This is a genomic window from Halorubrum sp. B53, assembly GCF_059752395.1.
Genome location: NZ_MWTH01000006.1, coordinates 168,385 through 223,404, shown reverse-complemented (window position 1 = coordinate 223,404; position 55,020 = coordinate 168,385). Strand labels below are relative to the sequence as shown.

53 protein-coding genes and 1 tRNA gene (2 of these 54 cut by a window edge) are annotated in these 55,020 nt (G+C 68.8%); 29 read left to right on the top strand and 25 right to left on the bottom strand.

The genetic code is table 11. The features are described 5' to 3' along the window. Nucleotides 1-27 carry the beginning of a hypothetical protein gene (locus tag B4V06_RS06310; protein ID WP_123114646.1) on the bottom strand. 540 nt of this gene lie to the left of the window's left edge, so the window shows 27 of its 567 coding nt (coding positions 1-27); the start codon lies at nt 25-27; the stop codon falls past the left edge of the window. Nucleotides 28-197: 170 nt separating this feature from the next. Here B4V06_RS06310 and B4V06_RS06305 point away from each other — a divergent pair, with 170 nt between their 5' ends. From B4V06_RS06305 to B4V06_RS06295, 3 genes are all read left to right on the top strand, one after another. Beyond that, a complete protein-coding gene (locus B4V06_RS06305) occupies nt 198-1,439 on the top strand; it encodes a type 2 periplasmic-binding domain-containing protein (protein ID WP_123114645.1) in 1,242 nt (413 codons plus the stop codon). Nucleotides 1,440-1,589: 150 nt separating this feature from the next. Continuing rightward, nucleotides 1,590-2,699, top strand: a complete 1,110-nt coding sequence (locus B4V06_RS06300; RefSeq protein ID WP_123114644.1) for an ABC transporter ATP-binding protein — start codon at nt 1,590-1,592, stop codon at nt 2,697-2,699. After that, a complete protein-coding gene (locus tag B4V06_RS06295; RefSeq protein WP_498168432.1) occupies nt 2,696-4,492 on the top strand; it encodes an ABC transporter permease in 1,797 nt (598 codons plus the stop codon). Before B4V06_RS06300 ends, B4V06_RS06295 begins: the two co-directional genes overlap by 4 nt. A gap of 16 nt (nt 4,493-4,508) precedes the next feature. Here the strand turns inward: B4V06_RS06295 and B4V06_RS06290 are convergent, their stop codons facing one another. Continuing rightward, nucleotides 4,509-5,522 (bottom strand): substrate-binding domain-containing protein, encoded by a 1,014-nt coding sequence (locus B4V06_RS06290; protein WP_498168429.1) that lies wholly within the window; start codon nt 5,520-5,522, stop codon nt 4,509-4,511. A gap of 102 nt (nt 5,523-5,624) precedes the next feature. Here B4V06_RS06290 and B4V06_RS06285 point away from each other — a divergent pair, with 102 nt between their 5' ends. Then, nucleotides 5,625-7,052, top strand: a complete 1,428-nt coding sequence (locus B4V06_RS06285; protein WP_498168426.1) for a UbiD family decarboxylase — start codon at nt 5,625-5,627, stop codon at nt 7,050-7,052. Between the two features lie 16 nt (nt 7,053-7,068). Here the strand turns inward: B4V06_RS06285 and B4V06_RS06280 are convergent, their stop codons facing one another. Continuing rightward, nucleotides 7,069-7,764 (bottom strand): isochorismatase family protein, encoded by a 696-nt coding sequence (locus B4V06_RS06280; protein WP_123114640.1) that lies wholly within the window; start codon nt 7,762-7,764, stop codon nt 7,069-7,071. A 48-nt stretch (nt 7,765-7,812) separates the two neighbouring features. Beyond that, nucleotides 7,813-8,211, bottom strand: a complete 399-nt coding sequence (locus tag B4V06_RS06275) for a VOC family protein (RefSeq protein WP_123114639.1) — start codon at nt 8,209-8,211, stop codon at nt 7,813-7,815. A 117-nt stretch (nt 8,212-8,328) separates the two neighbouring features. Between B4V06_RS06275 and B4V06_RS06270 the strand changes: the two genes are divergently transcribed. After that, complete coding sequence (locus tag B4V06_RS06270) at nt 8,329-8,895, top strand: UbiX family flavin prenyltransferase (RefSeq protein ID WP_123114638.1); 567 nt, start codon at nt 8,329-8,331, stop codon at nt 8,893-8,895. Nucleotides 8,896-8,926: 31 nt separating this feature from the next. On the opposite strand, the gene B4V06_RS06265 is transcribed toward B4V06_RS06270, so the two are convergent. Both B4V06_RS06265 and B4V06_RS06260 read right to left on the bottom strand, forming a co-directional pair. After that, nucleotides 8,927-9,898, bottom strand: a complete 972-nt coding sequence (locus tag B4V06_RS06265; protein WP_498168421.1) for a 4,5-dihydroxyphthalate decarboxylase — start codon at nt 9,896-9,898, stop codon at nt 8,927-8,929. A gap of 131 nt (nt 9,899-10,029) precedes the next feature. Then, a complete protein-coding gene (locus B4V06_RS06260) occupies nt 10,030-11,472 on the bottom strand; it encodes a pseudouridine synthase domain-containing protein (protein WP_123114636.1) in 1,443 nt (480 codons plus the stop codon). A 137-nt stretch (nt 11,473-11,609) separates the two neighbouring features. Between B4V06_RS06260 and B4V06_RS06255 the strand changes: the two genes are divergently transcribed. Further along, complete coding sequence (locus B4V06_RS06255) at nt 11,610-12,134, top strand: DoxX family protein (protein ID WP_123114635.1); 525 nt, start codon at nt 11,610-11,612, stop codon at nt 12,132-12,134. Nucleotides 12,135-12,168: 34 nt separating this feature from the next. Here B4V06_RS06255 and B4V06_RS06250 read toward each other — a convergent pair whose 3' ends face one another. The 3 genes from B4V06_RS06250 to B4V06_RS06240 all read right to left on the bottom strand — a co-directional run bounded on the left by B4V06_RS06250 (nt 12,169) and on the right by B4V06_RS06240 (nt 16,719). Beyond that, nucleotides 12,169-12,807, bottom strand: a complete 639-nt coding sequence (locus B4V06_RS06250; protein WP_123114634.1) for a class I SAM-dependent methyltransferase — start codon at nt 12,805-12,807, stop codon at nt 12,169-12,171. A gap of 70 nt (nt 12,808-12,877) precedes the next feature. Next, the gene (locus B4V06_RS06245) at nt 12,878-15,013 is read right to left on the bottom strand and encodes a type II secretion system F family protein (RefSeq protein ID WP_498168416.1); all 2,136 of its coding nucleotides are present in this window, start codon (nt 15,011-15,013) and stop codon (nt 12,878-12,880) included. Next, the gene (locus B4V06_RS06240; protein WP_123114632.1) at nt 15,010-16,719 is read right to left on the bottom strand and encodes a type II/IV secretion system ATPase subunit; all 1,710 of its coding nucleotides are present in this window, start codon (nt 16,717-16,719) and stop codon (nt 15,010-15,012) included. The genes B4V06_RS06245 and B4V06_RS06240 overlap by 4 nt, the downstream gene beginning before the upstream one ends. Before the next feature lie 162 nt (nt 16,720-16,881). Between B4V06_RS06240 and B4V06_RS06235 the strand changes: the two genes are divergently transcribed. Further along, nucleotides 16,882-17,343 carry a DUF5793 family protein gene (locus B4V06_RS06235; protein ID WP_123114631.1) on the top strand — a complete coding sequence of 154 codons (462 nt, stop codon included), beginning with the start codon at nt 16,882-16,884 and terminating at the stop codon, nt 17,341-17,343. Between the two features lie 33 nt (nt 17,344-17,376). Here B4V06_RS06235 and B4V06_RS06230 read toward each other — a convergent pair whose 3' ends face one another. Both B4V06_RS06230 and B4V06_RS06225 read right to left on the bottom strand, forming a co-directional pair. Next, on the bottom strand, nt 17,377-18,249 hold the full coding sequence (locus B4V06_RS06230; protein ID WP_123114630.1) for an SAM hydrolase/SAM-dependent halogenase family protein: 873 nt from the start codon (nt 18,247-18,249) through the stop codon (nt 17,377-17,379). A 39-nt stretch (nt 18,250-18,288) separates the two neighbouring features. Beyond that, the gene (locus B4V06_RS06225; RefSeq protein ID WP_123114629.1) at nt 18,289-18,819 is read right to left on the bottom strand and encodes a nicotinamide-nucleotide adenylyltransferase; all 531 of its coding nucleotides are present in this window, start codon (nt 18,817-18,819) and stop codon (nt 18,289-18,291) included. Between the two features lie 170 nt (nt 18,820-18,989). Between B4V06_RS06225 and lonB the strand changes: the two genes are divergently transcribed. The 6 genes from lonB to B4V06_RS06195 all read left to right on the top strand — a co-directional run bounded on the left by lonB (nt 18,990) and on the right by B4V06_RS06195 (nt 25,070). After that, nucleotides 18,990-21,299 carry an ATP-dependent protease LonB gene (gene lonB / locus B4V06_RS06220; protein WP_123114628.1) on the top strand — a complete coding sequence of 770 codons (2,310 nt, stop codon included), beginning with the start codon at nt 18,990-18,992 and terminating at the stop codon, nt 21,297-21,299. Between the two features lie 16 nt (nt 21,300-21,315). After that, the gene (locus B4V06_RS06215; RefSeq protein WP_498168410.1) at nt 21,316-22,275 is read left to right on the top strand and encodes a CPBP family intramembrane glutamic endopeptidase; all 960 of its coding nucleotides are present in this window, start codon (nt 21,316-21,318) and stop codon (nt 22,273-22,275) included. A 61-nt stretch (nt 22,276-22,336) separates the two neighbouring features. Further along, nucleotides 22,337-23,119, top strand: a complete 783-nt coding sequence (locus B4V06_RS06210) for a CBS domain-containing protein (protein ID WP_498168407.1) — start codon at nt 22,337-22,339, stop codon at nt 23,117-23,119. A gap of 90 nt (nt 23,120-23,209) precedes the next feature. Then, entirely contained in the window at nt 23,210-23,455 is a 246-nt protein-coding gene (locus tag B4V06_RS06205) for a hypothetical protein (protein ID WP_123114625.1), read from the top strand. Nucleotides 23,456-23,529: 74 nt separating this feature from the next. After that, entirely contained in the window at nt 23,530-24,435 is a 906-nt protein-coding gene (locus tag B4V06_RS06200) for an NOP5/NOP56 family protein (RefSeq protein WP_498168403.1), read from the top strand. Further along, nucleotides 24,432-25,070 carry a fibrillarin-like rRNA/tRNA 2'-O-methyltransferase gene (locus B4V06_RS06195; protein WP_498168400.1) on the top strand — a complete coding sequence of 213 codons (639 nt, stop codon included), beginning with the start codon at nt 24,432-24,434 and terminating at the stop codon, nt 25,068-25,070. Before B4V06_RS06200 ends, B4V06_RS06195 begins: the two co-directional genes overlap by 4 nt. Nucleotides 25,071-25,134: 64 nt before the next feature. On the opposite strand, the gene B4V06_RS06190 is transcribed toward B4V06_RS06195, so the two are convergent. Next, nucleotides 25,135-25,443: a transcription initiation factor IIB family protein gene (locus tag B4V06_RS06190; protein ID WP_498168397.1), complete on the bottom strand. Its 309-nt coding sequence runs from the start codon at nt 25,441-25,443 to the stop codon at nt 25,135-25,137. A 156-nt stretch (nt 25,444-25,599) separates the two neighbouring features. Here B4V06_RS06190 and B4V06_RS06185 point away from each other — a divergent pair, with 156 nt between their 5' ends. From B4V06_RS06185 to B4V06_RS06170, 4 genes are all read left to right on the top strand, one after another. Further along, nucleotides 25,600-26,301 (top strand): endonuclease III domain-containing protein, encoded by a 702-nt coding sequence (locus B4V06_RS06185; protein ID WP_498168394.1) that lies wholly within the window; start codon nt 25,600-25,602, stop codon nt 26,299-26,301. A gap of 58 nt (nt 26,302-26,359) precedes the next feature. Continuing rightward, nucleotides 26,360-26,932: a phosphatase PAP2 family protein gene (locus B4V06_RS06180; RefSeq protein WP_123114620.1), complete on the top strand. Its 573-nt coding sequence runs from the start codon at nt 26,360-26,362 to the stop codon at nt 26,930-26,932. A 110-nt stretch (nt 26,933-27,042) separates the two neighbouring features. Beyond that, nucleotides 27,043-27,255 carry a hypothetical protein gene (locus tag B4V06_RS06175; RefSeq protein ID WP_498168391.1) on the top strand — a complete coding sequence of 71 codons (213 nt, stop codon included), beginning with the start codon at nt 27,043-27,045 and terminating at the stop codon, nt 27,253-27,255. Between the two features lie 224 nt (nt 27,256-27,479). Then, a tRNA-Leu gene (locus tag B4V06_RS06170) sits at nt 27,480-27,564 on the top strand. Nucleotides 27,565-28,008: 444 nt separating this feature from the next. Here the strand turns inward: B4V06_RS06170 and B4V06_RS06165 are convergent. Both B4V06_RS06165 and B4V06_RS06160 read right to left on the bottom strand, forming a co-directional pair. Next, a complete protein-coding gene (locus B4V06_RS06165; RefSeq protein WP_498168388.1) occupies nt 28,009-28,356 on the bottom strand; it encodes an SHOCT domain-containing protein in 348 nt (115 codons plus the stop codon). 6 nt (nt 28,357-28,362) lie between these two features. Next, entirely contained in the window at nt 28,363-28,779 is a 417-nt protein-coding gene (locus B4V06_RS06160; protein ID WP_123114617.1) for a DUF302 domain-containing protein, read from the bottom strand. A gap of 228 nt (nt 28,780-29,007) precedes the next feature. Here B4V06_RS06160 and B4V06_RS06155 point away from each other — a divergent pair, with 228 nt between their 5' ends. The 3 genes from B4V06_RS06155 (at nt 29,008) to B4V06_RS06145 (ending at nt 31,957) form a co-directional block, all read left to right on the top strand. Further along, nucleotides 29,008-30,369 carry an aspartate aminotransferase family protein gene (locus tag B4V06_RS06155; RefSeq protein WP_123114616.1) on the top strand — a complete coding sequence of 454 codons (1,362 nt, stop codon included), beginning with the start codon at nt 29,008-29,010 and terminating at the stop codon, nt 30,367-30,369. 221 nt (nt 30,370-30,590) lie between these two features. Further along, nucleotides 30,591-31,271 carry a ferredoxin Fer gene (gene fer, locus B4V06_RS06150; protein ID WP_123114615.1) on the top strand — a complete coding sequence of 227 codons (681 nt, stop codon included), beginning with the start codon at nt 30,591-30,593 and terminating at the stop codon, nt 31,269-31,271. A 128-nt stretch (nt 31,272-31,399) separates the two neighbouring features. Beyond that, on the top strand, nt 31,400-31,957 hold the full coding sequence (locus tag B4V06_RS06145; RefSeq protein ID WP_123114614.1) for a diadenylate cyclase: 558 nt from the start codon (nt 31,400-31,402) through the stop codon (nt 31,955-31,957). 271 nt (nt 31,958-32,228) lie between these two features. Here B4V06_RS06145 and B4V06_RS06140 read toward each other — a convergent pair whose 3' ends face one another. After that, a complete protein-coding gene (locus B4V06_RS06140; protein ID WP_498168382.1) occupies nt 32,229-32,351 on the bottom strand; it encodes a hypothetical protein in 123 nt (40 codons plus the stop codon). A 235-nt stretch (nt 32,352-32,586) separates the two neighbouring features. On the opposite strand from B4V06_RS06140, the gene B4V06_RS06135 reads away from it, so the two are divergent. After that, entirely contained in the window at nt 32,587-32,871 is a 285-nt protein-coding gene (locus tag B4V06_RS06135) for a hypothetical protein (protein ID WP_123114613.1), read from the top strand. A gap of 242 nt (nt 32,872-33,113) precedes the next feature. Here the strand turns inward: B4V06_RS06135 and B4V06_RS06130 are convergent, their stop codons facing one another. Next, nucleotides 33,114-34,781, bottom strand: a complete 1,668-nt coding sequence (locus B4V06_RS06130; protein ID WP_123114612.1) for an aldehyde ferredoxin oxidoreductase family protein — start codon at nt 34,779-34,781, stop codon at nt 33,114-33,116. A 227-nt stretch (nt 34,782-35,008) separates the two neighbouring features. Between B4V06_RS06130 and B4V06_RS06125 the strand changes: the two genes are divergently transcribed. Both B4V06_RS06125 and gdhB read left to right on the top strand, forming a co-directional pair. Continuing rightward, nucleotides 35,009-36,190, top strand: a complete 1,182-nt coding sequence (locus tag B4V06_RS06125) for a M24 family metallopeptidase (RefSeq protein WP_498168378.1) — start codon at nt 35,009-35,011, stop codon at nt 36,188-36,190. Between the two features lie 77 nt (nt 36,191-36,267). Next, complete coding sequence (gene gdhB, locus B4V06_RS06120) at nt 36,268-37,554, top strand: glutamate dehydrogenase GdhB (protein WP_498168375.1); 1,287 nt, start codon at nt 36,268-36,270, stop codon at nt 37,552-37,554. 29 nt (nt 37,555-37,583) lie between these two features. Here the strand turns inward: gdhB and B4V06_RS06115 are convergent, their stop codons facing one another. Then, entirely contained in the window at nt 37,584-38,567 is a 984-nt protein-coding gene (locus B4V06_RS06115; RefSeq protein WP_123114609.1) for a D-2-hydroxyacid dehydrogenase, read from the bottom strand. A gap of 135 nt (nt 38,568-38,702) precedes the next feature. Between B4V06_RS06115 and B4V06_RS06110 the strand changes: the two genes are divergently transcribed. Together B4V06_RS06110 and ilvA are read left to right on the top strand one after the other, a co-directional pair. Next, nucleotides 38,703-40,025, top strand: a complete 1,323-nt coding sequence (locus tag B4V06_RS06110; protein WP_498168372.1) for an amidohydrolase — start codon at nt 38,703-38,705, stop codon at nt 40,023-40,025. After that, a complete protein-coding gene (gene ilvA / locus B4V06_RS06105; RefSeq protein ID WP_123114607.1) occupies nt 40,022-41,341 on the top strand; it encodes a threonine ammonia-lyase in 1,320 nt (439 codons plus the stop codon). The genes B4V06_RS06110 and ilvA overlap by 4 nt, the downstream gene beginning before the upstream one ends. A 174-nt stretch (nt 41,342-41,515) precedes the next feature. Here ilvA and B4V06_RS06100 read toward each other — a convergent pair whose 3' ends face one another. Continuing rightward, nucleotides 41,516-42,742 carry an MFS transporter gene (locus B4V06_RS06100; protein WP_498168369.1) on the bottom strand — a complete coding sequence of 409 codons (1,227 nt, stop codon included), beginning with the start codon at nt 42,740-42,742 and terminating at the stop codon, nt 41,516-41,518. Between the two features lie 298 nt (nt 42,743-43,040). Between B4V06_RS06100 and B4V06_RS06095 the strand changes: the two genes are divergently transcribed. Continuing rightward, nucleotides 43,041-43,277: an HVO_0649 family zinc finger protein gene (locus tag B4V06_RS06095; protein ID WP_123114606.1), complete on the top strand. Its 237-nt coding sequence runs from the start codon at nt 43,041-43,043 to the stop codon at nt 43,275-43,277. Nucleotides 43,278-43,353: 76 nt separating this feature from the next. Here B4V06_RS06095 and B4V06_RS06090 read toward each other — a convergent pair whose 3' ends face one another. The 5 genes from B4V06_RS06090 to B4V06_RS06070 all read right to left on the bottom strand — a co-directional run bounded on the left by B4V06_RS06090 (nt 43,354) and on the right by B4V06_RS06070 (nt 50,110). Beyond that, on the bottom strand, nt 43,354-44,715 hold the full coding sequence (locus B4V06_RS06090; protein WP_123114605.1) for an aminotransferase class III-fold pyridoxal phosphate-dependent enzyme: 1,362 nt from the start codon (nt 44,713-44,715) through the stop codon (nt 43,354-43,356). 92 nt (nt 44,716-44,807) lie between these two features. Next, nucleotides 44,808-46,502, bottom strand: coding sequence for a BCCT family transporter (locus B4V06_RS06085; protein ID WP_498168365.1), 1,695 nt, complete (start codon nt 46,500-46,502; stop codon nt 44,808-44,810). Nucleotides 46,503-46,963: 461 nt separating this feature from the next. Continuing rightward, nucleotides 46,964-47,611 carry a DUF8102 family protein gene (locus B4V06_RS06080; protein ID WP_123114604.1) on the bottom strand — a complete coding sequence of 216 codons (648 nt, stop codon included), beginning with the start codon at nt 47,609-47,611 and terminating at the stop codon, nt 46,964-46,966. Nucleotides 47,612-47,701: 90 nt separating this feature from the next. Then, nucleotides 47,702-48,982, bottom strand: a complete 1,281-nt coding sequence (locus tag B4V06_RS06075) for an amidohydrolase (RefSeq protein WP_498168362.1) — start codon at nt 48,980-48,982, stop codon at nt 47,702-47,704. A 144-nt stretch (nt 48,983-49,126) separates the two neighbouring features. After that, entirely contained in the window at nt 49,127-50,110 is a 984-nt protein-coding gene (locus tag B4V06_RS06070) for an ornithine cyclodeaminase family protein (protein ID WP_498168359.1), read from the bottom strand. 92 nt (nt 50,111-50,202) lie between these two features. Here B4V06_RS06070 and B4V06_RS06065 point away from each other — a divergent pair, with 92 nt between their 5' ends. Next, nucleotides 50,203-51,369: an NAD(P)/FAD-dependent oxidoreductase gene (locus B4V06_RS06065; protein ID WP_498168357.1), complete on the top strand. Its 1,167-nt coding sequence runs from the start codon at nt 50,203-50,205 to the stop codon at nt 51,367-51,369. Nucleotides 51,370-51,446: 77 nt separating this feature from the next. Here the strand turns inward: B4V06_RS06065 and B4V06_RS06060 are convergent, their stop codons facing one another. After that, nucleotides 51,447-52,466: an NADP-dependent oxidoreductase gene (locus B4V06_RS06060; RefSeq protein ID WP_498168355.1), complete on the bottom strand. Its 1,020-nt coding sequence runs from the start codon at nt 52,464-52,466 to the stop codon at nt 51,447-51,449. 168 nt (nt 52,467-52,634) lie between these two features. On the opposite strand from B4V06_RS06060, the gene B4V06_RS06055 reads away from it, so the two are divergent. Next, complete coding sequence (locus tag B4V06_RS06055) at nt 52,635-53,552, top strand: acyltransferase (RefSeq protein WP_498168352.1); 918 nt, start codon at nt 52,635-52,637, stop codon at nt 53,550-53,552. 46 nt (nt 53,553-53,598) lie between these two features. On the opposite strand, the gene B4V06_RS06050 is transcribed toward B4V06_RS06055, so the two are convergent. Beyond that, nucleotides 53,599-54,774: a CapA family protein gene (locus tag B4V06_RS06050; protein ID WP_498168349.1), complete on the bottom strand. Its 1,176-nt coding sequence runs from the start codon at nt 54,772-54,774 to the stop codon at nt 53,599-53,601. 213 nt (nt 54,775-54,987) lie between these two features. Between B4V06_RS06050 and B4V06_RS06045 the strand changes: the two genes are divergently transcribed. Further along, nucleotides 54,988-55,020, top strand: partial view of an AbrB/MazE/SpoVT family DNA-binding domain-containing protein gene (locus B4V06_RS06045; RefSeq protein WP_498168347.1) — the beginning only. 276 nt of this gene lie beyond the right edge of the window; only the first 33 of its 309 coding nucleotides appear in the window; the start codon lies at nt 54,988-54,990; the stop codon falls past the right edge of the window.

Here is a 55,020-nt window from a genome sequence, read left to right as displayed (position 1 = left end):
GAACGACTTCTCGTCTGGGCCTCGCATACGGTCCCGTTGGCCCCCGTCGGTATGAAGCTCACGTTATTATTCGATGTTCAAAATCACGTTATTAATCAAACTATCGTCCCCCAATACCACGTTATCGTTCGTATCCAGAAGGTCAGGAAGTAGAAAAACACGGAAGCAATTTATATATCGGTGATCGAACTGGATCCATGCGCAACGAGAGGTCCGCCAGCGGGACGCTGGACGAGGAGAGAGACGGAACGCAGTCGGGTCACCACCGGTCGGCCTCTCGCCGGACGTTCCTCACCGCCGGGGCCGCGGTGTCGGCCGCGGCGGTCGCCGGCTGTCTCGGCGGGGGCGAAGCCGAATCGGCGGAAGGGCCGGAGCCGCCGTGGACGACCGAGGAGTTGGCCGAACAGGTCGACGACGGCGCGACGATCAACGTCTACGCCTCGACCGGCGCGGATCAGGAGTGGTACGATCTCGTCGACGTGATCAACGACGAATTCGGGACCTCCATCGAACCGAGCGTCTTCGCCACTAACGGCAACGACCTGACCCAGCGCTTCGTCCAGGAGCGGCAGGCCGGAAACGACACGGCCGACGTGTTGAGCAGCCCGACCGGCATCGACGACGACATGCTGGTCACGGCTCGCGAGGAGAGCAAGGAGGCCGCCCTCGACATCGGACGGAAGTACTTCGAGTGGGACCTCGACCAGAAGTTCTGGTTCAACGACGTGCTCGAGGACGTCCAGCAGTACCCCTTCTACGTCACCGGCTACAACGGCGGTCCCGGGCTGACGATGCCGATTAACGAGGACGTGTTCGCCGACCGGGGACTGGACGTGCCGAGCACCTACAACGACCTCCTCGACGACCAGTACGAGGGGATGGAGGTCGCGATATCGAGCGCCTATATCGCCTCCGACATGGTCGGCTGGATCGTTAGACACAACGCCGCAGAGACGGAGCTGACCGAGACGGAGTGGGCACAGCAGCTTCGGGACCACCTCAGCTACACGGGCGTCAGTTCACACACGGCCGGAACGCGGGAGGTCCGCGACGGCAACGTCCCGCTGATGCTCTACAACTGGCCGACGGTGATCGCACCGTTCACCGGTGAGGACTCCCCGCTGACCGGGATCTTCCCCGAGGACGTCCCCGCCTTCATGAACGGCAGTCCGATCGCCATCAACAAGGAGGCCCCGAACCCGTGGGTCGCGCGGTTCTTCCTCAGCGCAACGCTCGAAGAGTCGGTCCAGCGCCGGATGATAAACGACGTCGAACGACAGATCCCCTGCCGGCTGGACCTCGACTACTCGGCCCAGGACCCCGATCCCTACACGGAAAAGCGGTTGAACTCCGACTACGAGGCGGTCGAGTTCTGGGACGAGTGGCGGAACTCCACGGTCGGCCAAAAAGTGAAGGACGCCGGTGCGTTCGATATCTAACGTCGTGGCGTTCCCCACGGGGGCTCCCCCGTCCCGCCAGACGCGGCGTCCGACCGACGAAACACGGCATCCGCTTCACACGACACGGCACCCACTCCACGCAACACGGCACCCGCCCCACGCAACACGGCACCCGCCCCACACAACACCATGACGACCGAACCACAGTTGTCGGTACGCGGGATCACGAAGCGGTTCGGGAGCGCGTTCGAACTCTCGGCGACCGACCTGACGGTCGGCGACGACGAGATCGTCGCCCTGCTCGGTCCCTCGGGCTGTGGCAAGACGACGATACTCCGGTGTATCGCCGGCGTCGAGACCCCCGACAGCGGCAGCGTCGAGATCGGCGGCCGGGTGGTCGACTCGCCCGAGGTCTCGGCGCCGCCGGAGGAGCGCAACGTCGGGATGGTGTACCAGAACTACGCGATCTGGCCCCACAAGACCGTCTACGAGAACGTCGTCTTCCCGCTCGAACACGCCTCTCACGGAATTCCGGAGTCGGAGTACGACGAGCGCGTCGCGGAGATGCTCGAGCTGATGGAGATCCCGGAGCTGGCCGACAAACCGGCGACCGATCTCAGCGGCGGCCAGCAGCAGCGGACGGCGCTGGCCCGCGCGCTCGTCTACGAGCCGGATCTCCTGTTGATGGACGAGCCGCTGAGCAACCTCGACAGGGAGCTGCGCAAACAGATGCGCTACGAGCTACAGCGGCTCCAGCACGAACTCAGCGTGAGCATCCTGTACGTGACCCACGACCAGGAGGAGGCGTTCTACCTGGCCGACCGGGTGATCATCCTCCACGAGGGCCGGGTGGTCGAGCGCGGCAGCCCCGAGGAGCTCTACGAGTCGCCGAAATCGGCGTTCACGCGCCGGTTTATCGGCGCTCGCAACCCGTTCAACGGTCGGATCGAGGTCGATGGCTCCGGCGGCCGAATCCTCACTACCGACTTCCTCGACGTGGAGCTGACGTCGACCAACTACATGTCCAACGGGGAGGGTCCGGGCGAGGTGTCCTGTTTCCTCCGCCCGGAGGACGTCAGTATCTGCGAGAACGGCGACAGTCCGGGGCGGGTCGCCCTCCAGGGAACGGTCGTCGCCGAGGGAATTCTCGGCGACCGCTACGAGGTGACGGTGGGATTCGACGACACTGACACCGAGCTCACCGTCCACTGCGGGGAGTATCGAAACCTCTCGCGGGGCGATCGGCTGGACCTCCGGGTCGACCCGGCGGCGATACAGGTGTACAGGAACGAGACATGAGCTCGAAGCGCTCGCCCGCCGAGGCGGTGGCGGCTCGTCTCCCCTCGCTTCCGGACCGCCTCGGCGCCTACTGGGCCGGTCGAGAGCTGCCGAAGCGGCTGGTGCTCGGCGGGATCGTCCTCGTCGTTGCGCTGCTGACGGTGGTCCCGCTGGTGTTCCTGCTGTGGACCAGCGTCTGGTCCGGCTACCCGGGCGAGTTCGCCGGGGAGCTGACCCTCGACAACTTCGCGGCGGTCTACCTCGATGACTTCTTCCCGATCGTCGAGCTGGTGATCAACTCGCTGACGATCGCCGTCGGGATGACCGCGACGGGGATGGCGTTCGGACTCGGTGCCGCGTGGCTGTTCGTCCGGACGGACCTCCCGACGAAAGGCGAGATGGAGCTGGTGCTGTTGTCCTGTCAGGCGATCCCGGGCTACGTGTACGCGATAATGTACGTGACTACCTACGGCTCGGACAACGGGCTCGTCACGGCCGCGATCGAGGCGACACTCGGCATCGAACAGCTCCCGATCGACATCTACAGCCCGTGGGGGATCGCCTTCATCGCGGGGATCAACGTCGTGCCGACGTTCTACCTCCTGACGGTGCCCGCGCTGCAGAACATGGACCCGATGCTCGAGGAGGTGAGCCGGATCCACGGGGCGAGTATGCTCGCGACGATCCGGTCGATCAGCTTCCCGCTCATCAAGCCCGCGATCCTCTCGGCGACGATCGTCATCTTCCTCTACGGGCTCGGCGAGTTCGCCGTCGTCTCCATTCTCGGGACGAAAAACGGCTTCGACGTGTTCTCGACGGCGATTCTCTCGGCGATCAACGGCCGGTTCCCGCCCGGATACGGCGAGGCCGCCGCGCTGTCGTGTCTGCTGTTGGTCGTGATGTTGGTCTTCGTCTGGTACTACCGACAGGTGACCGCGCGCAAGGAGTCGTTCATGACGTTCACGGGGCGTCGACACCGGAGCCACGTGTGGAGCCTGGGCCGCTGGCGGTGGCCGCTGGCGCTCGCGCTCTGGGGCGGCCTGTTTTTCATCTGGGTGTTCCCGATCCTCGTGTTGCTCGTGGTGTCGGTCCACGAGACGTGGTACGGGCGGCTGGACCCCGCGGCGCTGACGTTTGACAACTACTACGTGGCGGTCACCGACCCGAACATCCAACAGGCGTTCACCAACAGCCTGCTGGTCGCCGTCGGCGGAGCGACGCTCGGCACGGTGCTGGTCGTCGGGACGGCGTACTACACCGAGCGGACCGACGGTCGGCTCCGCGGCGTCGTCGACTTCCTGACGCTGACCCCGCTCGCGGTGCCGGGGATCATCATCGGCGCGGGGCTGCTGTTCACGTTCCTGTGGGTCGGTAACGTCCACCCGGTGGTCGACCTCTACGGAACGCTGGCGATCATCATCGTCGGCTGCGTCGTCGTCTTCCTGCCGGTCTCCTCGCGGATCGCCGTCGGGAACATCGTCCAGATCCACTCGGACCTCGAGGAGGCCGCCCGGATCTCCGGAGCGACGTGGCTCGGGCAGATGCGGGAGATATTCCTGCCGCTGTTCAAGAACACGACGGTCGTTATCTGGTTTTTCCTCGCGATGCACGTCATCCAGCTGCTGTCGATCCCGCTTATCACCTACACCTCCGACACCGTCGTCATTCCCGTCCGGCTCTACCAGCTGTACATGTACGAACCGGGTATCGCGCTCGTGGCCGCGATCTCCTCGATCTTCATCCTGCTGACGGTCGGCTCGCTGCTCGGCCTGCGGCGGGTGGGAGTCACGTTCTACGAACTCGGCGAGCGCTGAGCCGCCCGCGGCCTACTTATAAGGTGGACTCGACGAACAGGCGCTCGAGCGGGTACGGCTCGGGGATGAGACCGTGGTCGGCGGCGTACCGCTGGAGCGTCGAGAGGGCGGTGCGATTCCCGTCGGTGAGGCCGTACTCCCACGGGTTCTCGCCCAGCACCTCCCGTTGGTGTTCGACGTACTGGTTCGCCCACGCGAGGGGAGTCCACCGGGGCGCCATCAGTCGGTCCATACAGATCTCTAGCGACCGTTCGAAGGCCTCGTACAGCTTGTTCGCCGCCCACGGGTACCGATCGAGGACCTCGTCGCTGAGGACGACGGTGTGCATCGGCGGGAAGATCCCCGTCTCTCGGAAGTAGTCGGCCTCGACGGCCCGGGAGTCCTCGACCACCCGTTCGAGCTCGACGTCCGTCGGCCGCCGTTTCTCCCGACGCAGCTGGTCGTGTCGCCCGCCGGTGTAGCGGCCGTCGAGCGGGGCCGTGGCGAAGGCGGCGTCGATCTCGCCGGCGGCGAGCATCGCCGCGAGCGCGGAGGTCGCGCTCCCCTCCCGGTGATCGTGGACGACGTCGAACCGCTCGGGAACGTCGACGGGGACGATGTCGCCCTCGGACTTCGTCGTGTGCCACGTGATCGTCTCGAGGTCGACGCCGTAGCGCTCGCTGACGATCCCGCGCTGCCAGACCGCGGTCGTCGTCTGCCAGTGGATCAGGCCGACGTCTTTGTGCTCTAGCTCCGAGAGGCCGAACTCGTCGTCGGCGCGCCGGTAGATGAACGCGTGACGGAATTTCCGATAGGGGAACACCGGAATCGCGGTGAAAGGGTGGTTCCCCTCGTGGGCCCGCGACGCGAGGTACGACCCCAGCGACAGCTCGCAGGCGTCGAACTCCCCGTGGCGGACCATCCGTTCGAACCGCTCGGGGTTGTGGTAGTCGACCAGGTGGAGGTCGATCCCCTCCGGTTCGATCTCACCGGTCCACAGCGGGCGCGTCCAGTCGTAGTTCGTACACGCGAGGGTGAGGTCGATCGTCATCGTGTGGCTCGTAGGAGGACGTGCGAAACCTCGTTCGGTAAACCTGTCGGTCAGTGGAAATCCGACAGGACGTTTATGATGACGGTTGGCGAACGACCTGACATGAGAGACCTCCGCGAATTCGTCCGCGCCATCGAGGACCGCGGCCAGCTCGAACGGGTGCCGGGCGCCGACCTCGATCTGGAGATCGGCGGCGTCTCGTCGCTCGCCCGACAGGACGCGCTCGACACGGCCCTGCTGTTCGAGGACATCGAGGGGACGCGCCCCGGCGCGCGCGTACTGACGAACGCCGTCGACACCCCGCTGCAGGTGACGCTGGCGCTCGGCCACGAGCCCACCAACGACATCCGCGAGGCGGTGGTCGCACAGAAGGAGCGGGCCGCGGAGATGGAGACGCGGCCGGTCGAGACCGTCGACGACGGGCCGGTCCTCGAGAACGTCCAGCGGGGCGGCGAGGTCGACCTCACCGAGTTCGCCGCGCCGACGTGGCACGCCCACGACGGCGGTCCCTACATCGGGACCGGCGACGTCGTCATCACCGAACACGCCGAGGAGGACGACCGGAACGCCGGGACCTACCGGGTGCAGGTCCACGGGCCGAAGACCGCGACGCTCAACATCCGTCCCGGCCGGGACGGCGACCGCCACCGGCAGTCCTACTTCGAGCGCGGCGAGCCGTTCCCCGCGGTCGTCTCCCTCGGCCACCAGCCGGACCTGTTCATGGCCGCCAACCAGCGGTTCCCCGCGCACGTCGACGAGCTGGAGTACGTGAGCGCCCAGCGAGACCGACCCCTCGAAACGGTCGAGGGAGAGGCGACCGGCCTCCCGTTCCCGGCCCGGTCCGAACTCGTCATCGAGGGGACGGTCCACCCCGACGCCGAGGAGATCACCGAGGGACCGTTCGGCGAGTGGACCGGCTACTACGGCGCTGGAGAGACCCAGCAGCGACCGTTCGAGATCGACCGGATCTACCACCGGAACGACCCGATCGTGCTGGCGTACAACAACGTCCCGATGACCGCCACCGCGATGTCGACGATCCGGTCGGGGGCCCAGCTGTGGCACCAGTTAGAGGACGCCGGGATCACCGGGATCGACGAGGTGACGACGATCTTCCCGGGGATCTGGTTCCAGGTCGTCTCCATCGAACAGCAGTACGCCGGACACAGCACGCAGGTCGGGATGCAGGCCATGTCGCTCCCGTCGGGCGTCTGGGAGGGCCGCATCACGATCGTCGTCGACGAGGACGTCGACGTCTACGACCTCGCGGAGGTCCTGTGGGCGACCGTCAGCCGGTGCGACCCCGCCGAGGACCTCACGGTCATCGAGAACTGCGTGAGCTCGCGGATCAATCCCCGGATGTCCCCCGAGCAGACGGCCTCCGGCGACCACACCAAGAGCCGGATGCTGCTCGACGCGACGAAACCCTATCACTGGAAGGAGGAGTTCCCCGAGGACACCCGGATCGACCCCGAGCTCGAGGCCGAACTCAGGACCGCGTACGCCGAGCTGCTGTCGACCGGCGAGTGACCCGGTAGCGAACGGGTCAGTCGAGGGTTTCGAGCGTCGACACCACGTCGTCGAGCGGGGTGACGTCGGCGTAGCGCAGGTCCATGTCGAACAGCGCGACCTCGTGGGTGGCCGTCGTGACCCCGGCGACGCACTCTTGGGGGACGATCGTCCGGAAGTTGCTCGAGTGGCCGTCGACGACCGTGGCCCGCACGCAGCCGCTGGTGTTCGTCCCGCAGACGACGAGCGTGTCGATCCCGTAGTGGTGGAGCAGGTTCGAGAGGTGGGTGTCGAAGAAGGCGCTGGCCCGCGGCTTCTCGACGACGTGATCGCTCTCGGCGGGTTCGACCGCGGGCGGGAACCGATCGAGCTTCTCGACCCACTCCTCGTGGCTCGCCGTCCGCTCCGACCGCTCGGGACCGCGGTCGGTGCCCGGCGCCGCCTTGATCGGGACCGGGTAGCCTGGCGGGAACGCCCCTCGACCGGCCGGGACCGCGTGGAACACGGGCACGTCCGCGGCCCGCGCCGTCTCCAGTAGTCGGGCGGTGGACTCGACGACGTCCTCGCCGGTCCGCCGCTCCTCGACGAACGCCACCATCATGTCGACGACGAGGACCGCCGGGTTCTCCCCCCAGCCCACCCGGTTCCCGTACCGCGGCTGGGACTCGACGTACTCCCGATCCGACTCCGGAACGATCTCCGGCAGGTACAGCTCCGAGTTCTCGCGGCTCATGTCGGCCCGTCGACCCGCGGATCGAACAACGTGTCGGTTCCGGGCGAGTCAGTCGCCCGCCGGTCGGAGTTCGAGGACGTAACCGTCGGGGTCGCGGGCGAGGAACATCCGACCGCCCCACGGGACCTCCCGCGGCTCGATCAGCGGCTCGCCCGGTTCGCCCTCGAGCGCGGTCGACATCCGCTCGTAGAGCTCGTCGAGGGGCTCGTCGACGGCGAGGACGACGATTCCGCCCTCGCCGCGGCGGCCGGCCGGCGGCGAGAGTCCGAACGCCTCCAGCGTCTCGGGGTCGAAATCGGCCTGGATCTTCAGCTCGCACGCGCCGGTCTCGTAGGCGACGCTGGCGTCGCCGACCCGTCGCGGCTCCAGTCCGAGGGCCGTTTCGTAGAACTCCCGTGCGGTCGAGAGGTCGGCGCTCAACAGAAACAGCTGGCTGAGCTCGGTCATGGCCGACGGATCGTCCCCGGCGTAAATAAGCACCCGACAGTCCCCGCACCCGAGGAACCCGGCGTAAGTGATTACTGCGAAGGGGGAGTTCACCACGCACGGAGTTGTCTTCTATCCATGACAGACCGGGTGATCGTCGGTGTGACGGGAGCGACCGGGCAGGCCTACGCGGTCTCCGCGCTCGAGCTGTTAGACCGGACGGACGTCGACGTCCATCTGATCGTCTCGGACGCCGCCAGGGTCACGCTGCGCCAAGAGACGGACTACGCCGTCGGCGACCTGCTGGAGCTCGGTGACACCGTCCACGACATCGACAACATCGGGGCGAAGACGGCCAGCGGCTCGTTCCGGACGGCCGGGATGCTGATCACGCCGTGTTCCATGAAGACGCTGGCCGCGATCGCTCACGGCTACAGCGGGAACCTCATCACGCGCTCGGCCGACGTGACGCTCAAGGAGCGCCGGCCGCTGGTGTTGATGCCGCGGGAGTCGCCGTTCAACCGCATCCACCTCGAGAACATGCTGACCGTGACCGACGCGGGCGGGATCGTCGTCCCGCCGTTCCCCTCGTTCTACCAGCGGCCGGACTCCGTCGAGGAGATGGTCGACACGACGATGAAGCGGGCGCTCTCGCAGCTCGGCGTCGACCTCGAACACGACGAGTGGGACGGCGTGGGCGCTTGAGGCCCTCGGGCGGCGCTGCCGCCGGAGGCCATCACGCGAAGTAGGGCGTGTCGAGGTGGTCGGTCGCGAACAGCGTTTCGAGGTCGTACCGCTCGTCGGCGACCCCCTGCCGGACGGCGTACTCGATCAGCGTCTCCAGCGTCGCGACGTTCTCCTCGGTGAGCCCGTACTCCCACGGGTCCTCGCCCATGACCGCGCGCTGCTCGTCGGCGTGGATATCGGCCCAGACGAGGGGGAGGTCGCGGGGGCGGTCGAGCGTCGACAGCCCGGTCTCCTTGGCCCGTTCGAAGGCGTCGTAGAGGTTCTGGACGATCCACGGCTCCGCCTCGAGCAGGCGGTCGTCGACGACGATCGCGTGCATGATCGGGAAGATCGACGTCTCGCGGAAGTACTCCTGTTCGACCGACTTGACGTCGTCGAACAGCCGCTCCGCGTTCGCACCGTCGAGGTCGATCGGATGGAACACCGCGTCGAGGTCGCTGCGTTCGAGCATCTCCGTCAGCATGCCGACCATCGACTCCTGGTGATCGAGGTACTCGACGTCGTACCGGTCCGGCACGTCGACGTCGACGATCTCGGAGCCGCCGGCGACCCACTCGATCGACGAGAGGTCGACGCCGTACCGGTCCGCGAGGATCCCGCGCTGCCAGATACCGGTCGTCGTCTGCCAGTTGACGATCCCGACCCGCTTACCGTCGAGGTCGCCGATCGAGTCGATCCCCGCGTCGGTTCGCTTGTACATGTACGAGTGACGGAACTTGCGGAACGGGAAGACGGGGATCGCCGTGAACGGGTAGCGGTCGGGGTCGCTCCGAGTGGCGAGGTACGTGCCCATCGAGAGCTCGCAGGCGTCGAACTCGCGACCGTGGACCATCCGCGAGAAGCGGGTCGGGTTCGGGTAGTCGACGGCCGTCAGGGCTACCCCCTCCGGCTCGACGCGACCGTCCCAGAGCGGCTCGGTCCAGGCGTAGTCGTGACAGGCCAGCGTGAGGTCCAGCGTCATGGGTTATAAATCGAACGGCGAGCGGTTTGCAGTTCCGGTCGGCGGGCGAGCGGTTCGCGGTTCGCGGTCGGCGGGCGAGCGGTTCGCGGTCGGCGGGCGAGCGGCCGAGGGGATAGCGGGGGTCGACCGGCTTACTCCTCGATCTTGAACGCCATGTGGAAGGCGGGCAGCGGCCGGATCGGGTGGTTGTCGAGGTACGACAGGTGGGGTCGGAGCTCGAACTCCGGCTCCTCCTCCTCCATCTCGAAGATCATCGGGACGGCGTCGATGAAGTGCCAGCCGGGCTCGCCGGTCGCCGGCAGCTCGAGGCGGACGGTCCCGCCGCCGTCGTCGTCGGTCAGCCCGCAGACGTAGCCAAGCGGCTTGTTGTCGTAGAGGAAGTACGGGGCGTTCTCGTACACCGGCCAGCCGACGCCCGAGAGCTCGATCTCGATCGTCGTCCCGACGGGGCCGCTGGTCGGCGTGAACGTCTCGATCGAGGGCTGCATCATGAAGCCGGTGACCGCGATCTCGCGGCCGTCGACCGCGGCCGTGATCGGCCGAGTGGAGCCCTCGCCCTTCGGGATCGTGAACTCCGTCTGGAACGCGCCGTCGTCGTCTGTCGTGACCGTCGGGAGTATGTCCGGCTTCGGCTCCGGCGTGATCGGGACCCCCTTGACGCGGTGGCCCTCGTGGCGGTACCAGATCAGGTCGACCTCCTCGTTCGGCGGGAAGTTCTCGCCGGTGATGAACGCCGAGGTGCCGGGCTGGCCCGAAGACGGCGAGATCGACAGCTCGGCGTCGGTCTCCTCGTCGATCTCCGGGTAGTGAATGCTGATCGGGTTCTCGTCGAGCTGCTCGTCGAGCCACGCCGTCTGCGGCTCGCCCTCGGGCTCGGTGACCTCGACGGTCCACTGCGACTGCCGCCCGTCGGCGACCGGACCGTACGGCGACTGGGTGTTGTTCTGGAGGTACGGCACGCCGCGGTAGTTGCGCCACACCTGCAGGACGTGTTTGCCTACGGGGCCGGCCGCGCGGATACGGGCGGTCGCGGTGCCGCGGTTCATCACGCCCGTCATGAAGCCCACGTTGCCGTTGTCCCACGCGACCTGGTAGTTGTTGGTGACGACGTTCGGCCCGATCCCGTAGCCGGTGATCGTGAAGAAGTCGCCGAGGGGGACCTCGGTGCTGTCGATCTCGAAGTGCGGGAGGATCGTGAACGTCGCCGTGGCGACCGTCGACTCCCCGTCGACGACCTCGATCCGGTGTTCGCCGCCGTAGTCCTGAGCGACGGTCCACTCCTCGTCGAACTCCCCCGACCCGTCGGTCGTGACGGTGGCGATGGTCTCCGTCCGGGGGTGGTACTGCGGGCCGACGACCTCGTTCGCCTTGAGGACGCCCCAGCGGCCGTCGCTCGTCTTCCACTTGATCTCGTAGCGCTCGTTGGCCGGGAAGTTCCTACCCTTAAAAGTGATCGAGTCGCCGACGTACCCCTCTTGGTCGCTGACGACCAGCGTCCCCGAGGAGTCACTCCCGCGTCGGTGTCCCTGGAGCGTCTCTTCGAGGTCCGATGATATCGCCGAGTCTTTCGCCATATACGCTCCCTCAACGGCGTGATTTAATAAATCTGGCCAGGCATTCCCAGCCAGTGGAACGCTGTCGTTCCCGGAAGGTTCTCACGAAGTGAAAAAAAGAGATCAACCTTATTGAGAGGGACACAGACGATTCACGTATGTCGTCGAAGACTGCGTCATCCAAACTGTTCGGCCGCGACGTCGAGTTCACGTACTCGGAGCGGTGGATCGCCCAGGCGCTGTTCGTGTTACGGCTGATGATGGGCTGGGTGTTCTTCTACGCCGGGATCGTGAAGGTCATCGACCCGAACTGGAGCGCCCGGCCGTTCCTGCTCAACGTCGACCCGGCGAACCCGCTGGTCGACGTGTGGGTGGCGATGGCCGACTGGGTGTGGCTGCTGACCCCGCTCAATCAGGTCGGCCTGACGCTCGTCGGGCTCGCACTCCTCGCCGGCGCGTTCGTACGGCTGAGCGCCTTCTTCGGGGCGATGATGATGCTGTTCTACTGGGCGTCGGCGTACCCCTTCGCGGACGCGATCTTCATCGACTTCCACCTGATCTACGCGTTCCTGCTGTTCCTGCTGGGCGCGGCGGGTGCCGGTCGCATCCTGGGGCTCGATCAGTGGATCGAGGACTTGGAGATCGTCGAGAACAACCCGCGGCTCACCCTGTTCCTCGGGTAGGTCGCGCCGGAGCGCACCCGGCGCGGCGGTCGGTTCAGTCGCTCGAAGCGGTGACGGTCGCGTAACAGTTCCCGCTCGACACGTCGAACTCGACGACGTCGAGCGCGCTTTCCTCGAGGTCCGTCTCGAACTCCTCCGGCGAGTAGATGTGGTAGTACCGCGGGACGGTCTCGCCGCCCGGGAGCGTCCAGTCGACGGTCGTGTCGAACCCCTCCTCGCGGTCGAAGCGGTCGTGAGCGGTGCTCCACGCGCTCACGAGCGCCGCCCCGCCCGGCGCGAGGACTCTGGCGAGCTCGTCGAGGCTCCCGACGCGGGCGGCCCGTGGCGAGAGGTGATGCAGCGTGGCGACGTACGTCGCGAGCCCGACCGCGTCGTCGGCTACCGGGAGGGCGGCGGCGTCGCCGTGAACGAGGTCGACCGCCTCGTCGAAGCCGCGCTCGCGGGCCCGCGTCGCCGCCTCGCGCAGGAGCTCACGGCTCAGGTCGACTCCCACGACCGACGCGGCGTGCTCCGCGAGCAGCTCCGCGTGGCGGCCGTTGCCGCAGCCGACGTCGAGCGCGCGCGTCGCCGAGCGCCCCGCCAGGAACGACTCGACCTCCGGCCACGCGTACTCGCGGGTCTTCGCGAAGTGCGCGGCGATGCGGTCGTACGTCGACTGCGGGTCCGTCTCCATGCCCGACGGTCGGCGTCGAGCGACATAGCTCCGGTGGACCGCGGTCGCGCGGGAGCGGTCCGCCGGCGCCTCAGAGCCGAGCGATGACGAAGAAGGTGACGAGCGTCAGCGCGAGGAGGACGACAACGTGTTTCACGCCGTCCTTGACCGACCCCTCGCCGAGCTGGCCGGCGACGAGGCCGGAACAGACCGCTTGCACGGCCGCGGCGTGGAAGAACAGCTGCTCGTAGGCGAACGAGTCGATCTCCCCGAGCCCGTCGGTGATCCCGGTCGGCCCGCTCGGCGCGCCGGGGACCTCGCTCGCGCCGCCGGCGCCCGAGACCGCGGCCTCCTCGACGGCCGGGATGAAGGAGACGGACAGCGAGGCGATGATCCCGAGGAAGACGAGGAAGGAGATGTAGATCACGATGAGATACGTGAGCATGACCTGGCGGCGCTCGCGCCGGAGCGACCACGTCGCGCGCGACTCGTCGGCGGCGATCCGGAGGACGGGTCCGATGTCGCCGCTCGCGTGCATCGCGTTCGTCACCAGCGCCACGGCGCGGGAGGTCATCGGCGACCGGACCCGGCGCTCCAGCCGGCGGAGCGCGGTGCTCACGTCGGCGCCCCAGTCGATGTCGCGCCGGGTGCGTTTCAGGTCGTCCGTCAGCGCCGCCAGGTTCGAGTCGGCGACCCGGCGGACGCTCCCGACGACCGAGGTGCCGGCCTCGTTGACGCTCGCGAGCCGGTCGAGGAGGTCGGGCACCGCCGACTCGATCCGCCGGACCCGTCGCTTCCGGACCTCGTAGACGACCGCGTAGACCGCGAGGACGAGCGCGGTCGCGACGACGATCGGCGTCTCGACCTGCGCGACCATCTCGGTCGGCGGCCCGAGCGTGATCGGGAAGACGAAGACGAGTAGCCCGAGGACCGCGAGCGGCACCGTCGCGAGGAACGAGGTCCACGGCGCCGCGACCACGCTCTCGACGGGCGACGCCGCCCACTCGCGCAGCCGCTGGAGCCGGTCGTAGGCCCGCAGTCGCTCCCGGCTGGCGGCCCACTCGTCTCGCCCGGTCCCGCTCTCGACGCCGCCGTCCGCCGCGACGCTCGGAGCGCCGCCGTCGCCGGCGAAGTCGTCACCGGTCGGGCCGTTCCCGACCGCCTCGGACATGTCGACGTCCTCCGTCCCGCCGACGCCCTGCGTCACGCTGTCGACGTAGACGACGAACCCGAACGTCGCGAGCGGGACGCCGAGGTAGACGACGACGCGGAGCAGCGGGAGCGTGTCCTCCAACACGAGCCCGATGACGACGAGGATGGTGATGAAAAAGAGGGGGCCGGCGACCAGCGCCGTGACGTACGCCTCCGCGAACGTCGAGAGCAGCTCCAGGTAGCGCTCCTGTTTCGACTCGGCCTCCTCCTGGTACAGCTCGTACTGGTCGGCGAGGAACGACGAGATGGACTGGCCGGTGCCGAGGACGGACGCGAGGTTCTCGGAGAAGTCGGCGAGGTCGTCGCTCGGCGTCCGGCGCGCGGTGCGCTGGAGCGCCGTCAGCGCGTCCGTGCCGAACGCGTTCATGTCGCGGACGGCGACCGACAGCTCCGTGGCCGCCTCGCCGTACACGGCCTCGTTCTCCGCGAGCGTGTCCATCACCCGCGGGAACGCCATCCCCGACCGCGAGAGCGCGTACATGAACGCGACCGTCCGCGGGAGGGTGGCGTCGATCTCGGCCCCCCGGGCGTGTGCCCGCTGGCGGAGCAGCTCCCACCGGCCGTAGTAGGTCCCGACCGCGAGCGCGGAACCGAGGGTCGCCGAGGCGAAGGTCAACAGGAGGAACAGCTGTGGGAGGGTGAGCGACCCGATCCCTGCGACGCCGGCGAGGAAGGAGAGCGAGGCCGGCAGCGCCGCGCGGACCGCCGCCTCGCCCACGTCGAGCGCGGAGATGAGCGCGGCGGCCGCGTACACCCCGAGGACGCTGCCGGCGATCCCGAGGACCCCCGCGTACAGCAGCGTCCGGGAGGCGTACGCGCGGTGCGTGCCGGCGACGTGGGCGGCGCGCATCAGGTCGCGCTGGCGCCGTTTGCGGGGCCCCTCCTCGGCGACGTCGTCGCCGAACAGCGACAGCGCGAGCCGAGTAACGAACAGGTCGGCGCGGCGGTCGACGGCCGGGAGCAGCAGCGCCAGACACAGCCCCAGCGCGGCGAAGAGGGGGATCGAGGCGATCATTCCGGCGTCTCTCCGCCCCTCGACGACCCACCGCGGGCCGGGCTCCGCCCGTCGTCCGACACGGTCGCCTCGGCCGGCACGGCGGCCCCCTCCGCGTCGGCCGCCCGGTCCTCCAACCGGTCCATCACGCGGTCGGAGTCGGCGTAGTACTCGTTGACGAGGGCCGTGAACGTCCGGTAGTCGGTGATCCCGAGCTCGCGGAGCAGCTGCAGGAACCGCTCGCGGCGCCGGATCTCGCGGAGCAGCTCGGAGCGGGACCAGCCCCGGTCGTCGGCGATCTCCGCCATGAGCGACGAGTCGTTGCGGGTGAACTCGTCGGCCTCCGCGTCCCAGTCGAACGCCGAGGAGTAGTCGAGCTCGCCGGTGCGCTGGTCGATGCCGCCGATCTCGCCGATCGTCTTCGCGCGCCTGACGCGCTGGTCGCCGGAGCGGGTCAGCGTCTGGATCGAGAGCATGTCGAGCGACTGCACCATCGCGCGCGGCACGTTGATCGGCTCGTTCTCCAGCCGGTTGATCACCGTCTCGATCGAGTCGGCGTGCATCGTCGAGAAGGTGGTGTGGCCGGTGTTCATCGCCTGGAACAGCGTGATCGCCTCCTCGCCGCGCACCTCGCCGACGACGATGTACTCGGGGCGGTGGCGCAGCGCCGAGCGGAGCAGGTCGTACATGTCGATGTCGGTCCCCTCGTAGCGGCGCTCGCGGGTGACCGAAGAGAGCCAGTTGTCGTGGTATAAGGAGAGCTCGCGGGTGTCCTCGATGGTGAGCACCTTCGCGCGCGGCGGGATGAACATCGACACCGCGTTCATCGAGGTGGTCTTCCCGGAGGCGGTGCCGCCGGCGAAGATGAGGCTCTTGTTGTGCTCGATACAGAGCCAGAAGTACGCCATCTGCTCGACCGAGAACGTGCCGTACTCCACGAGGTCGATCGGCGTGAACGGGTCCTCGGCGTACTGGCGGATCGTGAACGCGGAGCCGCGAGGCGTCACCTCCTCGCCGAGCGCGAGCTCGGCGCGGGAGCCGTCCGGCAGCGTCGTCTCCACTATCGGGTCGCCGACGGAGACGTGGCGCCCGGACTGCTGGGCGAGCCGGATGACGTAGTTGTCGAGCTCCCCCTTCGCGAAGGAGACGTTCGTCTCGATGTCGGTGTAGTCGTCGTGGTAGACGAAGATCGGGAGGTCGTACCCGTCACAGGAGACGTCCTCGATGTGGCGGTCGTTGAGGAGGGGGTCGACCTTCCCGTAGCCGCGGAAGTCGCGGTAGAGGTAGTACGCCAGCGCGTGGAACGTCGCCATCCCGGCGTCGACGCCGTACCCCTCGAGCAGTCCCCGCAGCTCCTCGCGGAGCGTCTCCTCGTCGGTCTTGCCGGTCCCCTCGCGGTACAGCAGGGGGTCGCGGATGTCGTCGACGACGCGGTCGAGGAGGTCGCGCTCGAACTCGTCGAGCTCCGGCTCGACCGCGTAGTACCGGTGTTCGCTCTCCGCGTCGTCGTAGGCGATCACGACGTACGCGTACGGGGCGTTCACCCAGTAGCGGTCGACCTCGCGCTCGCCGTCCGGAACGGAGAAGGAGGCGAGCGGCCCGTCCTCGCCCGGCCGGAACGGGCGGACGTCGAGCGCCGACCCCTGCAGCATCTCCCACGTCCGCGAGAGCCGTCGCCGGAGGGTCTCGAAGCGGTCCCCCGCGTCCTCGCGCGCGTCACTCGCCATCTCGTTACGAGGGCGTATGCGGCGTGGTGGTTTAAATTCCACCGGGTGATTATCAGCCGCGAGTCCGGGCCGAACGCGCGGCATCTCCCGCCGTCTCGACCGTCCAGTCGCGGATCCGCCCGTTACGTTGATAGGTGCCGACCGCAAAGGAGACGATAGGCAATGCGGCGTGACTACTTCGAACTGACCGTCGAGGGCGTCGGGGACGACGCCGACGACCGGGCGACGCCCCTGGTCCGGATCGATTTCCACGGGCCGGAGGGACTGCTGCGCGACCGGCTCTCGGACACGGACGGCGACCTGCTCGAGGCCGCCGAGATCGACGTGGCGTTCCGGCTCCGGGAGCCGCTCGCGGACGCCGACGACCCGGAGGGCGTGGTCGGCGTGACGAACCGATACACCGGGGACTTCGTCCTCGAGCTCAACGAGACAGCCACGGACGTACTCCCCTTCATCCACGCCGCACGCGACTCGGCCGGCGACGAGGACGCCCGCTACCGCGTCGAGATCGACGTCGACGGCGAGCGGCTCGTCTCGTACGACAAGGACACGTTCCTCGTGTACGACCACGAGGGGAACCTCCTCCGCAGCGAGAGCCTGATCCCTTCCGGCGTGGAACTGTAGCGCAGCCCCGGCTTCTCCCGTTCTCGCGACCGGCTAGATGCTCACGTTGTCGCCGACCAGCCGCACGTCGTCGCCCGGCCGCAGGTCGAACGCCCCGTCGCCGCGGCCGTCGTTGACGTCGCACTCCACGTAGCCGTGGCTCCCGACGGTGACGAGGCGGTCGCCGGGGTCGACCGCGCCGAACGTCTCCGCGACGGGGGTCAGCTCCTCGTTGACCCGGATCCAGTCGCTGCCGCGGACCAGCTCGCCCGGGACGTTCGTGACGACGTTGCCGAACCGGTCGATCACGAGCACCTCGCCGTCGACGGCGACGGGGTCGCCGTCCGCGTCGCGCTCGACTGTCGGCTCGGGGAACGCGATGTCGACGGGGTCGGCCGCAGGCGAGAGGTCGTCCATCGATTCGAGCGCGGCCGCGACCCCCTCGGGGCCCGCGGTCGCGGGCCCGTCGTCGAACCGCGCGCGGATCCGCGCCGCGACCGGGGCGAACACGTCGCGGCCGTGGAACGTCTGGCTCGCGGGCTCGTCGATGTCGACGACGAACGCCTCCACGTCGGGGGCGGCGTCAGGTTCCTCGTCCGCCGCCGGCTCCCCGGCCGCCGCGGCCTCCTCGGCGAGGGCCCGCGCGGGCGGCATCGCGAGCCCGTTGTCGGGCGCGACGAGCACGTGCGAGCCGGCGCGGACGACGAGGGCGTCGCGGCCGGTGCCGACGCCGGGGTCGATGACGGCGCAGTGGACGGCCGGCGGGAACTCCGGGAGGACGAACCGCAGCCAGAAGGCGGCCGCCCGCGGGTCCCCGCGCGGGAGGTCGTGAGCGACGTCGATCATCTCGGCGTCCGTGTGCCGACGGATCACTCCCTTCATCGCGGCCGGATACGGCGAGCCGAAGTCGGACGTGAGCGTAATCACGAGCGATCCGCGGTCCGGCTGGCTCTTAAAAGGCGGCGACTACGCGTCCATCGGCGGCTCGCCGTTCGTGTCGGTCTCGGCGATCCGGCGGATGCGCTCGACGCCGTCGACCTCTCGGATCACGTCGATGACGGCCTCCGGGACGAGCGCCTCCCAGTCGTGGCCGTGGATCATCCGCTCGCGCAGCTCCGTCCCCTCCAGCACGTCGCGGCGGAACATGGGAGAGCCGCGCACCTCGACGCCGGCCTCCTCGAACAGCCGGACGACGAGCGGGTTGTTCGAGTAGGCCACGTCGAACCGCGGGGTCATGCTCTGGACGTGGCTCACCCACACGGAGTTGCGGTCGAGGTCCTCGATGGGGACCACATAGGTGGTGATGTCGAGGTGCTCGACCGCCTTCGTCACCATCATCACGCGCTCGCCGGCCGTGAACGGGTTCCGGGTGGTGTGGGAGTCGCCGGCGGAGCCGATCCCCAAGACGACCTCGTCGGTCTCCTCGGCAATCTCCTCGATCATATGCAGATGGCCGTCGTGAAACGGCTGATACCGCCCGATATAGAACCCGCGCATGGATTCACGTTGGGCGGCCAGCATTTATAAACCCCATGGGAGTGCTCGAACGGCAATATCGTGGGCTCTAAGCGCTCTTGGCGGCGTTTCGCTGTATCCAGTCGCATCGCCCGCGGGGAGAAAGTATATCAGTAGCCGACCCTTCGTTTTTCCTAGCGATACCCGATTCTATGAGCAACGAAAAGGACGCGAACGACCCGCCGACCGAGGACCCCGAGCACCCGGACGAGACCGGCCCCGGGGCCTCGGACTCGGCGGGGAACGGCGAGGACGCCCCCGACGACGTCGCTCCCGACGACGCCGCCCGCGCGCCCGACGAGACCATCCCAGCCGACGAGGATGAGACGGTCGATGCGGCCGGGGAGTCGGCAGACAGCGAGGGGTCGGCAGACGGCGAGGAGCCGGCCGAGGTCTGGGACGACGGGATCGTCGTCGACGACGGTCCGGATCCGGACGACGCCGGAGCGGGCCGCGGGGACGATAGCGATATCACCCCCGAGGGCGTCACCGAACAGAGCGAGGACGGCGACATCGACGAGCTCGGGAGCTCCGTCGAGGTCGAGGGTGCCGAGATCGAAGAGGACCCGGACGAGGACGACCTCCTCGGGGGACTCAAGATCGACACCACCGCCGAACTCGAGATCCCCGACCGCCTCGTCGATCAGGTGATCGGGCAGGAGCACGCCCGCGACGTGATCATCAAGGCGGCCAAGCAGCGCCGCCACGTGATGATGATCGGCTCGCCCGGGACCGGGAAGTCGATGCTCGCGAAGGCGATGTCGGAACTGCTCCCGAAAGAGGAGCTGCAGGACGTCCTCGTCTACCACAACCCGGACGACGGCAACAAGCCGAAGGTCCGGACGGTGCCGGCGGGGAAGGGCGACCAGATCGTCGACGCGCACCGCGAGGAGGCGCGCAAGCGCAACCAGATGCGGTCGCTGTTGATGTGGATCATCATCGCCGTCGTGCTGGGCTACGCGCTCATCATCGTCGGCCAGATCCTCGTCGGCATCATCGCCGCCGGGGTCGTCTACCTCGTCTTCCGCTACCTCAACCGCGGCTCCGACGCGATGATCCCGAACCTGTTGGTGAACAACGGCGACACGAAGACGGCGCCGTTCCGCGACGCGACCGGCGCGCACGCCGGTGCGCTGCTCGGCGACGTCCGGCACGACCCGTTCCAGTCCGGCGGGATGGAGACGCCCAGCCACGACCGCGTCGAGGCCGGGGCCATCCACAAGGCGAACAAGGGCGTGCTGTTCATCGACGAGATCAACACACTCGACATCCGCAGCCAGCAGCACCTCATGACGGCGATCCAGGAGGGCGAGTTCTCGATCACGGGCCAGTCCGAGCGCTCCTCGGGCGCGATGGTCCAGACCGAGCCCGTCCCGACCGACTTCGTCATGATCGCGGCCGGGAACCTCGACGCGATGGAGAACATGCACCCGGCGCTCCGGAGCCGTATCAAGGGGTACGGCTACGAGGTGTACATGGAGGACACCATCGAGGACACCCCCGAGATGCGCCGGAAGTACGTCCGGTTCATCGCCCAGGAGGTCGCGAAGGACGGCCGCCTGCCGGAGTTCACGGCCGAGGCCGTCGAGGAGATCATCCTCGAGGCCAAGCGCCGCTCCGGCCGGAAGGGCCACCTCACGCTGAAGATGCGGAACCTCGGCGGGATGGTCCGCGTCGCCGGCGACATCGCCCGCGGCGAGGACGCCGAGATGACCACCCGCGAGCACGTGCTGCAGGCGAAGGGGCGCTCGCGCTCCATCGAACAGCAGCTCGCGGACGACTTCATCGAGCGCCGGAAGGACTACGAGCTGCAGGTCTCCGACGGCTACGTCGTCGGCCGCGTCAACGGCCTCGCCGTGATGGGCGAGGACTCCGGGATCATGCTCCCGGTGATGGCCGAGGTCGCCCCCTCGCAGGGGCCCGGCGAAGTGATCGCCACGGGCCAGCTGAAGGAGATGGCCCAGGAGTCGGTGTCGAACGTCTCCGCGATCATCAAGAAGTTCTCCGACGAGAACATCTCGGAGATGGACATCCACATCCAGTTCGTGCAGGCGGGCCAGCAGGGCGTCGACGGCGACTCCGCGTCCATCACGGTCGCGACCGCCGTCATCTCCGCGCTAGAGGACGTCGGCGTCGACCAGAGCCTCGCGATGACCGGCTCGCTGTCGGTGCGGGGCGACGTGCTCCCCGTCGGCGGCGTGACCCACAAGATCGAGGCGGCCGCGAAGGCCGGCTGCACCCGGGTCATCATCCCGCAGGCGAACGAGCAGGACGTGATGATCGAAGACGAGTACAAGGAGATGGTCGAGATCATTCCGGTCTCGCACATCAGCGAGGTGCTCGACATCGCCTTAGAGGGCGAGGCCGAGAAGGACTCGCTCGTCTCCCGGCTCAAGTCGATCACCGGCTCGGCCCTGAAGGAGGGGAACGTCTCCGGTCCCTCCAGCCCGAGCCCGCAGTAAGACCCGCGTCCACCCGATGCCCGACTGGGCGGCGTTCGCGGCCGCGACCGTCGCCCTGACGCTGCTGCTTCTCTATTTTACCCGGCGCTCCCAGCGCCTGCTGGAGCGGGCGCGGATCGTCGACTCCCGGGGCGACGTCGACTCCCGAGGTGATATCGTCGACTCCCGAGGTGATATCGTCGACGCCGGCCGCGACGCAAGGGTCGAGAGCGGTGACGCCGAGAGCGACGGCCCCCAAGGAGATAACGCCGAGAGCGACGATATCGAGGGCAGTGGCATCGAAGGCGGTAGCCCCGAGGGAGATGACGCCGAGGGCGGAGAGACCGAGAGCGACCGCCTCGACGGTCACCCGCCCGACGACCGCCCGGTGCTCACGACGCGGTTGCTTCTGGCCAACGCCGCGACGTCGCAGGCGGCCGGGCTCGCCGTCCTCGCGGCGGTCGCGTGGTGGACCGCGGTGCCGGCGGTGGCGTTCGGAATTGCCGGGCCACATCCGACGCTCGGTGCGTCGGGAGTCGCGTCGCTCGGAGTCCCCGGCGTCGTCGCTCTCGGCGTCGCCGCCGGAGCGGTCCTGGCCGCGGGCAACGAGGCGGCCGCGCGGCTCGGGTCGCGGGTCGGCCTCGCGCCCTCGGACCGACTCCGCGCGGCGATGGCTCCCGACACCCCCGGCGAGTGGGTCCTGCTGCTCGGCGTCGCGCTCCCGGTCGTCGCGGTCTTCGAGGAGGCACTCTTCCGCGGCGCGCTGGTGGGCGCGCTTGCGGTCGGGTTCGCGGTCGAGCCGTGGCTTCTCGCGGTCGCCTCCTCGGTCGCCTTCGGGCTCGGACACGGGGCGCAGGGGCGACTCGGGATCGTCGTCGCCGGCGCGCTCGGGCTGGCGCTCGCGGGGCTGTTCGTCGCCACCGGAAGCCTCCTCGTCCCCGTCGTCGCCCACTACGTCGTCAACGCCGCCGAGTTCGCCGTTCACGAGCGGTCGTAGCGGGTCCCGCGGTCAGAAGCGCCCCGGCCCCTTTTTATTCCACCGGGACAAACGACGGACGATGAGCGGGAAACCGACCGTCGGCGAGTACATGACCCGCGACGTCGAGACCGTGAGCCCCGACGAGACGGTCGGCGAGGTCGCGCGGCGGATGGCCGAGAGCGACGGCCACAACGGGTTCCCCGTCACGCAGGGTCGGACCGTCGAGGGGTTCGTCGCGGCCGCCGACCTGCTGCTCGCCGACGACGAGTCGCCCGTGTTCACCGTGATGTCGGACGACCTCATCGTCGCGCACCCGGACATGAAGGTGACCGACGCCGCACGGGTCATCCTCCGCTCCGGGATCCAGCGGCTGCCCGTCGTCGACGACGCCGACAACCTCGTTGGGATCATCTCGAACACGGACGTGGTCCGGTCGCAGATCGAGCGCGCCACGCCGAGCAAGGTGGGGAAGCTGATGCGGACGCTCGAACAGATCCACGGCGTCGCCCTCGACGAGGAGCGCCGGGAGGTCCGCCTCACCAACCTGATCCCGACGCAGGCGCGGGTGTACGCCGACGAGCTGGAGGGTCGCCAGTACGAGCTGGAGCGCGGGCTCGCAGAGCCGCTCGTCGTCATCGACAACGGCGGCACGCTCCACCTCGCCGACGGTCACCACCGAGTGATGGCGGCCCACGAGGCGGGCATCGAGACGATGGACGCGTACGTGATCGTGCCAGAGCGCGCGGTCGATCTCGGGATGGCCAAGACCGCCGAGAAGGAGGGGTTACACGACATCACCGACATCGAGATCGTCGACTACGCGCGCCACCCCCTCGTGGAGACAACGAAGCGCCTGCAGTGACCAGGAAACGCGGATCGAGGGACGCGGACCGAAGGCGTCTGCGGTCCGCGACGGGTGGGGTTTTATGTAATCAGACGGAAATATATCGGTATGGGATCACGTATCCGACGCGCACTCTCCCGGGCAACGCTCGCCGCGGTCGGCGCGGCCGCCGGCGGTTGGGCCGGCGGGCTGATCAGTCGACAGGCCGCGAGCAGCGGCGCCGCCCTCGGCGCGTTCGCCGGCGCGACCGTCGCGGACGTCCGCTCCGATCCGGGCGGCTTCCTCGCGGCCCTCCGGTCGGACGAGGACGACGAGGCGCTCGACGCGGCCGACGACGCGCCGAGCGCGCAGTGAGGCGGCCGCCGGCCACCCCGCCCCCCGTGGCCGTTCGGGAACGCCTATACGACGGGAACGAGTAGCCGCCGGTAATGACCGACACCGACGCCGACGCGGGCTGGTTCGCGGACCCCGCCGACGAGGCGGCCGGGCGCGACGCGGCCGCCGCCCGCGACCGGATCGCGAACGGAGAGGCGGATCGGCCCCGCGACTGGCCGGCGCTCGCCGTCGAGACCGGGTTCGCGGACTCGACCGACGACTACTACGACCGGCTCCACGAGGCGACTGTGGCGGCGACCCGCGCGACCGTCCGCGAGCGCGAGCGCGCCGACGACCAGCAGCTGATCCACGCCGTGCGGGCGATGGACGACTGCGAGCGCACCGCCAACGAGCTGGCCGAGCGCGCCGCCGAGTGGGCGGGGAGCCTGTTCGACGACGCCGAACCGGGGATCGAGGGCGCCCGCGCGGTGGCGGCGCGAGAGCCCGACACCGAACTGGAGCGCCGGGCCGTGTCGCTCGCGGAGCGCGTCGTCGGGCTGGCGGCCGAGCGCGACGCCCTCGCCGAGACGATCGACCGGATCGCGCCCGCGGTCGCGCCGAACCTCGCCGAGATGGCCGGCCCGGAGCTCGCGGCGCGGCTGATCGCGCTCGCCGGCGGGCTGGAGTCGCTCGCGAAGAAGCCCTCCGGCACCGTGCAGGTGCTCGGCGCGGAGGACGCGCTGTTCGCGCACCTCTCGGGGCGCGCGCCCTCGCCGAAACACGGGATCATCTACACGCACGACTACGTCCGGAACACCCGCCCCGAAGATCGGGGATCGGCCGCCAGGGCGCTGGCCGGGAAGCTGACGCTCGCGGCCCGCGTCGACCACTACGCGGGGGAGCGCCGGGAGACGCTCCACGCGGAGCTCCGCGAGCGGATGGCGACGATCCGAGCGCGGGCGGAGGCCGACAGCGCGGCGGACCGCGACGCCGACGGCGACGCGGAGGGCGACGCGTGAGCGACTCCGACCTGCCGGCCGGCGTCGAACGCCGCGAGATCGCCGGCGAGACGCGGCTGGCGACGCGCGGACCCCCCGTGTACGGCGAGCCGACCGCCGACGGCTGGCGGGCGTGGGACCCCGAGCGCTCGAAGCTCGGCGGGATGTTCGAGCTCGGCCTCGACACCGGCCTGACCGGGGGCGAGACGGTGCTTTACTTGGGGGCCGCGAGCGGAACGACCGTCAGCCACGTCGCCGACTTCGCGGGGCCGACCTACGCGATCGAGTTCGCCCCGCGGCCCGCCCGCGACCTCCTCGACGCCGCCGAGCCGCGCGACCGACTGTTCCCGCTGTTGAAGGACGCCCGGAAGCCGGAGACGTACGCGCACGTCGTGGAGGCCGACGTCGACGCGATCGTGCAGGACGTCGCGACGCGGGGACAGGCGACCGTGGCGGCGCGGAACGCCCGGTTCCTCGCCGAGGACGGGCGGCTACTGCTCGCGGTGAAGGCGCGCAGCGAGGACGCCACCGCGGAGCCGAGCGACGTGTTCGCGGCCGCGCTCGACGAGCTCCGCGAGACGTACGAGATCCTAGCGACGCGGCAGCTCGACCGGTATCACGAGGACCACCTCGGCGTCGTCGCGACACCGCGGTGACGGGGCGGCGGTGACACGGGAAGAGGACGGTCACCCCGCGGCTCCGGGATCCCCACGGATCCGCCTACCACGTCGGCGGCGAGAAGCCGGCGTCTTTTAAGATGGACTTCCAGCGCTTCTGGACGGAGAGCCGGGAGACGCCCATCGCGTCGGCGACGGCGGACTGCGAGCGCTCCTGCCCGCGGATCAGCGCGGCGGCGTAGAGGCTGGCGGCGGCCGCGACGCGCTTCCCGCGCTCGTCGTCCGGCGCTCGCGACAGGAACAGGTCCGTCGCCGTCGAGAGCGCCTCCTCGTCGAGGTCGAGCGTCGCGCACGCGTCGTCGAGCCGGTCGATCCACGCCGCGTTGTCGACGCGATCGCTCGCTCGATACATACCCGTCTCTTGAGCGGTACGGTATAAAAAGGCCGCGCGAGCCGACACCGCCGATCGGGGGTTCGAGCGAGCCCGGGGGCGGGGCGGCTGGCGTCGAGGGGCGGGGGCGATCGCCCCGTCCGTCGCCCTGAAGTCCGCGCCGCCCGTACCGCGGGTATGTCCACGCAAGCGTGGGACGAGACGCGGGTGCGCGAGCTGCACGACGACCTGGTGGCGCTGTACGAGCCGGTGGACCGCGTCGCCGAGCACGGCGCCGACCCGACCGCCGAGCCCGGCGAGGGCGTGCGCCAGCTGGTGACGACGATCCTCTCGCAGAACGTCGCCGACGCGAACACGAGCCGCGCGACGGAGGCGCTGTTCGACCGCTACGACGACTTCGCGGCCATCGAGGCGGCCGACCACGACGAGCTGGCCGAGACGATCCGCGTGGCGGGGCTCGCCGACCAGAAGGCCGCGCGTATCCAGCGCGCGCTCGCAGCCATCCGCGAGGAGACCGGCGGCGCCTACTCGCTGGCGTTCCTCGACGCGATGGCGACCGACGACGCGAAGGGCTGGCTCACTGAGATCAAGGGGGTCGGCCCGAAGACCGCCAGCGTCGTGCTGAACTTCCACTTCGGCAAGCCGACGATGGCGGTCGACACCCACGTCGAGCGCGTCTCGAAGCGCTTCGGGCTCGTCCCGGCGTCGGCCTCGAATCAGGCCGCCCACGACGCCCTCGACGGGCTGGTGCCCGACGAGCTGATCTACCCGCTCCACGTCCTGTTGATCCGCCACGGTCGGACGCACTGCTCGGCGCGGGGCGCCGACTGCGACAACCCCGTCTGCGAGCGCTACTGCGACTGCGCGTTCTGCGCGTGAGGACGAGCCCGCGCGTGAGGCGAGCGCCTATACTCGTCCGCCCGATAGGGACACACCCATGCACGCGCAGATCGGCGAGGTCCTGAGCGCAGTCCGGTGGGTCGACGGCCTCGCGGCCGAGTTCGTCGCCGCGATCCGAACGCCGTTCCTGACCGAGATGATGACGTCGATGACGGGCCTCGGTTCCGTCACGGCCGGCGTCGTGTTCGTCGGCCTCTTCTACCTCGCCGGCTGGCGCGAGGAGTTCGTCAAGGGCGTCGTCGCGCTCTCGCTGCTCGGGATCGTCGTCTGGGCGCTGATGACGCTCGTCGAGCGCCCGTTCCCGCCGAACCCGATCTGCGTGACCGAGGGCGACGCCGGGACCACGAGCTCGTTCCCCTCCGGCCACTCGGCCGCGGTGACGGCCTACGCAGGGATCGCGTGGAACTCCGACGAGCTCCCCTTCGCGGTCGCCGCCGGCTTCGCCGGGCTGATCTCCTTCTCGCGGATCTACCTCGGCACCCACTACCTCTCGGACACCCTCTTCGGGATCGGGCTCGGAATCGCCGCCGTGCTGTTCGCGGAGTGGCTCCTCGGCCGCGTCGGCGAGGAGGCGGTGCTCGATCGGCTCCCGTTCGAGGCGGACATCTGACTCGACGCCCGTCGGAACCCCCCGCGAGGTCGGCCCGGCACGATCCTCCTCCGAGCGATGGGAGTCGAGGGCGCGGAACATTTGTCGGATCGAAGTCAGTCGCTTCGCGCATGCCCGGTCGCTCGTCGAACTCCCCGCTCGGCAGGGCCGTCGGCCTCGTCGTCGCCGGCCTCGCAGTCGCCCTCTTCGCGCTGAACCGGTGGACCGATCTGAACGTTCCGTACGGCTACGACTCGGGAAGCGACGCGTTGTTTCTCGTGGGAGCGGCCGTCGCCGTCGTCGCCGTCGCCATCGGCGGGTACCGGTACCTCTCCGGGAAGTGAGGACGGCGACGAGGCCGGCGCCGGTATTTAAAAAGATCCGAACGCGAACGTCGGTATCGCATAACGCTACGCCGTGGATTACTTTTAAACAAACAAGGTGAGACACCCGCGATACAAGCACGATCACGAGATACGAAATGGCTATAAGCGAGCGCAAAATATGCGCACACGGCGCGTTAGAGCCCTTGTGGTTGGCGATTAAGTGGCTCTGACCGCAAGAATAAGCGCGGGTTGCCGAGCCAGGCCAAAGGCGTAGCGCTTAGGACGCTATCCCGTAGGGGTCCGCCGGTTCGAATCCGGTCCCGCGCATGAGCGAACGAAGTGAGCGAAGAGCAGGAGCGGATTTGAGCCCAGCGAGAAAGGCGCAGCGAACGGAGTGAGCGAGCATTTCTCGCCTCGGTTCGAATCCGGTCCCGCGCATACTGCCTCGAACAAACGTGAGAGCCATGTATGCGCGGAGGATTCGAATCCTACCAGACGCGCGCAGCGAAGCGAGCACGTCTGGTTTCGGTTCGAATCCGGTCCCGCGCATGCCTCTCCGAGCGCTTCGCGAGGAGAGGCATCGCGACTGAGAGACGGACGCGGCTGCCATGTACTTGCGTTTCGTTCCCAAGATCGCTCACAATCGAAGGAGAAAAACGAGTCAGTCCCGCGTTCCGAACCTCGCCGCCGGGCGCGCCGGATCGCTCCGAGAGCCCTCGTCCGATGACGGGCGTTCGAGCGGGTACTTGATGTGTGAAGCGACGGTCTCGCCTATTTTTCGAGCTTCTCGCGTCGGGCCTCGAACTCCTCGTCGGTGAGCTCCCCGCGGGCGTACGCCGCGCGGAGCTCCGCTATCGCGGGGTCCTGTGCCGTCTCCCGTTCACCCAAGCGCCGGAAGAGGAGATAGCCGCCGCCGACGATCACGAGGAGGAAGCTGAACGGGACGAGCATCCCGACGAACGGCCACCAGCCGCCCGTGCTACCGTACTGGCCCATCATTCCCCCGTAACCCATCATCCCGCCGAACCCCAGTCCCATCATGAGCAATGGGAGGAGGGCGAAGGCGCCGAAAATTAGGATCAGGATGGTCGTTGCGTCAAGTCGATCGCCGGAAGACATCGGATATCAGTCCTCCGAGACGGATTCGAACTCGCCCGCAACGGCCGCCAAGACGCGATCGATTCGCTCGGTGACCTCGGCCCCGATCGGGTCGAGAGCGTCGTTGTCGGCGATCGCGAGCAGCCGCTTCGGATCGACCGCGCTCACCACGACGTCCCCCTCGTCGCTCTCGTAGACGATGACGTTGCAGGGCAAGAGCGCGCCGAGTTCGATCTCCTCGGTCAGTCCGTCGTGTGCCAGCGGGGGGTTACACGCGCCGAGGATCCGATACTGACGGAACTCCTCGCCGAGCTTCGCTTCGAGCGTCGCCTGGATGTCGATGTCGCTGAGGACGCCGAATCCCTCGTCGCCGAGGGCGGCGATCGTCGCGTCGACGACGGCGTCGAACTCACCGGTGACTGCCGTCTCTCTTGTGTACTCCATGAACTACTACACGCCGGTGCCGTGGTTAAGGGTTTGGTCCGGCGGTCGAGAGAGGCCACGCTCGCACCCACCCCGGAGTCGACGAGGACCATGCCGAGCGAGTCGACGGGGACCATACCGATCGAAACAAGAGCGAAGCGAGAGGGCAAAGAGAAACGATATTCGTGTACACTGTCATGGATTGCTGGTTGCACCAATCCTATGTGGGCGTGTCGTATCGGTTGTCCCATGGCGGGACCGCCGATCCACGACTTGCACTTCGCGGAGGAACCGAGCGTCGATAACGTTCCCGGGCCGAACTCGCGGCGCCTCCTCGACAGACAGGAAGCGATCGACAGCAGCGCGGTCGCGTACCCGAACGACATCCCGCTCGCGTTCGAGGAGGGGAAGGGCGCGACCCTGAAGGACGCGGACGGGAACCTCTTCCTCGACTTCTTCGCCGGCATCGGCGTCTACAACGTCGGCCACGCGAACCCGTACGTCAACGAGGGGGTCCACGAGCAGATCGACAAGCTCACCCACTCGGTCGATTTCCCGACGGAGCCCCGGCTCGACCTCATCGACAAGCTCGACGACATCGCGCCCGGGAGCCTCGCCGGCAACAGCCGCTTCGTCTTCGGCGGTCCCACCGGCAGCGACGCCGTCGAGGCGTCGATCAAGCTCGCGAAGTACAACACGGGCGGCAACGGCCTGCTCGCGTTCCGGAACTCCTACCACGGGGCAACGACCGGCGCGATGAGCATCACGTCGAACAAGAAGTTCAAGAAGCCGTACGCGCCGCTCCTCCCCGACGTGGTGCACGCGCCGTTCCCGTATCCCTTCCGCGAGGGTCGGGGGCCCGAGGAGTCGGTCGACCGCGCGCTCGAGGAGGTCAGGGCGATCGTCGAGGAGCCGTACGGGGGCCTCACGGACCCGGCGGGCATCTTCGTCGAGCCCATCCAAGGCGAGGGCGGCGTCGTCGTCCCGCCGGAGGGGTTCCTCTCGGGACTGCGCGAGATCGCCGACGAGAACGACCTCCCGCTGGTGTTCGACGAGATCCAGGTCGGAATGGGGCGCACCGGCGAGTGGTGGGCGTCCGAGCACTACGACGTGACGCCGGACGTGATGACGACCGCGAAGGCGCTCGGCGGCAACGGCCAGCCGCTGTCGGGGACGATGTACCACGAGGACCTCGACACGTGGGGGTCGGGCGACCACGCGGGCACCTACCGGGGGCACGTCCCCGCGATGGTCGGCGGGCTGCGCGCGATCGAGTACATCCAGTCGCACGACCTGCTCGATCACGCGACGGAGGTCGGCACGTGGATCCGCGACCGCCTCCGCGACGCGGGCGAGGGCGACCCGGGGCTCGGACAGGTCCGCGGCAAGGGGCTGTTCGTCGGCGCCGAGTTCGTCGACGCGAGCGGCGAGCCCGACGACGACCGCGTCGACGCGATTCAGGAGTACTGCTACGAGCACGGCGTCCTCGTCTGGACGGCGGGCCAGTACGGCAACGTCGTCCGGCTGCTGCCCCCGCTCGTCCTGACGCAGCGACAGGCTGAGGTCGGGACCGAAGTCATCGCGGACGCGATCGAAGCGACCGCCGAGTAGCGGCTCGCGGCGCCGGTGAACTACACCGCATCTGGTACATCGATTTCGTTCACAGTCACTACGGGGAACTCACGGCCCACCGCGAGCGCCGCGCTCCCGTGATCGCTCCGTCCCCGACTCGCTCCGTCGTCGCCCGAGACGCCGCCGTTCGATCGACCGCCGTTCTCATACTGCGGGACTATGACTATCGTTTGTTACAGTTGCGCGTTCGACTCTCGGCTATGCCCGGGCTTGATGAAACATCCGTGACGGAACTGCAGCGGTTGCTTGCGGACGTGGAGTCGAAGAGCGCGGCGCAGCAGTTAATGGCCGCTATCGCTTCCAAACAGGGGCTCACTGCGGACGAGATCGTCCGGTGGTTCGGGTTCGACCGCGAGGACGTCGACGAGTGGTTCGCGGCGTTCAGGTCTAAACCGGTCGAGGAGGTTATCGACGAGGTCGAACGGTTCGAACTGCCCGGCCGGCGCGCGAAACCGTTCGTCCGGGTCCCGAATCTGGCCCGGGTCTCCTTCCTCAACTACGAGGTCATCGAGGACCACGGATGGGACGTCGACGATGAGAACCTGTTCGCGAAAGCTTCGAAGGCGGACCTCGACGCCGAGGATTACGGCCGAATCGCGGTCGAGGAAGGCGAGTCGATCCTCGAGGCGGCCGAAGACCGCGGGTTCGACTGGCCGTACGCCTGTCGCGGCGGGGCCTGCTCGAACTGCGCGGTGCTCGTCAAAAACGGTGAGATCGCGATGCCCGGCCAGCAGATCCTCCCCGAGTCGGCCCTCGAACGGGGCGCGCGGCTCACCTGCGTCGGCGTCCCGGCGACCGAACAGGTCGACATCATTTATAACGCCAAGTCCATCGACTTCCTCGACGAGCTCCGCCTGCCCGCGGCGCAGTTCGAAGGATAAGTCGCCGCTAACGAAGCGGCGCGCGGTCACGTCCGATTCGCTGAAGACAGGGATTGAGCTCGGCAGCGCGGCGAATCCGGGGCGAACAGAGTTTAATACCGCTGCGTGTCTACTATTTTGGAGAGTAAATGGAAGAACTCGACTCTGTTTTGAAAAAGTACGCCACCAGTCAGGATCTCATGGACCAGATCCGATACGTTGCCGAGACGTTGAGTATGGAATTCGAGAAGTGGGACGACCAGTACGTGAGCGGTCCCAGTCTGTACTTTCTGCTCGTTGCCGAAACTGATTTCGAGGAGTACACCGACCCGCTCGGCGAGAACATCTGGCCGACCGATCGGTGTAAGATCGTACTCGACTCGCCCGAGGCGTTTCGGCGAGTCGCTGAAGACGTCGCGTTCAGCCGGGACGGCGCTATCATCGTGACCGGGGACGGGACGATCCAACGACAGATGGTTCGGGTTCGGAGCCCCAACCGCGCGGAGGTGCCGGCGGTCGAAGAGCTCGAATACCCCGACTGGATGGGGACCAAACACATGAGCGCGCTTGAAACGTCGCTCCGAAAGAACGTCCTGTGGGCGGTCACGCTCAGCGAAGAGGACGGCCGCGTCACCACGTATCTCGACGGCACGTATCAGGACTACCCCCGCGAGGAGATCGGCGGCCGGTGGCGACCCGACCCGTAGTGCCGTCTCCGGCGGTCTCCCGCGGTGCTGAACCGGTCGCTCGCGGCGGCGAACCGCAGCCGCGTGTGTTTACAGGCGATCAAAACAGCCGTCGAACGACCCGAAACGCAAGCGCGCTGGACGCGGCGGTGATCGATCGCGATACTGGAGAGTTGTCGGCGGCGCTGCATACAGCGAACAGCGGCAGTACGCGACACGCGTTCGGTTCGCGCTGACGCCGCTCAGACCGCCGACGTCTCGCGACCGCTCTTCAGAACAGGAGCGCGGAGAATCAGGAGCGCAGCCACGTCAGCAGGCGGGCGGCCGGGCTGGTCACTGCCTCGAGGTCCTCGGGTCGCGGGGAGTCTTTCAGTCGCGCGGGGCCACTTTCGAGATTCGACGTGTTGGTCGCCATTACAACAACAAATTATGGACGTACAGTGAAAAACGACTCGGATTGTTAACGTATTCTCTCAAAAAGTACGTTATGTATTGTTATAATCATCACTATCGTTGCGGATCGGATTCGCGGTGGGCGGCGCGCGGCGAACGCTGAACTGAGGTGCGCGGAGGGTCAGTCCGAATTCCCGGAAACGTCTCACCGTAGCCGAGTAGGAACGTTGACGGGCTCAAGGGGAGAGGGAAGAGCCATGAGTCCGACCGTCCACGAACTTCGAAACGCGATCCGAGCGGCGACAGGTCGCTTCGAACGAGAAATCGACGCGTCGTTCACGAAAGAGGAGCTACGAGCGATCTGTGAGGCACTCGGAACCGATGTCGACGAGACGGGGCGACCGTCAACATCGCAGATGCGCCGGCTCATCCGGGCGCACGTCGGCATCGCGGAATCGCCGGAAGCGGCCGACGACTCAACCTTCCGGAAGCCGGATCTCCAAGCGATTGCTGACGGAGTCGGAGCACCGTACGAACCGTAGCCGCCAGTTGCCCGATAAATCCGGCTGCCGCGGTTCCCGACCCGACGCCCCGAGCGAAGTCGCCTCCTCCTGGCCGATTCGCGTCCCGTGTCTCGCACGGTGATCGCCGCATCGCTTTCGCGAGTCAGACCGCGCAGCGAGCGATACGGACCGTCAGCGGTCGGCCGTCGCACGCTGTGTTCTATCGAGAGTTTAGATGCTCAACGGGCTCCAGATCACCGGATCCGACCGGCGCGGTCGCCCTACGCCGGGAGCGCCGACTCGGGCACCGTGCCGTCCGCGTTCCACCCGCGGAGCTCGTAGTACGAGTCGATAGCGTCGTCGAGTCCGGGGAGCTCCTCGGCGTACGGGAGGCGGTCGTCGTCGCCGTCGATCCCGCGCTGATTGTTGAAGTGGCGCTCCAGCGTTACCGTCCGCGCGCCCGCCGCGAGCAGCTCGTCGAAGTCGGCGTCGAACAGCAGCTCGTAGCGCTCGGGCGTCATGAAGTCCCGGGAGAACTTACAGACCACGCCGCTGTCGTTGAGCGCCATCAGGTTCTCGCGCTGGATGAGGCGCTCCGCTTTCCCCTCGAAGCCCGCGGGCTCCATCGCCTCCTCTTCCTCGACTAAGGGGTACTCCACGGAGTAGAACGTCGCGTACATGTGGTCGGCGCCGCGGTTGGCGACGGCGTACGAGAGCGCCTGTCCGTGGAGGAGCCGCCCCTCGTGGGCCGCGAAGTCCATGTTCTTCACCGACCAGTTCCCGACGCCGAGCTGCTCGTGGATCCGGCCGATCCCCTCCGCGAGCGTGTCGCCGACCCCGTCGCGGTGGGCGGTCTTCTCGACGAGGTCCCAGATAAGCTCGCGGTTGCCGAACTCGTCTTCGGCGTCGAGGTACGCGGCGATCGTGTTGCCCGCGGAGATCGCGTCGAGGCCGTACTCGTCGCACAGGCGGTTCGACTCCATCACGTCGACGATGTCGTCGACCCCCGAGTTCGAGCCGAACGCCATCGCCACCTCGAACTCGGGGCCCTCGGTCTCGACGCCGCGTTCCTCGTCGCGGGTCGGGAGCTTGCAGGCGAACGCGCACGCCGAGCAGGTCCCCTTCTTGTACTTCTTGTCGGCGACGGCGGCGCCGTTGATCCCCTCGACCCCCTCGAAGGAGCGCTCCGAGAAGTAGTACGACGGCAGCCCGTCCATCTCGTTCGCGAGGTCCATCACGGCCACCGTCCCCTGCTCTTTCATGATGTGGTCCTCGGTGGCGGCCTCGCGGTGGATATCGTTCGCGGTCGCGTCGATCGAGACCTCGGGCGCCGAGTCGCCCCCGAACGTGACGGCCTTGACGTTCTTCGAGCCGAGCACCGCGCCCAGCCCGCCGCGGCCGAACGCGCGCTCCTCGGTCGTCATGATCGACGCGAACCGGACCGCGTGCTCGCCCGCGGGACCGATCACGGCCGTCTGCTCGCTGGAGAGGTCGTGTTCGTCCGCCAGATAGCCCGTGGTCTCCGGGACGGTCGCCCCGGCGAGGTCGGGCACCGGCTCGACCTCGACCCCGTCGTCGCGCACGTGGACGACGACCAGCTCGTCGCTCGCGCCCGCCAGCTCGATCGCACCGTACCCCGTCGCCGCGAGGTGACGCGAGACGAAGCCGCCGGCGTTCGACGAGAGCAGCCCGTCGGTCAGCGGCGACAGCGCGGTGCAGTTCGTCCGCCCCGTGAAGCTCATCTGGGACGCCTGCATCGGCCCGGTGGTGAACACCGCGCGGTTCTCGGAACCGAGCGGGTCCGCGTCGAACGGGATCCGCTCGTGGGCGAGCCGCGTCGCCACGCCCCGCCCGCCGATGTATCGCTCCTGGACCTCCGTGATGTCGGTTTCTGACGTCGTCCGCTCGCCGACGTCGATCGACAGCAGCGGCCCGGTGCTGTGAAGCATGTCCGATCATCCGTGAAGGCGGTACAAAAAACCGAGCCAAGCCGGAGAAGCTGCGGGTTTCAAGCGCTCTCGTCCGGTCTCACGAGACGGCTCCCGGGGCGTCTGAGCGGCGCTTCGGAGTGAATTCGCGGGATGCGCGGCGAAAATCGTACACAGTATCTGTTTTTAATGTACACGATAAATTTATACTGTTGCTGGCTAATCGGCTTCGTAGACGTTCCGTTACCATGCCACGGGAACACATCTTCGACGAGGCCGAGTACGAGCGGCGGGTGGCTCGGACGAAAGAGCGGTTGCGCGAGCGCGAGCTCGACGCGATCGTCGTCAGCGACCCGGCGAACATGAACTACCTGACCGGCTACGACGGCTGGTCCTTTTACGTCCACCAGGCGGTCGTGGTCACGCCCGACCGCGACGAGCCGATCTGGATCGGCCGCGACATGGACGGCGACGGCGCGCGGGCGACGACCCACCTCGCCGAGGAGAGCATCCGCGCGTACAGCGACGACCACGTGCAGTCGCCGCGCGACCTCCACCCGATGGACTACGTCGCCGGCGTCCTCGAGGAGCTGGGCGTCGCGGACGGGCGCGTCGGGTTAGAGATGGACGCCGCCTACTTCACCGCGAAGTCGTACACGCGGCTGCAGGGGAACCTCCCGGACGCCGAGTTCGCGGACGCGACGCTGCTCGTCGGCTGGCTCCGGATCAAGAAGTCCGACCAGGAGCTGGAGTACATGCGGCAGGCCGCGCGGATCTCCGAGAACGCGATGCGGGCGGGCCTCGACGCGGTCGGTGAGGGCGTCCCGGAGTACGAGGTCGCCTCCGCCATCTACCAGCAGCTGATCGACGGGACCGACGAGTACGGCGGCGACTACCCGGCGATCGTCCCGCTGATGCCGTCGGGCGACCACACCGGGACCCCGCACCTCACATGGACGGACCGGCGCTACGAGGAGGGCGACCCGGTGATCATCGAGCTCTCGGGCTGTCGCCATCGCTACCACTCGCCGCTGGCGCGGACCACCTTCGTCGGCGAGCCGCCCGCCGAGCTTCAAGAGACCGCGGACATCGTCGTGGAGGGGCTGGAGGCGGCGTTAGACGCCGCGGAACCTGGCGTCAAATGCTCGGCCGTCGAGGAGGCGTGGCGCACGACCATCGAGCAGTACGGGCTCGAGAAGGAGGACCGCATCGGCTACTCGATGGGGCTCGGCTACCCGCCGGACTGGGGCGAGCACACCGCGAGCATCCGCCCGGGCGACGACACCGTCCTCGAGGAGAACATGACGTTCCACATGATCCCCGGCATCTGGACCGACGAGATCGGCATGGAGATCAGCGAGACGTTCCGCGTCACCTCCACCGGCGCGGAGACGCTGGCCGACTTCCCCCGCGAGCTGTTCACGACCTGACCGGGTTCCGACCGCGCCGCGCTACCCAAGCTACCACACCGCGCTGCCAAGCCGACCGAACCACGACACCCCGACTCATGAACACGACACCCACCGTCGACGACGAACCGGCAGAAGAGGAGTCAGAATCGACGCTCACCACCGCACGCAAGCAGCTCGAGCGCGCGGCGACCAACGTCGACGTCGATCCCGCGATCGTCGAGCGCCTCAAACACCCCACGCGGGTCCAGCAGGTCTCCGTCCCCCTCGAACGGGAGGACGGAACCGTCGAGGTGTTCACCGGCTACCGCGCCCAGCACGACGACGTCCGCGGCCCGTACAAAGGCGGGCTCCGGTATCACCCGGAGGTCACCGCCGCGGAGTGCACCGGCCTCTCGATGTGGATGACCTGGAAGTGCGCCGTGATGGACCTCCCGTTCGGCGGCGGGAAAGGCGGGATCGCGGTCGATCCCAAATCTCTGACCGACGACGAGCGCGAGCGGCTCACCCGGCGGTTCGCGGAGGAGCTGCGCGACGTCGTCGGGCCGACGAAGGACGTGCCCGCGCCCGACATGGGGACCGACGCCCAGACGATGGCGTGGTTCATGGACGCCTACTCGATGCAGCAGGGCGAGACGATCCCGGGCGTCGTCACCGGGAAGCCGCCCGTCATCGGGGGGTCGTACGGGCGCGAGGCGGCGCCGGGACGGTCGACGGCCATCGCCGCGCGCGAGGCCGTCGGCTACTACGACCGCGACCTCGAGGAGACGACCGTCGCGGTCCAGGGATTCGGCTCCGTCGGCGCCAACGCGGCCCGGCTGCTGGACGACTGGGGCGCGACCGTCGTCGCCGTCAGCGACGTGAACGGCGCGATCTACGACCCGGACGGGCTCGACACGCACGACGTTCCCACGCACGAGGAGGAGCCCGAGGCGGTGCTCACCCACGAGGCGCCGGAGACGCTGTCGAACGAGGCGGTCCTCGAACTCGACGTTGACGTGCTGATCCCCGCCGCTGTCGGCAACGTGATCACCGCGAGCAACGCCGACGCCGTCGACGCCGACATCGTCGTCGAGGGCGCGAACGGGCCGACGACGTTCGCCGCCGACGCGATCTTAGACGAGCGCGACGTGGCGGTGATCCCGGACATCCTCGCGAACGCGGGCGGCGTCACCGTGTCGTACTTCGAGTGGCTCCAGGACATCAACCGGCGGACGTGGTCGCTCGAGCGCGTCAACGAGGAGCTCGAAGAACAGATGCTGTCCGCGTGGGAAGACGTGCGCGACGAGGTCGACGCGCGGGACCTGACGTGGCGCGACGCCGCCTACGTGGTCGCGCTGTCTCGGATCGCCGAGGCGAAGGGCGCGCGGGGGCTCTGGCCGTAGCCGCCCGCCGAGATTTTCTGACCGCCCGATCAGTCGTCGTCCGGCGTGACGACCGCGTTCTCCAGCTCGCCGCCCGCGTCCAGCGCCGCGACGTTGTCCGCGACGATGTCGGCCAGCCGGTCCCAGTGCTTGGGCGTGTGGCCACCCGTGTGCGGGGTGATCAGGCAGTTCTCCAAGTCCCAGAGGACGTGGTCCGACGGGAGCGGCTCGGGGTCGGTGACGTCGAGGGCGGCGCCCCGAATGCCCTCGGTCTGGAGGGCGGACACCAAGGCGTCGGTGTCGACGAGGCCGCCGCGGGCCGCGTTCACGACGACCGCGTTCGGCGGGAGCGTCGCCAGCTCCGCCTCGCCGACCAGCCCGCGGGTCAGGTCGTTGAGCGGACACGCGAGCACGACGTAGTCGCTCCGGGCGAACGCCGCGTGGATATCGTCGTCGTCGAAGCCGAGCACCTCATCGGTGGGACCCCCCTTCTCCGGCGTGTAGCGGATCCCGATCGTCTCCACCTCGAACCCCGCGAGCCGCTGGACGACCGCCTGGCCGATCGACCCGAGGCCGACGACGGTGACCGTGCTATCGGTGAACTCGCGGGATTGGAAGTGGCGCCACTCGCCGTTCGCCTTCCGGCGGAGCCCCTCGTGGAGGTCCCGCGCGAACACGAGCATGTTGGCGATCGACTGCTCGGCGATCCCCGGCGCGTGGATACCGCCCGCGTTCGTCACCGTCACGCCGTGCTCGCGCAGCGCGTCGGTCGGGACGTGGTCGGTGCCGGCGAAGGTGCACGCGAACAGCTCCAGCCGGTCGGCGCGCTCGAGGAGGTCGGCGTCGAGCGTGATGCCGGTCACGACGCGGGCCTTCGGGACGAGGTCGCGCTCCTCGGCGGGGGTCCGCGCGAGCGCGACCGTCCGGTCCGGGAGCCGATCGCGGAGCGCGTCCGCGTACGACGCCATCGACAGGCCTTCCGTTCCCTCCCGCAACACGACGATATCGGGGTCAGCGGTCTGATCTGAGCTCATGAGCGGTGGGCGCGTCGGAACGACGCGTTGGCGGATCAAGAAGAGGGGCATTCTTAGCTTTTTGTGTATGTAGTGTACACGACAATCGTATACGATCAACTACTGTTAAGGATGTCGAGCGAGAGAGCCACTCGCATGAACGAACCGATCCGCGATCGGCTCGCCAGCGTCCGCAGACGATTCCACCGGCACCCGGAGCCCGCGTGGCGCGAGTTCCTCACGACGGCGACGCTCGCCGAGGAGATCCGGTCGATCGGCGTCGACGAGCTCGCGATCGGCCCGGACGCGTACGACCCGGCCGACCGCATGGCCGTGCCGGACGCCGACTTGGGCCCGTGGATCGAGCGCGCCCGCGAGCACGGCGCGGACGCCGAGCTACTCGAGCGTATGACCGGCGGCAACACGGGCGCCGTCGCCGTCCTCGACCGCGGCGAGGGGCCCGCGATCGGCCTCCGCGTCGACATCGACGGGCTGTTCATCGAGGAGTCGACCGACCCCGACCACCACCCCGTCGACGAGGGGTTCCGGTCCGAGATCGACGGGACGATGCACGCCTGCGGCCACGACGTCCACATGACGTGGGGGCTGGCCGTCCTCGAGGCGATCGCCGAGAGCGACTTCGCCGGGCGGCTGGTCGTCTTCTTCCAGCCGGCCGAGGAGACCGGGGGCGGCGGCCACCCCATGGCCGAGAGCCGGTTCGCGGACGACCTCGACTACCTGCTCGCGGTCCACGTCGGCCTCGACCACCCGACCGGCGAGGTGGTGGCGGGGATCGAGAAGCCGCTGGCGATGGCGCACTTGGACGCGACGATCGAGGGGACCTCGGCGCACGCGGGGAAGGCGCCCAACGAGGGGGACAACGCGATGCAGGCGATGGGGACGGCGATCGTGAACGCGTACGGCATCGCCCGCCACGCCGACGGCATGACGCGGGTCAACGTCGGGAAGGCCGAGGCCGGCACCGCCAGCAACGTCATCGCCGAGCGCGCGCACATGGAGGCGGAGGCGCGCGGCGAGACGACCGAGCTGATGGAGTACATGAAAGCGCAGTTCGAGCGCACCGTGCGCGGCGCCGCGACGATGCACGGCTGCCGCGCGAGCGTCGACCTGGTGAGCGAGTCGCCGCGCGCGGACAGCGACCCGGAGCTGCAGGCGCTGGTGACCGAGATCGCCGAGGGCGTCGACGGGATCGACACCGTGCTCCCGGCCGCGGACTTCGGCGCGAGCGAGGACGCGACGTTCCTGATGGAGCGGGTCCAAGAGGCGGGCGGCCTGGCGACGTACCTGATCGTCGGCACGGACCACCCGACGAGCCACCACACCCCGACCTTCGACGTCGACGAGCGGAGCCTCCGGCACGGCGTCGACGTGCTCGTCGGCGCGGTCCGCGACCTCGAACGGCGACACCCCGTCCCGCAGGCCGACACCCCCGCAGCGGCGCATCCGTCTCTCGAATGACCGACGGCGACGCCGACGACTGCGACGCGGCGGGCGACTCCGCCGACGGGGAGGGAGACGCCTCACCGGTCGTCACGCGCGGCGACGTCGAAGACGCCCGCCGCCGGCTCGACGACGTCGCGCATCGGACGCCGCTCGACACCTCGCGCACCTTCGCGGAGATGAGCGGGGCCGCGTCGCTGGGGCTCAAGCTCGAAGGGCTCCAGCGGACCGGCTCGTTCAAGATCCGCGGGGCGTACAACGCCATGGCGCAGCTCTCCGAGGCCGAGCGCGAGGCCGGGGTGATCGCCGCCAGCGCGGGCAACCACGCGCAGGGCGTGGCGCTCGCGGGCGAGATCCTCGGGATCGACGCGACGATCGTCGTGCCCGAGGTGACGCCGGCGGCGAAGATCGCCGCCACGCGGGGGTACGGCGCGACCGTGCTCGTCGAGGGCGACATCTACGAGCGGTCGTACGAGTACGCCGTGGCGCGCGCCGAGGAAACGGGCGAGACGTTCGTCCACCCCTTCGACGACGCGGCCGTCATCGCGGGACAGGGCACGGTCGGGCTCGAACTGCTGGAGCAGTACCCCGCGATGGACACCGTGCTCGTCTCGATCGGCGGCGGCGGGCTCATCGCCGGGATCGGGACGGCCGTGGCGGCCGCGGACCGCGACGTCCGGGTCGTCGGCGTCCAGCCGGAGGGCGCGGCGCACGCCGGGCCGTCGCTGGCGGCCGGCGAGGTTCGCGAGCTCGACGACGTGGACACCGTCGCCGAGGGAATCGCCGACACGCGGCTGTCCGAGACCACCCTCGCGCTCGCCCGCGAGGTCGTCGACGACGTCGTGACCGTCTCCGACCGCGAGATCGCCGCGGCCGTGGCGCTGCTGGCCGAGCGGGAGAAGACGGTCGCCGAGGGCGCCGGCGCCGCGCCGCTCGCCGCCGCGCTCTCGGACTGGCTGGATCTGACCGACACCCACCCGGCCGTCGTCGTCTCGGGCGGGAACGTGAACCTCACCGACCACGCCGAGCTGACGCGCACCGGGCTGTTTGAGCTCGGGCGCTACGCCGAGGCGCGGCTCGCGCTCGCGGCGTGGCCGAGTCAGGTCGGCGACGTCGTCGAGGCGGTGACCGCCGAGGGCGCCGAGCTCGACACCTTGGAGCGCGCGCGTCGCACGGCGACCGACCACCCGAACCGCACCCCCGTGACGGTCGGGATCGAGGGCCGCGACGCCGACCACCTCGACGGGGTGTTGACAGCGGTCTCAGAGCTCGACGGCGTGTCGGTCGTCGAGCGGTCGACGGCGGACGCAACGTCGGACGCCTCGCGGGGCTGAAGCCGCACGCGTCCCGCTCGTCCCGCCGTGACGACCGAATCTCCGTTCGAAGTCTCTCCGGATACGGTTCCCGTCCAGACCGGCGTCCGGACCGCTCTCGGCGCCCTTCTGCGGGGCACCCTCGGCGCTGTTCCGTGATGCGTCGCGGTCACGCCGTTCTGCGAGGCGTCGCGGTCACGCGTCCTCCGGCTCCGGCGCGTACCACGCTAAGATCGCGCCGACCGCCCCGAGGACGCCGGCGACGAGGAAGGCCGCCTCGTAGCCCGCGGCCTCGATGAGCCTTCCGGCGGCGATCGGCGAGAGGAACGCCCCCGCCAGACCGACGCTCGTGAGGAAGGCGACGGCGGTCGCGGCGACGCCCGGCTCGACCAGTTCGCGAACGTACGCGAAGACGAGACCGAGACAGAGCTGGACGGCGAAGCCGGCGACGAGCAGCGCCGCGACGACGACGGAGACGGTTCGGATCGCGGTGAAGCCCGCGATGACCGGCGTCGCCACGATAAAGGAGAGCAGGACGACCGGACGGCGGCGGCCGCCGAAGAGGGTGTCCGAGACGACGCCGCCGGTCACGCGCGAGAGCACGCCGACGGCCGGAAACAGGGCGACGAGCGCGCCGCTGAGCCCCAGCGACAGCCGCAGGTCGTCGACGAGATACGACGGGGCCCAGCTGTTGACGAACAGGTACAGCGCGTAGCCGAGGAAGCCGAGGAGGCCGACCGTCCAGACGCGGCGGTCCGTGACGACGCGGCCGAGGTCCGACGGCGTCGGCGCCGGGGTCCCGGTCGCGCGTCCGCTGCCGCGACTCGTCGGCCAGAAGACGGCCAACCCCACGCACGCGATGCCGGTGAAGACGGGGAAGATCGCCGGCCATCCGAACCGCTGGGCGACGACGGGGCCGGCGACCTGTCCGATGGTGAAGCCGATCGGCCCGCTCGCGGTGAACGCCGCCACGGCCGTCCCCTGTCTGGCGCGATCGAACGAGCGCCCGACGATGTCGATGCCCGCGTTCCAGACGACGACGTAGGCGACGCCGCCGAGGACGCGTGAGGCGACGAGCGACCAGTAGGCGCCGTCGGTCGCGGCCCGCCAGCCCCACCCCCCGGCGACGAGGAGGAGACCGACCGCCGCCGCAATAGCGTACCGCGAGTTCGTCCGGTCGAGGACGATCCCGACCGGGACGCTCGCGACGACCGCCGTCCCGAACATGACGCTCACGAGGAGGCCGGCCGCCGACGCGCCGATCCCCAGCGACGACCGAACGAGCGGCGTCACGCTCGCCGGGACGAGCTCGTATGCGCCGAGCGCCACGGACATCAGGATCGCCCCGGCGAGCAGCCCCCAACGGGCGCGCTCGCTCGTCACGGCCGGCGTAGCGTCCGACGTACTCCCCTCGCTCGACACGCTGAGGTCGTTCTCACCGGCCCCGTATCAACCCAGCGCGATGCGGTCGAACGACCCTCGTACGCGAGCCCGGGCGAACGACCGATAGCTCCGACTGCCACGACGCTTCCCCTCCCCGTCGGTCAGCCCGCTGCTGGCCGCTGTCTGGGTGTTTCCTAATGGCGTGTCGGATGGGCCGAATTCTGTATGCAGTTGTCTTTGGCCATATTTATTTCGGTGTCAATAACTGGAGTTGTTTATATTGTTGATTAACAAATACGACAGAATTTTTTTATATGATCGAATGGAACCGTGAGGTATGGGATCGGACGGAAGCCGATCGCCGCTCGAACGGCTGAAGCGACACTACGATCAGGAGGAGCTCGTCTGTCCAGAGTGCGGCTTCGAGGACGAGGAGGGCGCGTGGGAGACGGAGGCCGACGGCGCTCAGGTCCTCTACCGCCACACGTGCCCCAAATGCGGCGCGGAACGGGAGCACGAACTGGCGGTGTCGGACCCGGACGCGGCGCGCGATCATGTCCGGACACGGAAGTGACCCCGCCGAACCGAGAGTGACCTCGCCGAACCGGAACGTCCCGCCCGCCTCGGCGTGACCGCCGGTCGAGGCGCGCTCAGTCGGCGCGCGCGGTCGCGCTGACGGCGTCGATCGCGTCGAGGAAGAGCCCCGTGCCGAGCGCGATCTCGCGTTCGGTCGCGTCCAGCGGCGGGAGCAGTCGGATCGTCTTCTTCCCGCAGCCGAGCGTGAGGAGGCCGCGGTCGAGGGCGGCCTCGACGACCGCCGAGCGTCGCTCCGCCGTGTCGAACTCGACCGCGAGCATCAGCCCCTTGCCGCGGACGTCCACGACGGTGTCGGGCGCGTCGTCGCGCAGGAGCTCTTTCGCCTGCCGCCCGCGCCGGGTGGCGTTGGCCAGGAGATCGTGCTCTTGGATCGCCTCCAGCGTGAACGCCCCCATCATCGAGCCGAGGAGGTCGCCGCCGCCGAACGTCGAGCCGAGACGGTTCTTCTCCGTCGGGAACACCTCCGACCGGGAGATTGTCGCGCCGACGCGAAGCGCCTTCGCGGCCGCGATGACGTCCGGCTCGATCGCGTAGTGGTCCGACGCCCAGATCTTCCCCGTCCGGCCGATTCCCGACTGGATCTCGTCGACGACGACCGGGATGTCGTACTCGTCGGTGACGGCCGCCACCTCGTCCATGAACGCGTCGCTCGGGAAGCGGTAGCCGCCGACGCCTTGGATCGGTTCGAGCGTCAGGAAGGCGATCTCGTCGGGGTCGACGTGACCCCCCTCCGGCGCGAGTATATTTCGGAGCCGCGAGCCGCCGCCCGCGAAGAAGCCGCAGTCGCAGCTCGCGGCGTCGCAGCCGCGGTCCGCGCAGAACGGCACCGTCTCGATGCCGCTGATCTCGGGGTACCGTCGGGTGTACACGTCCTTCGATTTGGTCAGCGAGAGCGTCCCGAGCGTGCGGCCGTGGAAGCTGCCGTCGAAGGCGACGCCGTACTTCGCTGGCGCGCGGTGGTCGTGGGTGATCTTCATCGCGTTCTCCATCGCCTCCGCCCCCGAGTTCGAGAGGAACACCGTGTCCATCCCGTAGTGGCTGGAGACGTCCGTCAGCCGGTCCATGAGGTGACTCGACCCCGGGAAGTCGGCCTCGTCCGGGGTCGGCCCGGAGCCGAAGTACATGTCCTGCCCGGCGATCTTCAGCGGCTCGACGAGGTCGAACTCCCGCAGCTTCGAGAGCACCTTCTCGTTGTTGTAGCCGAGCGGGGCCGCGCCGATGTGACAGGTAAAATCGAGGAGGACGTTGCCGTCGACGTCGGTGACGAAGGGCCCGTCCGCCTCGCGGGTCACGTCCCAGACGAACTCGTGGGAGTACTCGCTGGGCGCGGAGTGCGACTGGTGGAAATCGACCCAGCGGCGCGCGTTCGGGCCGGGGAGCGCGTCCGCGTCGGGTTCCGCCGTATCCCTATCCATACACAGTTTATGTATATAGCGTACATTAAAACTTGGTATGGAAACCGCGCGAATCGGGGGCGACGGCGGTCGGTCGTCGTCCGCGACGACCGTCAGTCGTCGTCCGCGCCGGCCGACTCGACCGGAGCGGACCGGTCCGGGTCGTCGTCCGACCCCCACAGCACGGTCTCGTTCTGGAGGAGCACCTGGTCGTAGTGTTCGCCGAAGTCCTTGATCAGCGACAGCATCGCGAGGAAGCAGACGAACGCGAACGGCGTCCCGGTGATGATCGCCGCCTGCTGGAGCGTGTTCGCGCTGCCGCTGCCGCCGAGGATCATCAGGATCGCCGCCGTCATCCCGAGGACGACGCCCCAGAAGACCCGGTTGATGTTCGACGGCTTGGCCTTCCCGCCGGTCGTCATCATCGAGACGGCCAGCGTCGAGGAGTCCGCCGAAGTGACGAAGAACGTCGTCACGAGGATCATGAACGCGTAGATCAGCACGGACCCGATCGGGATCGTCATCGACGCGCCCCCGACGTTCAGCGAGAAGTTCAACGCCTCGAAGAGGATGAACCCGGACACCTCCGCGCCGGCCTCGCCGGAGATCACCGCACCGAAGTCGGCGATGCCGTTGTGCTGGGCCCAGACCGCGGTGCCGCCGACGAAGGTGAACCACGGGATGGTGGCGCCCGAGGTGGCGACGATACCCGTGAACGCGACCTCGCGGACGGTGCGTCCCTTCGAGATGCGCGCGATGAACAGCCCCGCGAACGGCGACCACGAGAGCGCCCACGCCCAGTAGAACACCGTCCACGCGTTCATCCAGCTGGTCGCGCTCGCGTCGCCCCCGCCCATCGCGCCGGCGCCAGTAAAGAGGCTCATCGAGACGAAGTCGGTGACCATCCCGCCGAACGCCTGCGTACCGAGCAGCACGAGGAACAGCGTCGGGCCCACGATGAACGTCACGAACATGAGCACGACGAACAGGATCATGTTGAAGTTCGAGAGCCGGCGGATCCCCTTGTCGACCCCGAGCACCATCGAGGTCGTGAACAGCAGGGTCATCATGGTGACGACCAGCAGAATCCCCAGATCGCCCATGTTGATCCCCCACTGGTAGTCGAGCCCGGTGACGAACTGGCTCCCGATGAATCCGAGCGAGGTGGCGACGCCGCCGATGGTCGCGAAGACGGCGAGGATGTCGACGACCTTCGCGGCCGGGCCGTCGAGGTTGTCGGCGCCGAGGATCGGCGTGAGCGCCGAGGAGACCCGCAGCGGGACGTTATCGTAGTTGTACGCGAAGTAGCCGATCGCGATGCCCATGATAGTGAACACCGCGAGCTGCGGCAGCGCCCAGTGGAACAGCGTCTGCTGGACGGCGACCGTCATCGCCTCGGCCGAGCCCCCCTCGACGCTACCGAACAGCGGCGAGGGGTTGTTGTAGTAGAACAGCGCTTCGGTCGGTCCCCAGAACACGACGCCGGCCGCGAACCCCGCGGAGTACAGCATCGCGAAAAAGGAGAGGAAGCTGTACTCCGGGTCCGCGTCACCGAGCTTGATGCTGCCCCACGGCCCCACGATCAGGAACAACAGGAACAGCACGATCAGGAAGACGATAAGCAGCAGCGCCCAGTTGAACGCGCCGAGCAGCTGGGAGTTCAGCGACGAGATGCCGTTCTCGACGGTCGACGGGCTGATGAAGAACGCCGCGATCACGCCCACGGTTATCAGCGCGCCGAACGCGAAGACGATCGGGTCGATCTCCTCGCGGAACTCGTCGAACACGCCCTGGTCGGAGCCGCTCATCAGGTAACACCCCCGCGACGGCGACGACTACTTGGCCCACAGTGCCTCCGCCGAGTCAGTCCCATGCCACGTGCTGGCATGCACGGTCGATCGAAGTTGTACACAATAAGTGTTTCTCAAAATGCGATATTCTACTCGGTTTTTGTATCCTGTATATATGATCAACATAATTCGAATCCGGGAGATACCAAGACGGGATCGCCAGTTCGATCCGGAAAAATCTGTACGTTCAGCGAGAAAGTGTCGGAATAACCCCAAAGACAGTGGTAAACACCGATATTCTCGGACAGCACCGAGCGTCCGTGGAATCAGCACCACCGCGGGCGAACGGCCACGAGGCGTCGGACCGTCATCGATATCTGTTACCGTGCGGAGGACAGCATGTTACGGAGAATCGAGGCGAAAGCCTCGCGTTTAGCGCGGGGAGGATGTCGATCGGTCTGTTCGTCGGCTCACGCCCCTCAGTTCGTCAGTTCTTCGAGCGTGCGGTCGTGCGTGGCGGCGCTTTCGGTCAGCTTCTCGGCGAACTCGTCGACGCGGTCTTTGATCTCCTCGCCGGCCTCCTCCGGCGAGAACGACTCCGACATCGTCAGCAGGCGGACGAACGCGCGGAGCTCCTCGTCGGTGAGCTCCGCGAACTCGTCGTTCTCGAGCTTGCCGACCACCTCGTCGACGTCGATCTGGCCGACCGGTTCGACGTTGAACTCCACGTTGACCATCCGGTAGTTCGACCCGGCGAGCTGCTGTTCGGCCTTGCCGACCCCCTCGGAGAGCATGTCTTTAAATGGTGTGTGGTACCCCATCGTGCCGAGGTGGAGGAACGCGAGCATGTCGGTGATCCCCTGCGTGTACGCCTCGCGGTCCTCGTCGTCCGGGTCGAAGACGGTCTTTCGGTCGCGCTCCTCGAGACACTCAAAAAGGATGCTGAAATCGAGGATGGCGTTCCGGACGCGACGGCGGATCCGGTTTCGCTTCTGCTTCCGCGAGTGGTCCGTGTAATCCGTCTTGCGCCCGAGCAGAAAGTCGCGGTCGGACGGCGTGAGGATGCCGCGAGGCCGGTCCGACTCGGCCGCCGCCTCCAGCGACTCCGGCACGTCGTTCTGGCTCATGGCCGAAATACCGGGTGCCAGCGGATTAACAGTACTGATCGCTCCAACGAACGCCGCCGTTCGAGCCGAACATCTCCGGCCCGCGCCCCGCTACGGCCGCCGCCGCGAGAGGGCGACGAACGCGTTCGTGAGCAGGGCGACGCCGATGGCAAGGCTCGCCTCGTCGACGTCGAACGTCGGCGTGTGGTGGCTCGTCGGGTGGTCCGTGCCGACGATGAGGTACGACGCGAGCCCGCCCGCCTCCTGGACCTGCTGCATCAGATACGTGGCGTCCTCGCTCACGCCGAACTCCTCGGACGGGATCACCCGATCGATGCCGTCGACGTCCCACGCGACGTTCCCGACGAGCTCGCGGAGCGCCGGGTGGCTGTCGACGCACGGCGACTCGCTGATCATCCGCGGCGTGACGTCGCAGTCGTGGAGCTCGGCGGCGGCGTACAAAACACGCTCGAGCTCGTCGCGCGCGTACGTCATCAGCGCGGTCGTCTCGCCGCGGACCTCGGCGTCGATCGTCACCTCCTCCGCGATCACGTTGCTCGCGGAGCCGCCCTCGATCTTCCCGACGTTCACCCGGGTCGCCCCGTCGCGGTGGCGAGCGATCCCGTACGCGTTCTGGATCGCGGCCGCGGCGGCCTGCATGGCGTTGGCCCCCTCGTTCGGCGCCTTCCCCGCATGTGCGCTCGCGCCCTCGAAGGTCGCCGTCAGGTGCGCCATCGCCAGCGGGCTCTCCACGCCGGCGACGATCTCCCCCGTCGGGTGACCGAGCCCGATGTGGAGCGCGAACAGGTAGTCGACGCCGTCGAGGTGGCCGCTCTCGGCCATCGCCTTCCCGCCGCCGGAGATCTCCTCGGCCGGCTGGAAAAAGACCTTCAGCGTCCCCTCGAAGTCGCTCTCTTTTACGGCTTCCAGCGTCCCGAGCGCGATCGCGAGATGCGCGTCGTGGCCGCAGGCGTGCATGTACCCGTCGTGTTCCGACCGGAACCCCGCCGCCGCCGGCCGGTGGTCGGGGGCGTCCGACTCGCGGATCGAGATCGCGTCCAGATCGACGCGCAGGCCGATACACGGCCCCTCGCCCTGCGAGAGCGTCGCGACGACGCCCGTGTGGCCGCCCGCCGTGCGCTCTAAGAGATCGTCGCTGACCCCCGCCTCGCGGGCGCGGTCGAGCCACGGCTGAATCTCGTCGTCGTCGGGGACGGCCATCCGTGCGTCCGTGGCGAGCGCGTCGCGGCCGACGGCGATCTCGTCGACGCCGATGCGCTCGAGCTCCGCGACGACGCGGGCGGTCGTTCGGAACTCGCGCCACCCCGGCTCCGGATGGCGGTGGAACGCCCGCCGGAGGTCGCTCAGTCTGGCTCGCGCGTCGTGAGGCATCTGTCCGGAGGGCAGGCGATGAGGCTACTTAACGATAGTTACTATTCGTTTCGCCGGGCATCGCTGCCGAGGTCCGCCGGAGCTCGGTGTTCCCTCCCGCGCGTCGGAAGTCAGCCCGCCCGTGACCGTCCGATGTCGCCCGGGCTACAGTCGGACCTCGGTGCCGTCGCCCGCCTCGACCGCTCGCCGATATACCGCCTCGCCCGCCGCGGCGTCCAGCGTCGCGGATCCGACGCTCACGACGACAAGCGTCTCGTCGGGCGATTCCCTGACGTACCCGTCCGCAAGGGGGACGCCGAGCTCGACCACGTCGTCAGCGCCGAGGTCGCTCGCGAGGAGGTCGCCGGTGTCGGCGGCCTCCTCGGGCACGTCGGCGAACACCCGTTCGGCGCGGTCGAGGACGCGAGGATCGAGCTCCTGCATCTCCGCCGTGAACGCGCCGACGGCGACCACGAGGGTCCCCGCGTCGAGCGCGTCGGGCGGGAAGACGGGCTCGGTCGCGGTCGTCGCGGTCACGACCACGTCGGCGCCCGCGACGGCTTCGCCCGGCGCGTCGACCGCGCGCGCCGGGACCCCCTCCTCGCGCAGGTCCGCCGCACACGCCTCCCGCGAGTCGCTCGGCGAGTGGACCCGCACGTCCGACAGCGTCGCAACGGTCGCGATCGCCCGCGTCTGCCAGCGCGCCTGTGCGCCCGCCCCCACCACCCCGAGTGTGAGCCCCTCGCCGTCCGGCTCCGGAGCCAACGCCCGGACCGACACCGCCCCGATACAGCCGGTTCGGGCGTTCGTGATCGTCGTCCCCGCCATGAGCGCCTTCGGGAGGCCCGTCCGGGCCGCCGTGAGCACGATCTGCGCGTTGATCGTCGGGAGCCCGCGCTCCGCGTTTCCCTCGTGAACGCCGACGAGCTTCGTCGCGTAGTGATCCGCGCCGTGGACGTACGCCGGCATCGCGATGCCGGTCCCGAGCGGGCCGTCGCCGTCGAGCCCCTCGCCGACCGGGAAATGCGGTCGATGGGGTCGTTCGACCGCGCCGGCGGCCTGTTTGACTAACGCCTCCTCGACCACGTCGACGAGCGCCGCGAGATCGAGGCGTCGGTCGACCTCCTCCGCGGAGAGTACGAGCACCATATTCGGGGGGTCGCCTCCGGGCGACTTAGCCCGTTCGCCGGGGCGACTGATCGGCGTCGTACGTTTATCATTCCGGAGGGCGAACGCCGAGTATGGACGTACTCGTCGTGGGCGGGGGCGTCGTCGGGCTCTCGGCCGCGCACGCGTTAGCCGACCGCGGCGCGGACGTGACCCTCGTCGAGAAGGGGTCGCTGGGGAACGCCAGCACCGGCCGCTCGGCCGGCGGGATCCGGTCGCAGTTCTCCTCGCGCGTGAACGTCGAACTCTCGCTCGCCAGCAAGGCGGTGTGGAACGCCTTCGAGGAGCGGTTCGGCGTCGACATCGGGCTGCGGAAGACCGGCTACCTGCTCCTAGCTCGGACGGAGGCGGCCGCCGAGCGGTTCCGCGCGAACGTCGCCATGCAGCGCGAACTCGGCGCGGACAGCGAGTTTCTCACGCCCGCGGCGGCGACGGACCACTGCCCGGGGCTCGACCCGGAGCCGTTCGTCGCGGCGACGTACAACCCCGACGACGGGTTCGCCGACCCGAACCTCGCCGTGCAGGGATACGCCGCGGCCGCCCGCGAACTGGGCGTCGACGTTCGGACGAAGACGGCCGTCACGGACCTCCACCGGGAGGGTGACCGCGTCGTCGGGGCGAACATCCGCGAGACCGGTGCGACAGACGCCGAGCGCCACGCGGTCGACCGCGTCGTCAACGCCGCGGGCGCGTGGGCCGCCAACGTTGGCGCGATGGCCGGCGTCGACCTCCCGATCGCGCCCCGGCGCCGACAGATCGCCGTGGTCGACCCCGCGCCCCCAGTGCCCGAGTCGGTCCCGCTGACGATCGACCTCGAGACGGGGTCGTACTTCCGGCCCGAGCGAGACGGGGCGGCGCTCGTCGGCGGCCACTTCGACGCGGCCGACCCCGACTACGACCCCGACGCCTACGACGAGGGGATGGACGTCGAGTGGGCGGCGCGCGCGGTCGAGCACGCCGCCGACTACACCGCCTACTTCGGGCCCGACACCCGGATCAAACGGGGGTGGGCCGGGCTGTACGCGGTCACGCCCGACCACCACCCGATCGTTGAGGAGACGCGCCCCGGCCTCGTGACCGTCGCCGGCTTCTCCGGCCACGGGTTCCAGCACGCGCCCGCCGCGGGCCGGATCGCCGCCGACCTCGGCGTCGACGGAGAGACGGATCTCCTCGACGTCTCCCCGCTGTCGGGCGACCGGTTCGAGCGCGGCGAGACGCTCAGCGAGCGACACGTCGCCTGAACGACCGTCGGGCGAACGCCGCGTCGTGGCCACCGCCCCGCGTCGCTCGCGCGCCGGGCGCGCCGACGGCCGGGACGCTACTCCGCGTCCGCCGCCACCCGCACCACCTGCTTGCCGATGTTGTCGCCCGAGAAGAGGCCGAGGAAGGCGTCCGGAGCGTTCTCCAGGCCGTCGACGACCGTTTCGCGGTGTTTCAGGTCGCCGCTCGCGACCCACCGCCCGAGCCGCTCGCTGGCCTCGCCGAACCGGCTCGCGAAGTCGCTCACGAGCAGCCCCTCGACCCGCGCTCGCACGGAGATGAGTTGGGGCAGCTTCCGCGGCCCGGTCGGGATCTCCTCGTCGTTGTAGTGTGCGATCTGCCCGCAGACGGCGACGCGCGCGTCGAGGTTCAGCTGCGTGAACACGGCGTCGGTGATGGGACCGCCCACGTTGTCGAAGTAGACGTCGACGCCGTCGGGCGCGGCCTCGTCGAGCGCGGCGCGGTAGTCGTCGGTCGTCTTGTAGTTGATCGCCGCGTCGAAGCCGAGGTCGTCGGTGAGCCAGTCGGTCTTCTCGTCGGAGCCGGCGAAGCCGACGACGCGGCAGCCGGCGCGCTTCGCGATCTGGCCGACAACCGAGCCGACCGCGCCCGCGGCGCCCGAGACGACGACCGTGTCGCCGGGCTTCGGCTCGCCGACCTCGAGCAGCCCGAAGTAGGCGGTCCGGCCCGGCATCCCGAGGACGCCGAGGTAGGCCTCCGGGTCGGCGACCGTCGGATCGACCGGAGCGACGTCGGCGGCGTTGAGGGTCGCGTAGTCGGCCCACGCCCCCTCGCCAGTCACGAGGTCGCCCGCGGAGTACGCGTCGCCCTCGCTCTCGACGACCTCGCCGACGATTCCGCCCTTGAGGCGGTCGCCGACATCCCATGGCTCGGCGTACGACTCGGCGTCGCGCATCCGCCCGCGCATGTACGGATCGACAGAGAGGTATCGGGTGCGGACGAGGAGCTCGCCCGGCGCGGGCGAAGGGACATCGGTCTCGCGGAGTTCGAAGCTGTCCATGTCGGGCTCGCCGGTCGGCCGCTCGGCGAGCAGCCACTCGCGGTTGGTATCTGTCACGCTCGCCGTTGTCGGTTGGAACCCAATAGGGTTTGGACGCCAGCAGGGAGCGGGGGCGACGGCATCGATACGCGGTCCCGCGCGTTGTCCCCGCCACTCGCCGGGATACCCGGCGTTCGGCCACTGCCCGGCATAATTCTTAATAGATATTAATGACGTTTGGATCACATGACAAAGCGATCCGTTACCGTCCCCCAAGAGGTCCAGGCGCGGATCGACCGGTACATCGACTCCGTGGACGACCGGCTCGCGGGATCGGAGCCGACGGCCGACGTGGTACAGGAGGTCCTTGCCGAGCTGCACGGCGACGGCGACGTGTACGACCGGTGGCAGGCGGGCGAGTCGATCCGGTCGTTCCAGCGGCTGCGCCTCGACCGCTACGACCCGAGAAACGTGCTGGTGAAAGGCGACGAGTGGGCCGAGAAAGACGAGCGGGCGTTCCGCGAGGCGAAGTCGATCAAGTGGCTGTGGGCGGGGTTCGACGCCTCGCCCGCGGCCAACGACCTGGCATTCGCGCTGCCGTTCCGGGAGATGCTGGCGAATCACCTCTTCGCCGAGGCGGGCGAGGACCTCTTCTTGGAGCGGGGGATCACCTTCCCGTGCGGGCACAACATCGAGATGGGCGATCGCACGGTCGTCCACCAGAACGTCCTGTTGGACGACAGGGGTGCGCTCTCGATCGGCGACCGCGTCTCGATCGCCGACGGCGCGACGATTCACAGCCACGGCCACGACGTCGTCGATCAGACGGATGTCTCCATCTACCTGACCGAGATCGACGACGACGTCCGGATCGCCTCCGAGGCGATGGTGGCGGCCGGCTGTCGCGTCGGCGAGAACGCCATGGTCGGCGCGAAGGGGATCGTCCGCGGCGACGTGCCCGCGCACCACGTCGCCGTCGGGACGCCGGCGAAGAGCGTGCGGGTCAAGCCGGGCTGGGAGTCGGTCGCCGCCGATCTGGGCCCGCTCACGGACCGGCGCGACCAACGGCGGATCGACTACGACATCGCCGAGGAGATCGATGTCGTCGACGAGTTCCAGCGGAACCTCTCACCGCCCGACAGCGGCGACACCGCGGGCGACTGACGGCGGGCTCTCGTCAGCCGGTGTGGCGCGTGTCCGCGGCCCCGCTCTATCCGCCGTGGCGCGTGGCCGCGGTGTCGTCCGCCGCCGAGGAGGCCGCCTCGCCGGCCAGCGGGATCGAGACGCGATTGTCGGTCCGCTCGACATCGGTCCCGAACGCCGCGGAGCGCTCGGCGACGGTCTCGCGCACCCACGCGGCGATTTCGGGGCCAGCGAGCGTCGCCGCCTCGTCGGCGATCGCGGTCGGCTCGACGCGCAGCTCGGCGAGGTCGCCGTCGCGGACGACCAGCTCGAACAGCGCGCTGCGCTTGTTGTGAACGCCCTCGCGGTCGGCGTAGTCGACGTAGTCGTCCACGAAGTCGCCCGCGTCGTAGATGATCGGGCGGCCGCGGTACACCTCGACGCCCTGCAGGACGTGCGCGCTGTGGCCGTGGACGACGTCGACGCCCCGGTCGACGAGCCACCGCCCGAACCGCTCGTGGACCCGCCGCGGCTCGGTCTCCCAGTTCGCCCCCCAGTGGAGTGAGGCGACGACGAGGTCGGGGTCGTGCGAGCGGGCGCGCTCAAGAATTCCCTCGACGAGCGACCGGGTCGCTGGGAGCCGCGGATCGAGCGTCGCGAAGGCGGTCCCCGGCTCGTCCGCCGCCGCGGCGAACGCCGCGGCCTGGTCGGTGAGGCCGAACGCCGCGACGGTGAGCTCGCCCGCCTCGAAGGTCATGGGGGCGAGCGCCGCGTCGCGGTCGGTCCCGGCGCCGGCATACGCGATGTCGGCGTCGCGCAAGTGCGTCCGCGTGTCGTGGAGCGCGGGCTCCCGATAGTCAAGGACGTGGTTGTTCGCGAGCGAGACGAACGACGCGCCGGCGGCCTCCAGCGCCGGGATCGCGAAGTCTGGGTCGGACCGGAAGTAGTACACCTTGTCCGGCCACCGCGTGCCGCGGTCGGAGACGCAACATTCCAGGTTGGCGACAAGCCCGTCGAGCGCCTCGAGCCGCGGCAGCGTCGAGCCCCAGACGCCGCTCGGCTCGCCGTCGGCCCACCGCTCGGTGACGCTGCGCCCGAGCATGCAGTCGCCGACGAACCCGATCCGCGCGTCGACGTCGGCGGCGTCGAGGGCGTCGCGGTCTCCCCAGTCACCGGCGCGCCGACCGGACGGCAGCGCGGCGCAGCCGGCGACGCCGGCGAGTCCGGCGACGCCCGACGCCAACAGGCTTCGACGCGTGTGCATCGCGTATTGGTTCGACGAGCGCCGATTTGAAGTCTGCGACCGGCCGCGGGCTGAGCTATCTCACAGGTAGGTCTGGTCGATGTACGCTCGCAGCCGCGACTCTGGTCCCGTAGCCGCTAACAACGTTGAGTGGGTCGTCCGATTGACTCATTAACTACCCAGACCGACGTTAGCCTTTTGTATGACAGAGAAAAAGTAATGATAGAAAATAGTATGAGTAAAGCAGAGTCTGAAAAGGTGGTCTCT

Excerpts from the sequence above, each read along its gene's own strand:
- B4V06_RS06155 (WP_123114616.1), top strand. The coding sequence starts at position 29,008 with ATGGCGGGACCGCCGATCCACGACTTGCACTTCGCGGAGGAACCGAGC.
- B4V06_RS06145 (WP_123114614.1), top strand. The coding sequence starts at position 31,400 with ATGGAAGAACTCGACTCTGTTTTGAAAAAGTACGCCACCAGTCAGGAT.
- B4V06_RS06190 (WP_498168397.1), bottom strand. The coding sequence starts at position 25,443 with ATGTATCGAGCGAGCGATCGCGTCGACAACGCGGCGTGGATCGACCGG.
- B4V06_RS06175 (WP_498168391.1), top strand. The coding sequence starts at position 27,043 with ATGCCCGGTCGCTCGTCGAACTCCCCGCTCGGCAGGGCCGTCGGCCTC.
- B4V06_RS06125 (WP_498168378.1), top strand. The coding sequence starts at position 35,009 with ATGCCACGGGAACACATCTTCGACGAGGCCGAGTACGAGCGGCGGGTG.
- B4V06_RS06140 (WP_498168382.1), bottom strand. The coding sequence starts at position 32,351 with ATGGCGACCAACACGTCGAATCTCGAAAGTGGCCCCGCGCGACTGAAA.
- B4V06_RS06115 (WP_123114609.1), bottom strand. The coding sequence starts at position 38,567 with ATGAGCTCAGATCAGACCGCTGACCCCGATATCGTCGTGTTGCGGGAG.
- lonB (WP_123114628.1), top strand. The coding sequence starts at position 18,990 with ATGAGCAACGAAAAGGACGCGAACGACCCGCCGACCGAGGACCCCGAG.
- B4V06_RS06305 (WP_123114645.1), top strand. The coding sequence starts at position 198 with ATGCGCAACGAGAGGTCCGCCAGCGGGACGCTGGACGAGGAGAGAGAC.
- B4V06_RS06080 (WP_123114604.1), bottom strand. The coding sequence starts at position 47,611 with ATGAGCCAGAACGACGTGCCGGAGTCGCTGGAGGCGGCGGCCGAGTCG.
- B4V06_RS06070 (WP_498168359.1), bottom strand. The coding sequence starts at position 50,110 with ATGGTGCTCGTACTCTCCGCGGAGGAGGTCGACCGACGCCTCGATCTC.
- B4V06_RS06110 (WP_498168372.1), top strand. The coding sequence starts at position 38,703 with ATGAACGAACCGATCCGCGATCGGCTCGCCAGCGTCCGCAGACGATTC.
- B4V06_RS06075 (WP_498168362.1), bottom strand. The coding sequence starts at position 48,982 with ATGCCTCACGACGCGCGAGCCAGACTGAGCGACCTCCGGCGGGCGTTC.
- B4V06_RS06260 (WP_123114636.1), bottom strand. The coding sequence starts at position 11,472 with ATGGCGAAAGACTCGGCGATATCATCGGACCTCGAAGAGACGCTCCAG.
- B4V06_RS06095 (WP_123114606.1), top strand. The coding sequence starts at position 43,041 with ATGGGATCGGACGGAAGCCGATCGCCGCTCGAACGGCTGAAGCGACAC.
- B4V06_RS06085 (WP_498168365.1), bottom strand. The coding sequence starts at position 46,502 with ATGAGCGGCTCCGACCAGGGCGTGTTCGACGAGTTCCGCGAGGAGATC.
- B4V06_RS06300 (WP_123114644.1), top strand. The coding sequence starts at position 1,590 with ATGACGACCGAACCACAGTTGTCGGTACGCGGGATCACGAAGCGGTTC.
- B4V06_RS06225 (WP_123114629.1), bottom strand. The coding sequence starts at position 18,819 with ATGCGCGGGTTCTATATCGGGCGGTATCAGCCGTTTCACGACGGCCAT.
- B4V06_RS06215 (WP_498168410.1), top strand. The coding sequence starts at position 21,316 with ATGCCCGACTGGGCGGCGTTCGCGGCCGCGACCGTCGCCCTGACGCTG.
- B4V06_RS06255 (WP_123114635.1), top strand. The coding sequence starts at position 11,610 with ATGTCGTCGAAGACTGCGTCATCCAAACTGTTCGGCCGCGACGTCGAG.
- B4V06_RS06160 (WP_123114617.1), bottom strand. The coding sequence starts at position 28,779 with ATGGAGTACACAAGAGAGACGGCAGTCACCGGTGAGTTCGACGCCGTC.
- B4V06_RS06245 (WP_498168416.1), bottom strand. The coding sequence starts at position 15,013 with ATGATCGCCTCGATCCCCCTCTTCGCCGCGCTGGGGCTGTGTCTGGCG.
- B4V06_RS06270 (WP_123114638.1), top strand. The coding sequence starts at position 8,329 with ATGACAGACCGGGTGATCGTCGGTGTGACGGGAGCGACCGGGCAGGCC.
- B4V06_RS06185 (WP_498168394.1), top strand. The coding sequence starts at position 25,600 with ATGTCCACGCAAGCGTGGGACGAGACGCGGGTGCGCGAGCTGCACGAC.
- B4V06_RS06250 (WP_123114634.1), bottom strand. The coding sequence starts at position 12,807 with ATGGAGACGGACCCGCAGTCGACGTACGACCGCATCGCCGCGCACTTC.
- ilvA (WP_123114607.1), top strand. The coding sequence starts at position 40,022 with ATGACCGACGGCGACGCCGACGACTGCGACGCGGCGGGCGACTCCGCC.
- B4V06_RS06090 (WP_123114605.1), bottom strand. The coding sequence starts at position 44,715 with ATGGATAGGGATACGGCGGAACCCGACGCGGACGCGCTCCCCGGCCCG.
- B4V06_RS06200 (WP_498168403.1), top strand. The coding sequence starts at position 23,530 with ATGACCGACACCGACGCCGACGCGGGCTGGTTCGCGGACCCCGCCGAC.
- B4V06_RS06130 (WP_123114612.1), bottom strand. The coding sequence starts at position 34,781 with ATGCTTCACAGCACCGGGCCGCTGCTGTCGATCGACGTCGGCGAGCGG.
- B4V06_RS06290 (WP_498168429.1), bottom strand. The coding sequence starts at position 5,522 with ATGACGATCGACCTCACCCTCGCGTGTACGAACTACGACTGGACGCGC.
- B4V06_RS06280 (WP_123114640.1), bottom strand. The coding sequence starts at position 7,764 with ATGAGCCGCGAGAACTCGGAGCTGTACCTGCCGGAGATCGTTCCGGAG.
- B4V06_RS06180 (WP_123114620.1), top strand. The coding sequence starts at position 26,360 with ATGCACGCGCAGATCGGCGAGGTCCTGAGCGCAGTCCGGTGGGTCGAC.
- B4V06_RS06295 (WP_498168432.1), top strand. The coding sequence starts at position 2,696 with ATGAGCTCGAAGCGCTCGCCCGCCGAGGCGGTGGCGGCTCGTCTCCCC.
- B4V06_RS06050 (WP_498168349.1), bottom strand. The coding sequence starts at position 54,774 with ATGCACACGCGTCGAAGCCTGTTGGCGTCGGGCGTCGCCGGACTCGCC.
- B4V06_RS06210 (WP_498168407.1), top strand. The coding sequence starts at position 22,337 with ATGAGCGGGAAACCGACCGTCGGCGAGTACATGACCCGCGACGTCGAG.
- B4V06_RS06285 (WP_498168426.1), top strand. The coding sequence starts at position 5,625 with ATGAGAGACCTCCGCGAATTCGTCCGCGCCATCGAGGACCGCGGCCAG.
- fer (WP_123114615.1), top strand. The coding sequence starts at position 30,591 with ATGCCCGGGCTTGATGAAACATCCGTGACGGAACTGCAGCGGTTGCTT.
- B4V06_RS06165 (WP_498168388.1), bottom strand. The coding sequence starts at position 28,356 with ATGTCTTCCGGCGATCGACTTGACGCAACGACCATCCTGATCCTAATT.
- B4V06_RS06265 (WP_498168421.1), bottom strand. The coding sequence starts at position 9,898 with ATGACGCTGGACCTCACGCTGGCCTGTCACGACTACGCCTGGACCGAG.
- B4V06_RS06240 (WP_123114632.1), bottom strand. The coding sequence starts at position 16,719 with ATGGCGAGTGACGCGCGCGAGGACGCGGGGGACCGCTTCGAGACCCTC.
- B4V06_RS06275 (WP_123114639.1), bottom strand. The coding sequence starts at position 8,211 with ATGACCGAGCTCAGCCAGCTGTTTCTGTTGAGCGCCGACCTCTCGACC.
- gdhB (WP_498168375.1), top strand. The coding sequence starts at position 36,268 with ATGAACACGACACCCACCGTCGACGACGAACCGGCAGAAGAGGAGTCA.
- B4V06_RS06135 (WP_123114613.1), top strand. The coding sequence starts at position 32,587 with ATGAGTCCGACCGTCCACGAACTTCGAAACGCGATCCGAGCGGCGACA.
- B4V06_RS06065 (WP_498168357.1), top strand. The coding sequence starts at position 50,203 with ATGGACGTACTCGTCGTGGGCGGGGGCGTCGTCGGGCTCTCGGCCGCG.
- B4V06_RS06055 (WP_498168352.1), top strand. The coding sequence starts at position 52,635 with ATGACAAAGCGATCCGTTACCGTCCCCCAAGAGGTCCAGGCGCGGATC.
- B4V06_RS06205 (WP_123114625.1), top strand. The coding sequence starts at position 23,210 with ATGGGATCACGTATCCGACGCGCACTCTCCCGGGCAACGCTCGCCGCG.
- B4V06_RS06235 (WP_123114631.1), top strand. The coding sequence starts at position 16,882 with ATGCGGCGTGACTACTTCGAACTGACCGTCGAGGGCGTCGGGGACGAC.